The organism is Pantoea sp. sgz302252 (assembly GCF_047713085.1).
Classification (GTDB): domain Bacteria; phylum Pseudomonadota; class Gammaproteobacteria; order Enterobacterales; family Enterobacteriaceae; genus Scandinavium.
In genome coordinates this window covers 1-57671 of the sequence record NZ_JBLFJW010000027.1, presented here as the reverse complement: position 1 = coordinate 57671, position 57671 = coordinate 1, and the positions used below count along the sequence as shown (strand labels likewise).

Sequence of the window (57671 nt, the reverse complement as noted above, 5' to 3'; positions counted from 1 at the left end):
GATAGCGTGGCGACAAGGCGTGGGGTGGCCGGGATTTTCTTCGTCTACAAATGCGCTGGAGCAGCGGCCGCGAGAATGGATGACCTGGTCACAGTACAGCGCATTGCCCAGAAAGCGGGCGACCGCGTACGTACTCTTGGCGTAGCGCTATCGCCCTGCATTGTGCCGCGGATCGGCAAACCGGGTTTCCACATGGGTGACAGCGAAATGGAAATTGGTATGGGGATCCACGGTGAAAGCGGAATTCGTCGCGGTCCGCAGTTGAGCGCGGAACAGATTGCCGAAGAGATGATGTCCTGGCTTCTGGCGGACTCGCCCTGTCAGCAGGGAGATGAAGTGGCGGTGCTGATTAACGGTCTTGGCGCCACGCCGCTGGAAGAACTGTACCTGATGTATCGCCACGTGCAGCAGATTCTGGCGGAGAGCAACATTCGCGTTTTCCGCGTGTGGGTGGGCGAGTTCGCGACGGCGATGGAGATGACCGGCATGTCGATTAGCCTGATGCCGGTGGACAGTGAGCTGAAAGCGTTGCTCAATGCCAGCGCTGATACGCCCATGTTCCGTCAGTTTCCCGCTTAAGGAGGCACTATGACGCTGGATGCACAGAAACTGCGTCCGCTCTTTGCCGAATGGGCACATGTGATGCTAGGCAATAAGCAGGTGCTGACTGAACTGGATAGCGTGGTGGGCGACGGCGATCTGGGTCTGACCATGAGCGATGGTTTTACTGCGGCGAGCGATGCGGTAGAGCAGAGTGACGAGCGCGATCTTGGGCGCTTTTTTTATCTCGCAGGCAAAGCGATGGCATCAGCGGTCCCCTCCACCATGGGCACGCTGATGGCTTCCGGGCTGATGCAGGCGGGGAAGATTTTTAAGGGGCGCGAGACATTCACCGCGGATGATGCAGGCGCATTTTTTCAGGCCTGGTATGACGGCGTCCAGCAACGCGGCAAGGCGCAGCCCGGTGAAAAGACGTTTCTTGATGGTATGGCACCTGCGCTGGTGGTGTTCAAAACGCCGACGGCGACACCAGTTGATCAGGCCCGGGAAGCTTTATTTCAGGCGCAGTGGGGCGTACAGCAGACGACAACAATGGTGGCGAAACATGGGCGAGCTGCTATCCACGGCGAACGCTCACGGACGTTTGTTGACCCTGGCGCGATGGTCGCCCAGCTCTTAACTCAGGGTTATTACAATTTTATTCAGGCTATGTGCCCGGCTGATGAGCCGTGAGAAAGGAACCGCGAATATGTTGAAAGAGGTCGTTAGGATCAGCAATCAGCACGGTATTCACGCTCGACCAGCAGGTGTGCTGGCAAAAGCGTGTGCCCAGTATCAGTCTCGGATCGAGATGATCTACGAGGGTAAGGTTATCAAAGGTAAAAGCATCATGAGTATTTTAGGTGCGGGGATCAAAGGCAAAGGATCGCTTGAGATCATCTGCAGCGGCAGCGATGAGCAAGAGGCGATGACAAAGCTGAAGGTGTTGTTTGCTGAGGGTTTTGGTTTTGACTAACCCTTAGGTGACGCCTGCAGGGTGCGGATCAGATAAGCAAAACCGCTATCCGACATTCTGCTCTGGCGATGATGGACATCTTTCAGACAATAAAAAACCCGGTGAGCAAACGACATCGGGTTTTTTATTGCTTGAGCTTTATGCCTGGTTCGCAAACTCATGCATAAACTGCAGGATCAGCGCCATAGAAACCGCGCCCGGGTCGCAATGGCCGATCGCCCGTTCTCCGAGATTTTTCGCACGGCCAAACCGTGCCACCATTATGCTGGTGCCTTCTGCACCGGCCATCGCAGCCTGGGCGCAATGCGCCAGGGCTTCCGGCAGCGGCAACGCAACGTCCTCTTTGGCCTGCAAAGCGGCGGCGGCCAGCGCATCGACCATGGTTTTATCGCCAGGCTCGGCCCCTCCGCGCTGGTGGATAGCCATCATCCCACTCTCCAGCCACTCAGCAAGTGTTATCGGGTTAAAGGCGTCCCGCCCGGTAAGCGCTTTGCCACCGGCACGGAAAAGTGTCCCGAAGATGGCACCGGAGGCACCTCCCATACTGGTCATCAATCGAGTGCCGCTTTGCAGCAGGCACTCGCCGATATCCGCTGGGGTAAACTCAGTGGAAGAGAGCAGTGTGTGCAGCGCGGTAAAGCCGCGTTTAATACCAATACCGTGGTCGCCGTCGCCAATGACCTGATCAAGCGCGGTCAGGCGTGGCTCGCTGGCGATCATGCCTTCTGATACGTACCGAAGGCAGGCGGTGAATTGGGTTGTATTCATCTTATTTTCTCCAGCCGAGGGTGTTGATGGGGTAGTCATACAGGCGCTGCATTTCATCATCCAGCCGCAGCATGCTCAGCGAGAAACCGGACATCTCCAGCGAGGTACAGAAGTGGCCAACCTGCACGTCGTAGGTGAGGATCCCGCGAGCTTCCAATGACAGACCGACTTTACGAGTCACCACCATCAGTTCGCTATTGCTGAGCGACCCCAGATTATTCACGCTCACGCAGACTTTATCGCCCGGGCCAAATGGCAGGTCGATGCAAAGACGTTCGATCATCATCTCGACCAGTTCATCCGTGTGCGGCAGAGGCATACGGCACAGCCCCGGTTCACCGTGAATGCCGATACCGAGCTCAATTTCGTTGTCGGCGAGCGTAAAGTTAAAGGCGTCAGCTTGCGGAAGCGCACAGCCACTGAGTGCCACGCCGATGGTACGAGTGTGGTGATTGGCCTTTTTCGCCAGAGCTTCGAGCGCAGGCAACGTATAGTGCTCGAACTGCGCTGCAGCGCCGGCCAGTTTGTAGAGAAATGCCAGGCCACCTACACCCCGGCGATCGGATATTCTTTCAGGCGGTGCAGAGGCAATATCATCGGTCGCGCGTACGGTGCGGCATTCAATGCCTTCTTCGGCAAGAATTTCAGCGGCGATATCGAAATTCATCCCGTCGCCGGAGTAATTACCGTAAAGAAAAAGTACGCCATTTCCCCGATGCACGGCGCGGCTTGCCTCGATAATCTGATCGGGTGAAGGAGAGGTGAATACTTCGCCGAGCGCGCAGGCGTCGATACCCCCTTCACCGACGAATCCGCCAAAGGTGGGCTCATGGCCGCTGCCGCCACCGCTGACAATCACCGTCTGTTCATTCTGTGGCAGGGTGCGATAAATCGCGTAATACTCCGGCAGGGCATGGATTTTTCCCATTCCGGCGTACACCAGCCCTTCCATGATTTCAGCGCGAATATTATCGGTGTTGTTGAAGATCTTTTTGGGTTTCTGCATCGTCACTCCCTCTTGTCAGGTCCTGTTTCTTTCGTGACGATTTTACCCGCAGAGTCTGTTTACACCTGGCGCCTTTGATACCAATTAGTCTCCAGTGGAAGGGACATGGCTGGGGCGTGGGTGAACATTATTCGGTTAATTTGCCGGAAGGATATGCCAGAACGCATCAATAAGCGGCTCATGCAGCCGCTTTTTTTGGACGCAAACGCCGAGTTCAAACGGGGTTTTCTCGTCGCTCCTGTCCAGAATCATGACGCGGTTGCGCACCGGTTCCGGGCTGTTTTCCAGCACGATTTCCGGGATTAACGCTACGCCACAGCCAAGCGCCACCATCGACACCATTGCCTCATGGCCGCCCACCGTTGCATAAATCGAGGGATTGCTGATTTTATGGCGGCGGAACCACAACTCGATGCGGCGGCGGACGGGCCCCTGATCGGCCATGATAAAGGGCACCGTGGACCAGTCGGGTTTCTCCTGCGCGACTTGCGTGCGCACGGGGCAAGGTAACGCTGGGCCGATCAGCACCACGGCTAAATTTTCCAAAATCGAAAATGCCACCGCGCCGGGCAGCGTTTCCGGTTTCCCTGCAATGGCCAGGTCCGCTTCACCTGTCACCACTTTTTCCATCGCGTCGGCGGCGTCGCCAGTTGTCAGTTTGATTTCGACGGAAGGGTGTTCGGCGCGAAAGCGGTCGAGAATGGGTGGCAGGTGGCTGTATGCCGCGGTCACAGAGCAAAACAGGTGCAGCTCGCCTGACAACGAAGGGCCTTTCTGATCGATGGTGTGGCGCAATTGCTGATACTGCAGCAGCGTTTGCTGGGCAAAAGTGCGGAGTTCTTCGCCCGCCTCGGTCAACGTCACTGTGCGGTTATCACGCACAAACAGCGCTTGCCCAAGATCTTCTTCCAGGCGTTGAATTTGTCGGGATAGCGTGGAAGGGCTGACGTGCATCGCCCGAGCGCTGCGGCCAAAATGACGGCTTTCCGCCAGATGCAGGAAGGTTTTCAGATCGCGTAAATCCACAGAAAATACTCCACGGTTTTACATTGCATAAATTGCAACGTGATGTTGTGAATATATCAATTTCCGCAATGAATTTCCTGTTGTAATGTGGGTACATTCTCGCAAAACGCGAACCGAACAATAAGACAGTACAACATCACGAGGAATCACCATGGCTAACTACTTCAACACACTGAATCTGCGCCAGCAACTGGCCCAACTGGGTAAATGCCGCTTCATGGCGCGCGACGAATTCGCCGATGGCGCGAGCTTCCTTCAGGGTAAAAAAGTGGTCATCGTCGGCTGTGGTGCGCAGGGGCTGAACCAGGGCCTGAACATGCGTGATTCCGGTCTGGATATCTCCTATGCGCTGCGTAAAGAAGCGATTGCTGAAAAGCGTGCTTCCTGGCGTAAGGCGACCGAAAACGGCTTCAAAGTGGGGACTTACGAAGAGCTGATCCCTCAGGCTGATTTGGTGGTAAACCTGACGCCGGACAAACAGCACACTGACGTAGTACGTTCCGTTCAGCCGCTGATGAAAGATGGCGCCGCGCTGGGTTACTCTCACGGTTTCAACATCGTGGAAGTGGGTGAGCAAATTCGTAAAGACATCACCGTCGTAATGGTGGCACCGAAGTGCCCGGGTACTGAAGTACGCGAAGAGTACAAGCGTGGTTTCGGTGTACCTACGCTTATCGCCGTTCACCCGGAAAACGATCCAAAAGGCGAAGGTATGGCCATCGCTAAAGCCTGGGCTGCGGCTACGGGTGGTCACCGTGCAGGCGTGCTGGAATCTTCCTTCGTTGCGGAAGTGAAATCTGACCTGATGGGTGAGCAGACCATTCTGTGCGGTATGTTGCAGGCCGGTTCTCTGCTGTGCTTCGACAAGCTGGTGGCTGAGGGTACTGACCCAGCGTATGCCGAAAAACTGATTCAGTTCGGTTGGGAAACCATCACCGAAGCGCTGAAGCAGGGCGGTATCACCCTGATGATGGACCGTCTGTCTAATCCGGCAAAAGTTCGTGCTTTCGCGCTGTCCGAGCAGTTGAAAGAGATCATGGCTCCGCTGTTCCAGAAGCACATGGATGACATCATCTCCGGCGAATTCTCTTCCGGCATGATGGCTGACTGGGCCAACGACGATAAGAAACTGCTGACCTGGCGTGAAGAGACCGGTAAAACCGCGTTTGAAACCGCACCACAGTTTGAAGGCAAAATTGGCGAGCAGGAGTACTTCGATAAAGGCGTACTGATGATTGCGATGGTGAAAGCGGGCGTTGAACTGGCCTTCGAAACCATGGTCGATTCCGGCATCATCGAAGAGTCTGCTTACTACGAATCACTGCACGAGCTGCCGTTGATTGCCAACACCATCGCGCGTAAGCGTCTGTATGAAATGAACGTGGTTATCTCCGATACCGCTGAATACGGTAACTACCTGTTCTCTTACGCTTGCGTACCGCTGCTGAAAGCGTTCATGACTGAAATTCAGCCAGGTGACCTGGGCAAAGCCATTGCTGAAGGCGCGGTAGACAACGCTCAGCTGCGTGATGTCAACGAAGCGATTCGCGGTCATGAAATCGAGAAAGTCGGTAAAAAACTGCGTGGCTACATGACCGATATGAAACGTATCGCTGTAGCTGGCTGATAATCAAAGGGGTTAGTGCGGTCTGATGCCCTCACCCCAGCCCTCTCCCACGGGGAGAGGGTGCAAACACTAAAAGCCTTCTCGATGAGAAGGCTTTGTTATTTATTTGCGGTACAACACTTTAATAACGTGGTAACCGAACTGGGTGTGCAGTGGGCCGGTTGGCTCCAGCACTGGGCAAGAGAAGACGAGTTTATCAAACGCCGGAACCATCTGGCCCTGACGGAATTCGCCTAAATCACCGCCTCGTTTGCCTGATGGGCAAATGGAGTGTTTCTTCGCAAGCTTGCCGAAATCGGCACCATTTTTGATTTGCTCCAGAAGGTCCAGAGCCAGTTTTTCTTCCTTTACAAGGATATGCAGTGCTGCTGCTGTTTTTGCCATGATTGTGCCTTGAGTGGTGTGGTTCAGGCTCGTTATACTACCACGCTCTATTTCTGCCCTCCCGTTTTTCATTGAGTGACCCTATGCGTTTAAACCCCGGACAACAACAAGCCGTCGAATTCGTCACCGGACCCTGCCTGGTGCTGGCGGGTGCTGGTTCCGGCAAGACTCGCGTTATCACCAATAAGATTGCCCATTTGATCCATCAGTGTGGCTATCAGGCAAAACACATTGCGGCGGTGACGTTCACCAACAAAGCAGCTCGCGAAATGAAAGAGCGTGTGGCGCAAACGTTGGGGCGCAAAGAGGCACGCGGGTTGATGATTTCCACGTTCCACACGCTTGGGCTTGAAATCATTAAACGTGAATTTGCCGCGCTGGGGATGAAATCTAACTTTTCCCTGTTCGACGATACCGATCAGACTGCGCTGCTCAAAGAGCTGACAGAAGGGATTATCGAAGACGACAAGGTGCTGTTGCAGCAACTGATCTCGACGATCTCCAACTGGAAAAACGATCTGATGACGCCCTCGCAAGCCGCAGCGCAGGCGAAAGGGGAACGAGATCGAATTTTTGCCCATTGCTATGGGCTATACGACGCGCACATGAAGGCGTGTAACGTTCTGGATTTTGACGATCTGATCCTGCTGCCAACGCTATTGTTACAGCGCAATGAAGAAGTGCGTGAACGCTGGCAGAACAAAATTCGTTACCTGCTGGTGGATGAATATCAGGACACCAACACCAGCCAGTACGAACTGGTGAAACTGCTGGTGGGCAGCCGCGCACGCTTCACTGTGGTGGGCGATGACGATCAGTCTATTTATTCCTGGCGTGGGGCGCGTCCTCAGAACCTGGTGTTGCTGAACGAAGACTTCCCGAAGCTTCAGGTTATCAAGCTCGAACAAAACTACCGTTCTTCAGGGCGTATCCTGAAAGCGGCGAACATCCTGATTGCCAATAACCCGCACGTCTTTGAGAAGAAGCTGTTTTCCGAGCTGGGTTATGGCGTTGAGCTGAAGGTATTGAGCGCCAACCACGAAGAGCACGAAGCGGAGCGTGTGGCCGGGGAGCTTATCGCCCATCACTTTATCAATAAGACAGCTTACAAGGATTACGCGATCCTTTATCGTGGTAACCACCAGTCCAGGGTGTTCGAAAAGCTGTTGATGCAAAACCGCATTCCGTATCGTATTTCTGGGGGCACATCTTTCTTCTCGCGTCCTGAGATCAAGGATTTGCTGGCCTATCTGCGCGTGTTGACCAATCCGGATGACGATAGCGCTTTCCTGCGCATCGTTAACACGCCAAAGCGAGAGATTGGCCCGGCGACGCTACAGAAGTTGGGCGAATGGGCGATGACTCGCAACAAAAGCATGTTTGCCGCAAGCTTTGATATGGGCTTGACTCAGACCCTGACTGGGCGTGGCTACGAGTCGCTGACTCGTTTTACCCACTGGTTGGGTGAAGTACAGCGCCTGGCGGAGCGTGAACCGATTGCTGCGGTGCGAGATCTTATCCACGGCATCAATTACGAATCCTGGCTGTTCGAAACTTCCCCAAGCCCGAAAGCCGCTGAAATGCGGATGAAAAACGTCAATACGCTGTTTGGCTGGATGACGGAAATGCTGGAAGGGAGCGATCTGGAAGAGCCGATGACGCTGACCCAGGTTGTCACCCGCTTCACACTGCGCGACATGATGGAACGCGGTGAAAGTGATGAAGAGCTTGATCAGGTACAGCTGATGACGCTCCACGCCTCGAAGGGGCTGGAATTCCCGTACGTTTATCTGGTGGGTATGGAAGAAGGCTTACTGCCGCATCAAAGCAGCATCGATGAAGATAACGTTGATGAAGAGCGCCGCCTGGCGTATGTGGGCATCACCCGTGCGCAGAAAGAGCTGACTTTTACCCTGTGCAAAGAGCGCCGGCAGTATGGCGAACTGGTACGCCCGGAACCAAGCCGTTTCCTGCTGGAATTACCGCAGGACGATTTGATTTGGGAGCAGGAACGTAAAGTGGTGTCGGCGGAAGAACGGATGCATAAAGGCCAGGCGAACGTGGCAAATATCAAAGAGATGTTAGCGCGGGCGAAAGCAAAATAACGCATTTCGTAGGCCGGATAAGCGCATGCGCCATCCGGCAATCTGTTTTTTACCCGAAGATCAAAGGCCAGTGCACATAGCTTTGCCACTGGCTTTCCTGCAACACTAACTCTGCGCCCAGCGGATGATTTTCCAGCCAGCCTGTGGGCAGTTTTAACGTCAGCGCTTCACCTTCCACGCTTAACGCAATGTCTGGGACCAGATCGTCACGGCGACGGCCGGCAAACAAAATCGCCAGGCGCAGCAGGCGGCAGAGCCTGTCAGCAACGCGCGGAGAGACCGCGTTTTGCTGGTGCAAAGAAGGAAGGTCAACCGGATTGGTTTGATTGAGCACTAACGTCGCCAGCAGCTTTTTCTGAGCGGGAGTAAAACCTGGCAAATCCAGATTACGCACCAGATAGGCTGCATGCTGCGGGGCTTGTTTAAAATCCACGCTCAGCCCGATTTCATGCAGATGGCAGGCACTGAGCAGTAGATCGCAGCTTAATGGCTCGACATCCCACTTTTCCCCGATCTGATCGACGAAATGCGAGGCCAGTTGCGCCACGCGCTGAGCTTGTTCGGTATCGACCATAAAACGACGCTGAATATTACGTAGCGTGCGGCTACGAATATCCTGGTCTACCGCCAGATGCAGCATGCCGTAAACCAGGCCTTCACGCAGGGCACCGCCAGCCAGCGTCATGCACTGAATACCCAGCTCGTTGAAAATGGCCAACAGGATAGCCAGGCCGCTAGGGAAGACCAGCGCTCGTTCCAGCGTCAGGCCTTCAATTTCAAGCTCTTCAAGACGACCACATTGGATAGCGCGCTGCTTCAGCTGTTGCAGTTTAGGCAGTGTGATGCGCTCGTCCATGCCCTGCGCCATCATGATTTCCTGCAATGCCTGGACGGTGCCGGAAGCGCCGACGCAAACTTTCCAGCCATTGTTGCGCAGTTCATTGGCAACCGGACGCAGTACCTCGTGCGCAGCTTCTTCGGCAGCATCGAAATGAGCTTGTTCAAGGTTACGGTCGGTAAAGAAGCGTTCCAGCCAGGTAACGCAGCCCATGGAAAGGCTGAACAGCGAAGTGGTTTGTGCGCCCACACCGGTGACGAGTTCGGTACTCGCACCGCCGATATCGACGACCAGACGGCGTTCATCGCCGCCAGTGGTATGCGCCACGCCCTGATAAATCAGGCGCGCTTCTTCTTCACCGCTGATGACCTGAATCGGACAGCCAAGGATCTCTTGTGCTTTGGCGATGAAATCGCTCGCATTGACCGCCAGGCGCAGCGTTGCGGTGGCGACCACACGGATTTGGGCGTGGGGAATATCTTGCAGACGTTCAGCAAACAGACGCAAACACTGCCAGCCTCGCTCCATTGCTTCGGGAGACAGCATGTTATTGCTGTCCAGCCCGGCGGCGAGCCTGACTTTGCGCTTGATGCGCGTCAGGGTTTGAATGCTCCCCGCCACTTCGCGCACAACCAGCATATGAAAACTATTGGAACCGAGATCGATAGCTGCATAAAGCGAAGAGGCGGTGCTGAGCATAGCGCGTTTAACCTGGACGACGACGATTACGCAGTGCGCCACCGGAGCGACGCGGGCCATTGCCTGGACGAGCACGCGTCAGGCGCAGCGCCTTCGGCAGATCGTTCATCAGAGCATCCGGATTGTATTTGCTCTGCGGGATCGAATGACCAATATAGGTTTCGATGGCTGGCAGATTCAGGGCGTACTCTTCACAGGCGAGGCTGATAGAGTGGCCGCTGGCTCCGGCACGACCGGTACGACCGATACGGTGGACATAGTCTTCGCAGTCGTCTGGCAGGTCGTAGTTAAAGACGTGGGTCACGGCTGGAATATGCAGGCCGCGCGCCGCAACGTCGGTGGCGACCAGAATATCGAGATCGCCACGGGTGAATTCGTCGAGAATACGCAGGCGTTTTTTCTGTGCGACATCGCCAGTCAACAGGCCGACGCGATGACCGTCTGCTGCCAGATGGCCCCAGATGTCTTCACAGCGGTGTTTGGTGTTGGCGAAGATGATGGCGCGATCTGGCCACTCTTCTTCAATCAGCGTTTGCAGCAGGCGCATTTTTTCTTCGTTAGAAGGGTAGAAGAGTTCTTCTTTAATGCGGTGCCCGGTTTTCTGCTCTGGCTCCACTTCCACGTACTCGGCGTTGTTCATCTGCTCGAAAGCCAGCTCGCGAACGCGGTAAGAAAGGGTAGCGGAGAACAGCATGTTCAGGCGCTGATTAGCCTGTGGCATGCGGCGGAACAGCCAGCGAATATCTTTGATAAAGCCGAGATCGTACATGCGGTCGGCTTCGTCCAGTACCACGACCTGGATCGCGCCCAGGTTAATGTGATTCTGTTTTGCATAATCAATAAGACGGCCAGTGGTGCCGATCAAAATGTCGACGCCGCTTTCCAGGACTTTGAGCTGCTTGTCGTAGCCGTCGCCGCCGTAGGCGAGACCAAGCTTCAGGCCGGTCGCATTTGCCAAAGGCTCTGCATCAGCATGAATCTGGACGGCCAGTTCACGCGTCGGTGCCATGATCAGAGCGCGAGGTTGGTTAACCTGACGGTTCTCTGCGGCCGGGTGAGAGAGAAGATAATGGAACGTTGACGTTAAGAACGCCATCGTTTTGCCGGTTCCGGTTTGCGCCTGCCCTGCAACATCACGACCCGCCAGTGTCAGCGGGAGGGCCAGTGCCTGAATGGGCGTGCAATTATGAAACCCTTTTGTTTCAAGGGCTTCAATCACTTTTGGGTGCAGGGCGAAGTCGGAAAACTTCTGTTCTGTTAAATGTGTTTTGCTCATAGTGTGGTAGAATATCAGCTTACTATTGCATTAAGAAAGCGTATCCGGTGAAATAACGTCAACCTTTTAGTTGGCTAAAGCAACATCAACACGACGTTGATTGTTGATTAATGCTACACCAACACACCAGGCTTATTCCTGTGGAGTTATATATGAGCGATAAAATTATTCACCTGACTGACGATAGTTTTGACACGGACGTACTCAAAGCTGACGGGGTTACTCTCGTTGATTTCTGGGCAGAGTGGTGCGGTCCGTGCAAAATGATTGCTCCGATTCTGGATGAAATCGCTGAAGAGTTCGAAGGTAAGCTGACCGTTGCGAAGCTGAACATCGATGCAAACCCAGGCACAGCGCCGAAATACGGCATCCGCGGTATTCCGACCCTGCTGCTGTTCAAAAACGGCGAAGTCGCTGCCACGAAAGTGGGTGCGCTGTCTAAAGGCCAGCTGAAAGAATTCCTCGAAGCAAACCTCGCCTAATCCAGACGTTGCCGATGTGGCGCCCAGTGTTCTCCTAAAATGTCAGGACCGCTGGACGCCCGTTCATAGTCGTGCTAAGTTAACGTTGACTTCGTTTTAAACATACCTTATGTAGTTTGAATCTGATTTAGCCAAACTTTCCCGTACGACTACTTACGCGTGAAGTTGAAAGATTCCAGGCTTATCACTATTTCCGTCTCGTCGTTTCAGTTCTGCGTTCTTTCCTTGACCAGGCAGCGTACAGACATGAGTTGATGGCCGTAAACAGGCACGGATGACCCTGCCATACCATTCACAACATACGTTCGAGATTTACCCCTCACACCACTATGAATCTTACCGAATTAAAGAATACGCCGGTTTCTGAGCTGATTACTCTCGGCGAAAATATGGGGCTGGAAAACCTGGCCCGTATGCGCAAACAGGACATCATTTTTGCCATCCTGAAGCAGCACGCGAAGAGTGGCGAAGATATCTTTGGCGACGGTGTGCTGGAGATTCTGCAGGATGGATTTGGTTTCCTCCGCTCCGCAGACAGCTCCTACCTCGCCGGCCCCGATGATATCTACGTTTCCCCCAGCCAAATCCGCCGTTTCAACCTCCGCACAGGTGACACCATTTCCGGTAAGATTCGTCCTCCTAAAGAGGGTGAGCGTTACTTTGCACTGTTGAAAGTTAACGAAGTTAACTACGACAAGCCGGAAAATGCGCGTAATAAAATCCTGTTCGAGAACTTAACGCCGCTGCACGCGAATTCTCGTCTGCGTATGGAACGTGGAAATGGCTCCACCGAAGACTTAACGGCTCGCGTACTTGATTTGGCATCGCCAATCGGTCGTGGCCAGCGTGGCCTGATTGTTGCACCGCCGAAAGCCGGTAAAACCATGCTGCTGCAAAACATTGCACAGAGCATTGCCTACAACCACCCAGACTGCGTGCTGATGGTACTGCTGATTGACGAACGTCCGGAAGAAGTGACCGAGATGCAGCGTCTGGTTAAGGGTGAAGTGGTTGCTTCCACCTTTGACGAACCCGCTTCTCGCCACGTTCAGGTTGCGGAAATGGTTATCGAGAAGGCGAAGCGTCTGGTTGAGCATAAAAAAGACGTTATCATTCTGCTCGATTCCATTACTCGTCTGGCTCGTGCCTACAACACCGTCGTACCGGCTTCCGGTAAAGTTCTGACCGGTGGTGTGGACGCAAACGCCCTGCATCGTCCGAAGCGTTTCTTCGGTGCGGCACGTAATGTGGAAGAGGGCGGCAGCCTGACCATCATTGCAACTGCGCTGGTCGATACCGGTTCTAAAATGGATGAAGTTATCTATGAAGAATTTAAAGGTACCGGCAACATGGAACTGCATCTGGCGCGTAAGATCGCTGAAAAACGCGTCTTCCCGGCTATCGACTACAACCGTTCTGGTACCCGTAAAGAAGAGCTGCTCACCACCCAGGAAGAGCTGCAGAAAATGTGGATCCTGCGCAAAATCATCCATCCGATGGGTGAAATCGACGCAATGGAGTTCCTCATTAATAAGCTGGCGATGACCAAAACCAACGACGATTTCTTCGACATGATGAAGCGTTCGTAAGGTTTCTTTCGCTGATAAACGCCACGCAGTCGCGTGGCGTTTTTGTTTTTGCCGCACGGTAATTGAAACCCGCGAAAAAGACAGTGAAGTGAAGAGTTTTTTGCGGCGTTCGGGTTGAAGTCGTCATTTCTGGCTAAAATTGCAACAATCCCCTTAAAACTCAGTCGTATTCCTCTTCAGGAGAGCGGCTATCGTGAGTATACTTTCGCTAATAATTTTTCCAGAGAGCACCAATTGTGAATTTACTGACCGCCAGTACTGATCTGATCAGTATTTTTTTGTTCACAACCCTGTTCCTTTTTTTCGCCCGTAAGGTCGCTAAGAAGGTCGGACTGGTGGATAAACCCAACTACCGTAAACGTCATCAAGGATTGATCCCTCTGGTCGGCGGCATTTCAGTTTATGCAGGGATATGCTTCACGTTTGCGATTGTTAACGCCTGGATTCCCCATGCCATGCTCTATTTGGCCTGCGCCGGCGTGCTGGTGTTCATTGGCGCACTGGATGACCGATTCGATATTAGCGTAAAAATCCGAGCCACCGTTCAGGCGCTGATCGGCATTGTCATGATGTTTGTCGGCAATCTTCACCTGATGAGCCTGGGTTATATTTTTGGCTCATGGGAGCTGGTTTTAGGGCCATTCGGCTATTTCCTGACGTTGTTTGCCGTCTGGGCCGCGATTAACGCCTTTAACATGGTCGATGGTATTGATGGCCTGCTGGGCGGGCTTTCCTGCGTGTCCTTTGCCGCGATGGGCCTCATCCTGTGGTTCGACGGGCAGACCAGTCTGGCGATGTGGTGTTTTGCGATGATTGCCGCGATTGTGCCTTACATCATGCTCAACCTCGGCATCCTGGGTCGTCGCTATAAAGTTTTCATGGGTGATGCTGGCAGTACCTTAATCGGCTTCACCGTCATCTGGATTTTGCTGGAAACCACGCAGGGGAAAACACACCCGATTAGCCCGGTCACCGCGCTGTGGATTATCGCGATTCCGCTGATGGATATGGTGGCGATTATGTATCGCCGTCTGCGCAAAGGGATGAGCCCGTTCTCCCCTGACCGTCAGCACATCCACCACCTGATCATGCGTGCAGGGTTTACCTCTCGTCAGGCCTTTGTGCTTATCACCCTCGCAGCAGCGCTGTTAGCGGGAATTGGCGTGTTGGGTGAATACACCCACGTCATTCCTGAATGGGGCATGCTGATCCTGTTTTTACTGGCGTTCTTCCTGTACGGCTACTGTATTAAACGTGCATGGAAAGTGGCTCGCTTTATCAAACGCGTGAAGCGCAGAATGCGCCGTAAAAGTACGACACGTCCAACCTAACCCCAACAATCTGGAAGAGAGATGACACAACAATTACCGGGAGCAAACTCAGTGAACGCTGAAAATGAACTGGATATTCGCGGTCTGTTTCGTACGTTATGGGCGGGAAAACGCTGGATTGTCGGTATTGCAGTTCTGTTTGCTCTGATTGTGCTCATCTACACTTTTTTCGCCCGGCAGGAGTGGAGCGCGACGGCGATAACCGATCGTCCAACGGTGAACATGTTGGGCGGTTACTACTCGCAGCAACAGTTTCTCCGCAACCTGGACATCAAGGCCAATCTCGCTTCCACCGATCAGCCTTCGGTGATGGATGAATCCTACAAAGAGTTCATCATGCAGTTGGCGTCCTGGGATACCCGTCGTGAATTCTGGCTGCAGACGGATTACTACAAACAGCGTAAATCGGGCAACGCTCGTGCAGATGCTGCGCTGCTTGATGACCAAATCAACGACATCGTGTTCACCCCGGGCGATGTGCTCAAGAACGCCAACGACAGCGTGAAGCTGGTGGCAGAAACCGCGCCGGATGCCAACAATCTGCTGCGCCAGTACGTGGCGTTTGCCAGCGAACGTGCCGCAGGTCATCTGAACGATGAGCTGAAAGGTGCCTGGGCGGCGCGCACCGTGCAGATGAAGGCGCAGGTGAAACGTCAGGAAGAGGCCGCAAAATCTATCTTCGACAGACGTATTCACAGCGTTCAGGAAGCGCTGAAAGTCGCACAGCAGAACAATATCTCACGTAGCGAAACCGATGTGCCGGTGGGCGAGCTTCCTGATTCTGAACTCTTCCTTCTGGGGCGTCCGATGCTTCAGGCTCGTCTGGAGAATCTGCAATCCGTCGGCCCGGAATTTGATCCCGATTATGACCAAAACCGGGCGATGCTGACGACACTGAATGTTGGCCCGACGTTAGATCGCCATTTTCAGACCTATCGTTATTTGCGTACGCCAGAAGAACCGGTAAAACGCGACAGTCCTCGCCGCGTCTTTCTGATGGTGATGTGGGGCATTGTGGGGGCACTGATTGGCGCAGGTGTTGCGCTGGTTCGTCGTCGTCCACAGTAACAGCACCATCCTGGTGAAGGCGTAAGCCTTCATCGTCTACCAAAGAGAATCGATGTGAAAGTACTGACCGTATTTGGCACACGTCCGGAGGCGATCAAGATGGCGCCGCTGGTCCATGCGTTGGCAAAGGACCCTCATTTCGAGGCGAAAGTTTGCGTCACCGCACAGCATCGGGAAATGCTGGATCAGGTGTTAAAACTGTTTTCCATCGTGCCCGACTACGATCTCAATATTATGAGCCCGGGACAGGGGCTCACGGAGATCACCTGCCGCATTTTGCAGGGGCTAAAACCGGTACTCGACTCCTTCAAACCCGATGTCGTGCTGGTGCATGGCGACACCACCACCACGGTTGCCGCTAGCCTTGCTGCGTTTTACCAGCGCATTCCCGTCGGGCATGTTGAAGCGGGTTTACGCACGGGCGATCTTTACTCGCCGTGGCCGGAAGAAGCCAACCGCACGCTGACCGGTCACTTAGCGATGTACCATTTCGCGCCAACGGAAAATTCACGCCAAAATCTGCTGCGCGAAAACCTTTCTGACCACAACATCTTTATTACCGGCAACACGGTGATTGACGCCTTGCTGTGGGTTCGCGACAGAGTGCTCAGCGATGATGCATTACGCGCAAGCCTGGCCGAACGCTATCCTTTCCTGAATCACGACAAAAAATTAATCCTGGTCACAGGCCATCGTCGGGAAAGCTTCGGGCGTGGATTTGAACAGATTTGCCAGGCGCTGGCGGAAATCGCTGTGGCGAATCCGGATGTACAAATTGTTTACCCGGTGCATCTCAATCCGAATGTCAGTGAACCGGTTAACCGAATTCTGGTCCATGTGGACAACGTCTTCCTTATTGAGCCACAGGACTATCTTCCTTTCGTCTGGCTGATGAATCGCGCCTGGCTGATCCTCACCGATTCCGGTGGGATTCAGGAAGAAGCGCCTTCTCTTGGCAAGCCAGTGCTGGTGATGCGTGAAACCACAGAACGCCCGGAGGCCGTTGAGGCGGGCACTGTGCGTCTGGTGGGTACCGACCGTCAGCGTATTGTTGATGAAGTCACGCGTCTGCTAAGAGACAAAGAGGAGTATCAGGCCATGAGCCACGCCCATAATCCTTATGGCGACGGGCAGGCCTGCAGTCGTATTTTGTCAGCCCTCAAAAACAATCAGGTAACGCTATGAGTTTTTCGACCCTTTCTGTGATTGGCCTCGGCTACATCGGCCTGCCGACGGCAGCGGCATTTGCCTCACGGCGCAAGCAAGTGGTAGGTGTGGATATCAACCAGCATGCGGTGGACACCATTAACCGTGGTGAAATTCATATCGTCGAACCCGACCTTGATAAAGTCGTGAAAGCGGCGGTTGCCGGGGGCTATCTCCGGGCCAGCACGTCTCCCGTTGAGGCTGATGCTTATCTTATTGCGGTGCCAACGCCGTTCAAAGGCGATCACGAGCCGGACATGGCCTATGTTGAAGCGGCTGCCAAATCCATTGCCCCGGTGCTCAAAAAAGGCGCGCTGGTGATTCTGGAATCGACTTCACCAGTTGGGGCGACAGAGCAAATGGCGCAGTGGCTGGCTGAACTTCGCCAGGATTTGAGCTTCCCGCAGCAGGCCGGTGAACAAGCGGACGTCAATATTGCTTACTGCCCGGAGCGTGTGCTGCCAGGGCAGGTGATGGTTGAACTGATTAAAAACGACCGCGTGATCGGCGGCATGACGCCGGTATGTTCTGCCCGCGCGAGCGAGCTCTACAACATCTTCCTCGAAGGTGAGTGCGTGGTCACTAACGCCCGCACAGCTGAAATGTGCAAACTCACCGAAAACAGCTTCCGCGACGTTAACATTGCGTTTGCCAACGAGCTGTCACTGATTTGTGCCGATCAGGGCATCAACGTCTGGGAGCTGATTCGCCTCGCGAATCGTCACCCGCGCGTGAATATTTTGCAGCCAGGCCCGGGCGTGGGTGGGCACTGTATCGCCGTCGACCCTTGGTTTATCGTCGCGCAAAATCCACAGCAGGCGCGTTTGATTCGCACTGCCCGCGAAGTGAACGATCACAAACCTCACTGGGTGATGAATCAGGTCAAAGCCACCGTTGCAGACTGTCTGGCCGCCAGCGGTAAGCGTGCTGCTGACGTTAACATTGCCTGCTTTGGTCTGGCGTTTAAGCCGAACATTGACGACCTGCGTGAAAGCCCGGCGATGGAAATTGCAGAATTAATTGCCGACTGGCACAGCGGTGAAATGCTGGTGGTGGAGCCGAATACCCATCAGTTGCCGAAAAAACTGGCCGGGAAAGCGACGCTGGTAACACTGCAGGATGCTCTCGCCAACGCCGATGTGCTGGTGATGCTGGTTGATCATCAGCAGTTCAAAGCGATTGATGGCAAGGATGTCGCTCAGGCGTTCATCGTCGACACCAAAGGAGTCTGGCGTTGAAAAAAATCCTGATTACCGGTGGGGCGGGCTTTATCGGTTCCGCCGTGGTGCGTCACATCATCAATGACACAACTGACAGCGTCGTGGTGGTCGACAAGCTGACCTACGCCGGTAATCTTGCCTCGCTGGCACCCGTCGCGCAAAGCGAGCGTTTTGCTTTCGAACAGGTTGATATTTGCGATCGCCTGGCGCTGGATCGGGTCTTTGCTCAGCATCAACCTGACCTGGTGATGCACCTGGCTGCGGAAAGCCATGTCGACCGTTCGATTGACGGCCCGGCCGCGTTTATCGAAACCAATATTGTCGGGACTTATACTCTGCTGGAAGCGACACGCGGCTGGTGGAATCAGCTAGAGACTGCGAAAAAGAACGCCTTCCGTTTTCACCACATTTCCACGGATGAAGTGTATGGCGACCTGCACGGCAGCGATGATTTCTTCACCGAAACAACCCCTTATGCGCCGAGTAGCCCTTACTCTGCTTCCAAAGCGGGGAGCGACCATCTGGTACGAGCGTGGCTGCGTACCTACGGTTTGCCAACGTTGGTGACGAACTGTTCCAACAATTACGGTCCGTACCATTTCCCGGAGAAACTGATCCCGCTGACCATCCTGAATGCGTTGTCGGGCAAACCTCTGCCGGTTTACGGCAACGGCCAGCAAATTCGTGATTGGCTATATGTGGAAGATCATGCGCGAGCGCTTTACCGTGTGGTGACCACCGGTGTCGTCGGCGAAACGTACAACATCGGCGGGCATAACGAGCGCAAGAACATTGATGTCGTGCAGACCCTTTGCGCGCTGTTAGAAGAGCTGGTGCCACAAAAGCCTCAGGGTGTGGCGCACTATAAAGATCTGATCACCTTCGTCACCGACAGACCAGGGCACGATGTTCGCTACGCCATCGATGCAGCGAAAATCGAACGCGAACTGGGCTGGACGCCAGATGAAACCTTCGAAAGCGGCATGCGCAAAACCGTGCAGTGGTATTTAGCCCACGAAGTCTGGTGGAAACAGGTGCTTGATGGCAGCTATCAGGGCGAGCGTCTGGGCCTGAAAGGCTAACCCTCCCGGGAGGACACATGAAAGGTATTATTCTGGCTGGCGGTTCCGGCACACGCTTACACCCGATTACGCGAGGCGTGTCGAAACAGCTTTTGCCTGTCTACGATAAACCGATGATTTATTACCCGCTCTCTGTGCTGATGCTGGCGGGGATTCGGGAAATTTTGATTATCACCACGCCTGAAGACAAAAGCTACTTCCAGCGCCTGCTGGGCGATGGCTCCGAGTTTGGCATTGAACTGCATTATGCCGAACAGCCGAGCCCGGACGGCCTCGCGCAAGCTTTTATCATCGGAGAAACCTTCCTTGCAGGCCAGCCGTCTTGCCTGGTGCTTGGCGATAATATCTTCTTCGGCCAGGGGTTCAGCCCAAAACTGCGCAGCGTTGCCGCGCGTACGGAAGGGGCGACCGTCTTCGGTTATCAGGTGATGGACCCTGAACGCTTCGGCGTGGTGGAGTTCGACGACAACTTCCGCGCGCTCTCTTTGGAAGAAAAACCAAAGCAACCAAAATCCAATTGGGCGGTGACCGGGCTCTATTTCTACGACAGTAACGTCGTGGAATATGCCAAACGCGTCAAACCGTCCGAGCGCGGCGAGCTGGAAATTACCTCCATCAACCAGATGTATCTTGAGGACGGCAAACTCACTGTCGAACTGTTAGGCCGCGGTTTTGCGTGGCTGGATACCGGCACGCACGACAGTCTGATTGAGGCGAGCACCTTTGTGCAGACGGTTGAAAAACGTCAGGGCTTCAAAATTGCTTGCCTGGAAGAGATTGCCTGGCGAAACGGCTGGCTCGACGACGAAGGCGTAAAACGTGCCGCCACGCAGTTGGCCAAAACCGGCTACGGCCAATATCTGCTGGAGCTGCTTCGTGCCCGCCCGCGCCAGTATTGAACCTCTCCACTGGGAGAATCAATTCTTCGGCGTGAACAGCGCCATCGTGCGTTTTAGCGACGAAGCGGACGAATTGACAGATTCTGTGCTGGCAGGCTGGTCGCGGGTTCAGGCAAAAATCCCCACTCATCGCACAGACTGGCTGGATGCTTTACAGCGCCTGAATTTTCACCTTGTTGAAGGTGAAGTGGATTTGCAGTTGCCGGTAGTGACTTGTGCTGACCCGCAACCTGAGATTGCCACTGAAAGCGATATTCCGCGCTTGCGTGAATTAGCGGCCCAGGCCTTTGCTCAGAGCCGTTTTCGCACGCCCTGGTATGCAGAAGGGGCCAGCGGGCGTTTCTACGCGCAGTGGATTGAAAATGCCGTTCGCGGCACGTTCGATCACCAATGTTTGATTTTCAGAGAGGATGGCGGCGATATTCGCGCTTTTGTCTCTCTGCGTCAGTTAAACGAAAGTGAAGCGCGCATCGGCTTGCTGGCCGGGCGCGGCGCAGGGCAAAAATTGATGCAGGCGGCGATACAGTGGGCGCATGCGCGACAGCTGACGACGCTAAGAGTTGCCACACAGGTCGGCAATACTGCCGCCCTTAAACGTTACATTCAAAGCGGTGCCACGATTGAGAGCACCGCCTACTGGTTATACAGGTGACACGATGATTCCTTTTAACGCCCCGCCGGTAGTCGGCACCGAACTGGATTACATGCAGTCTGCCATGGGCAGCGGCAAGCTCTGTGGCGACGGTGGTTTTACCCGCCGCTGCCAGCAGTGGATGGAACAGCGCTTTGACAGCGCCAAAGTCTTGCTGACGCCGTCCTGTACTGCCTCTCTGGAAATGGCTGCGTTGCTGCTGGATATCCAGCCGGGCGACGAAGTGATCATGCCGAGCTACACGTTTGTGTCTACCGCCAATGCGTTTGTGCTGCGTGGAGCAAAAATCGTGTTTGTCGACGTACGTCGTGACACCATGAATATCGATGAAACGCTGATTGAAGCGGCCATCACTGACAAAACCCGCGCTATCGTGCCGGTTCACTATGCGGGTGTTGCCTGTGAAATGGACACCATCATGGCGATTGCTAAAAAGCATAACCTGTTCGTCGTCGAAGATGCCGCACAGGGCGTGATGTCGACCTACAAAGGCCGGGCGCTCGGTTCCATCGGCCACATTGGCTGCTTCAGCTTCCACGAAACCAAAAACTACACCGCAGGTGGTGAAGGCGGCGCGACGCTGATTAACGATAAAGCGCTGGTGGAACGGGCAGAAATCATTCGCGAAAAAGGCACCAACCGTAGCCAGTTCTTCCGTGGGCAAGTGGACAAATACACCTGGCGTGATATTGGGTCAAGCTACCTGATGGCCGATTTGCAGGCCGCCTATCTTTGGGCGCAGCTTGAAGCCGCGGATCGCATCAATCAGCAGCGCTTAAGCCTGTGGCAAACTTATTACGATGCGCTGAAACCGCTGGCAGAAGCCGGTCGAATTGAACTGCCCACTATTCCGGCCGACTGCGTACACAACGCGCATATGTTCTACATCAAACTGCGCGACGAAGACGATCGCAGCAAGCTCATTGCCTGGCTGAAAGAGGCGGAGATTCTGGCGGTGTTCCACTACATCCCGCTGCACTCTTCACCTGCGGGGAAAGCGTTTGGTGAGTTCAAAGGCGAAGACCGTTTCACCACGCAAGAAAGTGAGCGTTTACTACGCCTGCCACTTTTCTACAATCTGTCTTGTGTTAATCAGCGCACGGTGATCAACTCTCTGCTGAGTTACTTCGCCTGATATGTCACTGGCAAAAGCTTCAATCTGGACCGCCGCCAGCACGCTGGTAAAAATTGGCGCTGGCCTGCTGGTGGTCAAACTGCTGGCGGTCGCTTATGGCCCGTCCGGTGTCGGCCAGGCGGGTAACTTCCGCCAACTGGTCACGGTACTGGGCGTACTGGCTGGCGCAGGCATTTTCAATGGCGTGACCAAATACGTCGCGCAGTACCATGATAATCCTGAGCAACTTCGCAAAGTTGTGGGGACTTCCTCAGCAATGGTGCTGGCGTTTTCCACGCTGCTGGCCGTCATCTTCTTATTGGCTGCCGCGCCAATCAGCCAGGGCCTGTTTGGGCATACACATTATCAAGGGCTGGTTCGCCTGGTGGCGTTGGTGCAAATGGGCATCGCCTGGGCGAATTTGCTGCTGGCGTTGCTGAAAGGGTTTCGCGATGCGTCCGGAAACGCACTGGCACTGATTGCCGGCAGCGTAATCGGCGTGGCGGCGTATTTTGCGAGCTGGCATGTTGGCGGTTATGAAGGCGCGTTGCTGGGCCTGGCGCTGGTGCCTGCTTTAGTGGTTCTCCCGGCAGGCGTCATGCTGGCGAAGCGAAAAGTCATTTCGTTTTCCTGGTTAAAACCAAAATGGGATACTTTCCTGGCAGGCCAGCTCGGCAAATTTACCCTGATGGCGCTGATCACATCGGTGACGATACCGATCGCTTACGTGATGATGCGAAACCTGCTGGCGGCGCATTACAGCTGGGATGAAGTGGGGATCTGGCAGGGTGTCAGCAGTATTTCAGACGCTTATTTGCAGTTTATTACCGCCTCGTTTAGCGTCTATCTGTTACCTACTTTATCCCGATTGACGGCGAAAGCGGACATCACCCGCGAAATCGTCAAATCGCTGAAGTTTGTGCTTCCGGCGGTGGCGGCTGCAAGCCTGACCGTCTGGCTGCTGCGTGACTTCGCCATCTGGCTGCTGTTTTCGGCGAAGTTTACCGCGATGCGTGATCTCTTCGCCTGGCAACTGGTGGGTGACGTCCTGAAAGTGGGCGCTTACGTCTACGGCTATCTGGTGATCGCCAAAGCGTCGCTGCGGTTTTATATTTTGACGGAAATCAGCCAGTTTGCGCTGTTGACCGCGTTTTCTCACTGGCTGATCCCTGCGCACGGCGCATTGGGCGCAGCACAGGCCTACATGGCGACTTACATTGTTTATTTTGCGCTGTGTAGCGGCGTATTTTTAATCTGGCGTAAACGGGCATGACTGCACTGATACACGTTTTGGGATCGGATATCCCGCACCACAACCAGACCGTACTGCGGTTCTTCAACGATGAACTGGCGGACTCAGGGCAGCACGCCCGTGAGTTTATGGTGGTGGGAACGGAAAAGGGACAACCTGAAGCTTACCCGGCGCTGACGCTGAGTTTTTATGCCAGCAAGAAAGCGTTGGCTGAAGCGGTGCTCGCGAAAGCAAAAGCCAATCGCACTCAGCGCTTCTTTTTCCACGGGCAGTTCAATTTCGGCCTGTGGCTGGCGCTGCTGTCAGGTGGCATCAAGCCTGCTCAGTTTAACTGGCATATCTGGGGGGCCGATCTGTATGAAGTTTCCCGTGGCCTGAAATTCCGTCTGTTCTACCCGCTGCGTCGCCTGGCGCAAGGGCGTGTTGGCAGAGTGTTTGCCACGCGTGGCGATCTCAATACGTTTGCTCAGCAGCATCCGCGAGTGAAAAGTGATTTGCTTTATTTCCCGACGCGCATGGACCCGACATTAAATAAGATGAGCACTGTTTCCCGTGAGGGCGATGTGTTGACGGTGCTGGTGGGCAATTCGGGCGACCGCAGTAACGATCATGTCGCGGCCCTGAAAGCCATCCACCAACAGTTTGGCGACACCGTCAACGTGGTTGTCCCGATGGGGTATCCGGCAAATAATGACGAGTACATTCGTGAAGTCCGTGCCGCAGGGGAAGCGCTGTTCAGCCCAGAACACCTGAACATTCTCGACCAGAAACTTGAGTTTAACGACTATCTGGCGCTGTTGCGCCGTTGCGATTTGGGTTACTTCCTGTTCCCGCGCCAGCAAGGTATCGGCACGCTTTGCCTGCTGATTCAGGCGGGGATCCCGTGTGTTTTGAATCGCGAAAACCCTTTCTGGCAGGACATGACGGAACAGCATATTCCGGTGTTGTTCACCGCCGACAAGCTTGATGTTGCCGTCGTGCGCGAAGCTCAGCGTCAGCTGGAAAGCGTGGATAAAACGCAGATAGCCTTCTTCCGCCCCAATTATCTTGAACCGTGGCACCGTGCGCTGCAGTTAGCGGCAGGAGGATCGCAATGAGCCTGATGCAGTTTACCGGCCTGCTGGTGGTGTGGCTGTTCTCCTCGCTGTTTATTGCCACGCTGACGTATTTTGAGTTTCGTCGCGTGCGCTTTAACTTCAATGTCTTTTTCTCGCTGCTTTTCCTGCTGACGTTTTTCTTCGGCTTCCCGCTGTCGATGACGCTGGTGTTCCGTTTTGATGTCGGCGTGGCTCCGCCGGAGATCTTGCTTCAGGCTTTATTGTCGGCGGCGTGCTTCTACGCGATTTACTACGTGACCTATAAAACTCGCCTGCGTGCTGCCAGTTCGCAAAGCGAGCGTCGCCCCTTGTTTACCATTAACCGGGTGGAAGCACATCTGACGTGGCTGATGCTGGCGTTGATTGCGCTGGTGAGCGTCGGCATATTCTTTGCTCACAATGGTTTTCTGCTGTTTAAGCTGCACTCCTACAGCCAGATTTTCTCCAGTGAAGTCTCGGGCGTAGCCCTGAAGCGCTTTTTCTACTTCTTCATTCCGGCGATGCTGGTGGTCTATTTCCTGCGTCAGGACAGCAAGGCGTGGATTTTCTTCCTCGTCAGCACGGTAGCTTTTGGCTTATTGACGTATGTGATTGTCGGCGGCACTCGCGCCAACATCATTATCGCCTTCGCTATCTTCCTGTTCATTGGCATCATTCGCGGTTGGATCTCGTTATGGATGCTGGCGGCGGCTGGCGTGATGGGGATCGTCGGCATGTTCTGGCTGGCGCTGAAGCGTTATGGCATGAACGTCAGCGGCGACGAAGCCTTTTACACCTTCCTGTATCTCACGCGAGACACCTTCTCGCCGTGGGAGAACCTGGCGCTGCTGCTGCAAAATTACGACAAAATTGATTTCCAGGGGCTGGCCCCGATTGTGCGCGACTTCTACGTGTTCATCCCGACCTGGCTGTGGCCTGATCGTCCAGGGATTGTGCTCAATACCGCCAACTACTTTACCTGGGAAGTCCTGAATAACCATTCCGGACTGGCGATTTCACCGACGCTAATCGGCTCGCTGGTGGTGATGGGCGGTGCGTGGTTTATTCCGCTGGGCGCGGTGGTCGTTGGGTTAATCATTAAATGGTTTGACTGGCTCTATCTGCTCGGTAACCGAGAAACGAACCGCTACAAAGCGGCCATTCTGCACAGTTTCTGTTTTGGGGCTATCTTCAACATGATTGTGCTGGCGCGTGAGGGGCTGGATTCCTTTGTCTCCCGCGTGGTCTTTTTCCTGGTGATTTTCGGGCTCTGCCTGCTGATCGCCAAATTGCTTTACTGGCTGCTGGACTGTGCCGGGCTTGTTCACAAGCGCGTAAGAACACAGCCGCAACCTCTGGTTTGAGAAGGAAACACATGACGGATTCGACAGCAGCACCGCTTTACACCGTGCGTGGGCTGCAACTCATCGGCTGGCGGGATATGCAGCATGCGCTCGATTATCTCTACGCCGACGGGCAAATGAAGCAGGGCACGCTGGTGGCCATCAATGCGGAGAAAGTGCTGACGGCGGAAGACAATGCCGAAGTGCGCACGCTGATTGAGGCGGCGGAGTTTAAGTATGCCGATGGCATCAGCGTTGTGCGTTCGATTCGCAAAAAATATCCGCAGGCGAATGTTTCACGCGTGGCGGGGGCTGATTTATGGGAAGCGCTGATGGCGCGAGCGGGCGCTGAAGGCACACCTGTCTTTCTGGTGGGTGGCAAGCCTGAAGTGCTGGCCCAGACGGAAGCGAAGCTTCGCCAGCAGTGGAGCGTCAACATCGTGGGCAGCCAGAATGGCTATTTCAAAGCCGAGGACAGGGTGGCGCTGTTTGAGCGCATTCATGCCAGCGGTGCGAAAATTGTCACGGTGGCCATGGGGTCGCCCAAGCAAGAAATCTTTATGCGTGATTGCCGCGAAGTTCATCCTGATGCGCTTTACATGGGCGTTGGTGGGACCTATGACGTCTTTACGGGCCACGTGAAGCGTGCGCCGAAAATCTGGCAACAGCTTGGCCTGGAGTGGCTCTACCGTCTGTTATCGCAGCCGAGCCGCATCAGCCGTCAGTTACGCTTACTGCGTTACCTTCGCTGGCACTATTCCGGCAACCTCTGATCCCCTTCCGCTTTAAACACTGTATTGCACAGTAATTGTGCAATACATTCGTATAATTAATACTTTGTTTGCCATACCAGCGATTTTATTCAACCATGCGCCCCTTATTTTTTCATAACAATAACCGGCACCGACCGGAACGTTGCAGACACATGAGGATCTATGGCTGAGAAACAACCGGCGCTACAGCGAGGGCTGGAAGCGCGACACATCGAATTAATCGCCCTCGGCGGCACCATTGGTGTGGGCCTGTTTATGGGGTCGGCAAGCACCCTGAAATGGGCTGGTCCGTCCGTCCTGCTGGCGTACATCATCGCCGGGTTGTTCGTGTTCTTCATTATGCGTTCGATGGGCGAAATGCTGTTCCTCGAACCGGTCACCGGCTCCTTCGCAGTCTACGCTCATCGCTACATGAGCCCGTTCTTTGGTTATCTTACCGCCTGGTCGTACTGGTTTATGTGGATGGCGGTGGGGATATCCGAAATCACGGCGATTGGGGTGTACGTCCAGTTCTGGTTCCCGGACATGGCGCAATGGATCCCCGCGCTGATAGCCGTCGCGCTGGTGGCGCTAGCGAACCTTGCCGCAGTGCGTTTGTACGGCGAGCTGGAGTTCTGGTTTGCGATGATCAAAGTCACCACCATTATCGTGATGATTGTAGTCGGGCTGGGCGTCATCTTCTTCGGTTTTGGCAATGGCGGGCAGTCGCTTGGCTTTGGCAATCTGACAGAGCATGGCGGCTTTTTTGCGGGCGGCTGGAAAGGTTTTCTGACTGCGCTGTGTATTGTTGTCGCTTCCTATCAGGGCGTTGAGTTGATAGGCATTACGGCGGGTGAGGCCAAAAATCCTCAGGTCACCCTGCGCAGCGCAGTAGGTAAAGTGCTGTGGCGCATCCTGATTTTCTATGTAGGCGCGATTTTCGTTATCGTCACCATTTTCCCGTGGAATGAAATTGGCACCACGGGCAGCCCGTTTGTTCTGACATTCGCGAAAATTGGCATTACCGCAGCGGCGGGTATCATCAACTTTGTGGTACTGACGGCGGCGCTGTCGGGCTGTAACAGCGGAATGTATAGCTGTGGGCGCATGCTGTACGCGCTGGCGAAAAATCGTCAATTACCCGCGAAGGTGGCAACGCTTTCCCGCAATGGCGTGCCGGTGGTGGGTGTTGCTGTGTCGATTGTTATTCTGCTGCTCGGGTCGTGCCTCAACTACATTATTCCTAATCCACAGCGGGTGTTTGTCTACGTCTACAGCGCCAGTGTGCTGCCGGGCATGGTGCCGTGGTTTGTCATCCTGATCAGTCAGTTGCGTTTCCGCGAGGCGCACAAGCAGGCGATGGTGAATCACCCGTTCCGCTCAGTGCTGTTCCCGTGGACCAACTACCTGACGATGTCGTTCCTGATTTGCGTGCTGATTGGCATGGGATTCAATGAAGATACGCGCATGTCGTTGTTTGTGGGCATTCTCTTCCTGGCGGTGGTGATGCTGCTGTACAAGCTTTTGGGCCTCAATCGTGTCGGCGATCCCCAGAAAGTGAAGGAATAAGCGACAAAATGCACAAAGCATGAGCAAACAAACATTTTATTTAAAAAGGCACTAGACAGCGGGGGGGGAAGTCCGTATTATCCGACCCCGCAACGGCGCTAAGCGCCCGTAGCTCAGCTGGATAGAGCGCTGCCCTCCGGAGGCAGAGGTCTCAGGTTCGAATCCTGTCGGGCGCACCATTAACCCGGTGTCAGAGCTGCGGTGGTTTATGACCGCGTAGAAAAGATTTGCAGTGGTGGCTATAGCTCAGTTGGTAGAGCCCTGGATTGTGATTCCAGTTGTCGTGGGTTCGAATCCCATTAGCCACCCCATTATTTAAGAGTTTTGTGGCATGCGAAGGTGGCGGAATTGGTAGACGCGCTAGCTTCAGGTGTTAGTGTCCTTAGGATGTGGGGGTTCGAGTCCCCCCCCTCGCACCATAACTCTAAAGAATTGAACTAAAAATTCAAAAAGCAGTACATCGGCGAGTAGCGCAGCTTGGTAGCGCAACTGGTTTGGGACCAGTGGGTCGGAGGTTCGAATCCTCTCTCGCCGACCAATTTTGAACCCCGCTTCGGCGGGGTTTTTTCTATTCTGAATTCCCCCCTTTCTTTTCCTCGTAAATAAAATTCTTAAGCGCTGCTCATCTCTGGGAAATATGTCTCCAGATGGCGACATTTAATTCACTGATTCTCAGCTAATTCTGTATCAGGCAATTCTGGCGTCTCCCTTTGGCGACATCTCCTTTATTCCTAAAAGCACACACTCCCTGATATTGAGGGGTGCAAGAATGGCACGCGGTGTGCAATAATATCTGTGTAGATGCTCATTCCATCTCTTATGTTCGCGTTTACGCCTCATAAACTCAGGAATGACGCAGAGCCGTTTACGGTGCTTATCGTCCACCGACAGATGTCGCTTCGGCCTCATCAAACACCATGGACATAACGTTGAGTGAAGCACCAATTGTTGTCAAACAGACCTGTTTTAACGCCTGCCCTGATTTCAGTGCAGGCGTTTTTTTATGGGATTAATTCCGATAGCGGAATAATACGATCGCGACGAAAAATAATGCGCTGAAAGAAACGCACCACAGTGTCTGAATAGCGTTAAACCTCGCAGAGAGGACAACGGTTATTAAGGTGGCTGTCAGCGCAAACAGCAGAGCTTCGACTCTGGCATGGGGAGTTCGAAAAAAGAAAGGGGCCGAAAAGGTCCCTGCGACTGATGACAAACCTCTAACGAATACCGTTTTGTCATGGGTAGTAGAACAAAAAATAAGGAAAATCAATTCATTGATTTTCGGCTGCTCACCACAAAGAAGGAAAAACCACGCTTTTTCCTTCTTTGTCAGCAATCTGAGGGGCCGAAAAGGCCCCTTATTGCATCAGGAAGGTGAAGTGTTCTGAAGTGTGAGCAACAGCCCGTCCCGGCGCATGGCGGCGGCTTCTTCTGGCTGGTGCAATCTGTCCAGCGCATCGGCAAGCCAGGCATAATCAAAGGCATCCGGACGTTGTTTCAACGCTGCGCGGAACGCGACGGTGGCTTCCTGCCATTCGCTATGTTTCATCAGCGACTGGCCTAAGGTGCTCCACAACAGTGGGCGATCGCCCACGCTTTTGATTTGCTGACGCAGCACTTTTTCAAGCTGCTCAGGATTGTTGGTTTTCAGGCGCGGTACCGGCAGCAGCAGGCGATCGTCGTACTGGCGCTTCAGGCCGTCGATGATGATCTGCTGGGCGGTGTCATGATCGTCACATTCAATGAGGTGATCTGCCATGGCAACCTGCAAAGCAACCTGATGACGCGTCTTACGGCTCTGGTTTTTCCACCATTCACGCAGGCCATCGCTGCCCTGATCGGCACGAGCCTGATCCATCAAACCAATCCACGCTTGCTGTTCCAGCGCATCGCGGTGAGCCTGATCGCCGACATTCGCTTTCGCCATCGAAGGGATGATGTCGAGCAGCGAGCTCCATGCACCGGTGCGGATGTAGGCCTGTTCTGCCAGACGCAGGACTTCCGGGTGGCGCGGAGAAATCTCAAGCAGCCTGTCGATACCGTGACGTGCAGCGTGGTCTTCATTACGGGCAAGCTGAATTCGAACGCGGGTAATTTCTACCGGGATCAGATCGTTACCGGCACTTTCTGCGGCGCGCTCCAGGTGCTGGTTGGCACGCATTTCGTCGCCACGCTGTTGAGCCGCTTCAGCCGCCAACAGATAGTTCACCACCGGTTGTTCAGCGTGATCGGCATTTTTCGCCATCAGCTTCTCAACCTGCTGGTAATCACCTTCCGCCAGTTTCAGCAGCGCTTGTTCAGTCTGCTTACGGGCACGGCGGCGTTTGCGGCCGACGAACCAGCCGCGAGTGTGAGCGCCTGTACGGAAGATGCGGCGCAGGATCCACTCGATGACAAACAACACCACCATCGTCAGGATCAGGATGATCACAAGCCCCGTGACGCTGGTTTCGATGTTGTAGTTATCAGTCTGGATCAGCACATAGCCCTGATGACCTGCAATGATTGGTCCTACAACGATCCCGGCGATCAACAGCGCAAAGAGCAGTAATACTTTTAACATGCTTATTCTCCTTGCGGCGCAGCAGCGGCAGGCGCTTCAGCCTGAGGTGCGGCTTCTGTGGCGGCCACGGACGGCTGGGCCAGCAGATTACGCACGCGCGTTTGCATCAGTTTTTCCAGAATCGCCTGGCTTTGCAGCGTGTCTGGCACATCCATATTAATGTTCTGCTGGCTCAGCTTATCCAGCTCATCCAGGAACGCTTTGGTGGTGGCATCGTCGGTGTCGTAATAGGCACGCACCCACGTTGAAACGTTATCCAGCGCCTGTTTGTAAGTTTCTTCCTGATGACGCGGAACAGCCTGCGCGGCAACCAGCAGACGTGAGCGAATGTTTTCGCGCAGATAGACGTCCTGGTTTGGTGCCAGCAGCGGTACGGCTGTTTCGTCACGACGACGAATAGTAATGAAGCTGTCCATAAAATTCTGCCAGCTTTTTTGCAGGTTGACGCGCCATTCACTGAGGGAGCTTGAAAGCTCGCCGCCGTCGTCATCCATTGGGGAATCGTCGGTGCTGTTATCCGCCAGACGCAGGTTGTCGATTTGGTTCGACAGCTGATTCACTTTGAGAATAATGCCGTCGTAGTCGACCTGTGAAACGCCGGAAAGGCTCGTAACATCGTCGGTGATTGCGCGGCGTGCGCCAATCAGGCTCGGATCGTTCATGTCAGCCAGACTCGCATCGGCGCTTTTCAGCAGCGCTGAGGCTGTGGTGACATCCTGATCGCTCCACAACTTGCGGCCCGCCAGTTTTACGAGGAAATCGGCCTGAGCCAGCAGCCAGGTTTTGGCATCGCTGCCGGAAATGGTAGCGACTTTCTGCTGCAGCTCATCAAGCTGTTTATTGAGCGCATCTTGCTGATTCTTCGCTTCTGCCAGCTGAGCGGCCTGCTGCTTGATAACGCCTTCCAGCTCACTTTTCTGGGTTTCCTGCGCTTTTTGCAGGGCAGTCACCTGATTCACCAGCGCATCGCTGGCGGTGGTCTGATTCACGTTTTGCTGCTTAACCAGCCCATACAGGCCGGCACCCGCCGCTAATGCGATAGCGATAGCCACTACGCTCAGCACCAGTGGCGTTTTGTTGCTGCCATTTTTCTTCTCAGCGTTCTTCTTTTCAGCATTCTCCGGCTGTGGCGTGATATCCACGGCCTCCCTGGTCTCTTCAACCACGGCGGAGTTCTCTTTTTGTTCCGTCATTATGGCTTCCAATGTTGAGAGTTATTGTAAAGCACGCAGCAGCGCGTCGTTGTCGGCGCTATCGGCTACCTTGATGTTCCGCCAGCCCAGCTCCCGGGCCTGTTGTGCAAGACGTTCACTGACCACCAAAAGGTCGCAGTTTACCAGCCACTGCTCGCGATACCATTGAGGGATCAGCGACCAAAGGTGTTGTAACATTTCACCGCTGGTGATGACTATCTGGCTCACGCCGCGTGACTGCCAGCGCATCGCCTCTTCCGCACCGTCATAATGACGGTTACCACGTTGATAACATTCACAAAATATCACGCTGGCGCCACGGCTGCGTAAGGTTTCCCCCAGCAGTTCCCGGCCGCCATTACCGCGTAAAATCAGCGCTTTCTTGCCCGCAACCGATTGTAATTCCGGTAATTGTAGCAACACTTCGCTGATTTCCCGATCGAGGGGATAGCGAACGTGATGGCTGCTGACTTTATGTAACGCCAGCGCCGTGGTGCGTCCAATGGCGAAGTAGTCGGGTGACGACGGCCAGTGCAAGCCAAGTTGTTGCAAGTGAGCGTGTGCAAACTCTACGGCATGTTGGGAAAGGGCAAACAGCAGTGACTCTTTACCCAGGGCGGCGAGATGCATTGGCAACGCAGCCAGCTCGCGGCCTGGGGTAAACTCAATTAACGGAAAGCTCCAGGCCTCTCGCCCCAGCGCGCGCAGGCGGCTGACAAGTTCTTCTCCCTGAGGAGAGGGGCGAGTGACCAGAATGCTCATTCAGGCGCTTCTCCGTTATACACGTCTTTAAGGATTGCCCGAGCGCCGTTATCCAGCAGCTCTTCAGCAAGGGACACGCCCAGTGCTTCGGCATCTTTAGCGGGGCCGCGACGTTCGCCACGCACCATCTGGCTACCGTCAGGTGCGCCAACCAGCGCACGCAGCCACAGCTCACCGTCCTTTAATTCAGCATAGCTGCCAATCGGCACCTGACAGCCGCCTTCAAGACGAGTATTCATCGCGCGTTCTGCACGAACACGAACGGCGGTGTCATCATGATTCAGTGGCGCGAGCAGCGCACGGGTCTGCTCATCGTCGAGGCGGCATTCAATCCCGACAGCACCCTGGCCGACAGCCGGCAGAGACTGTTCTGGCGACAGCGCAAGGCGAATTCTGGATTCCAGACCCAGACGTTTCAGACCGGCAACCGCCAGAATGATGGCATCGTAGTCGCCGTTATCGAGTTTGCTCAGGCGCGTGCCAACGTTGCCACGTAGCGAACGGATCACCAAATCGGGGCGTTCAGCGGCTATCTGACACTGGCGGCGTAAACTTGACGTGCCAACCACGCTGCCAGCGGGCAGTGCATCAATGGAGTCAAAGTGATTGGAGACAAACGCATCGCGCGGATCTTCACGCTCGCAAATGGTGGTCAGCCCCAATCCTTGTGGAAATTCTACGGGCACATCTTTCATCGAGTGCACGGCAATGTCAGCGCGGTTTTCAAGCAGCGCAAGTTCCAGCTCTTTGACAAACAGCCCTTTTCCGCCCACTTTCGCCAGCGGGGTATCAAGGATCACATCGCCTCGCGTCACCATCGGCACCAGTTCTACGCTCAGGCCGGGATGGCATGCCATCAGGCGGTCTTTCACATAATGTGCCTGCCAAAGTGCGAGGGGACTTTGCCGTGTGGAAATTCTTAAAACTTTGTCTAACATGCTTGTTACCGTCGTTATCGTCCACTAGCCATCCTAACATTGTTGCTATAAGGATGTTAGTTTTCGAGTTTTTCTGAAAATCCAAAATCGAAGCAGGCGAGGCGTGCTGAAGAATTTACAGCGCTTAAACAGTGCTAAACTTATCTGTAGCGCATCTTTCTTTACCGTCAAACGGCAAGGTGTTAAATTGATCACGTTTTAAACCGTTTGTTAGCCCGTACTACCCAACCTGACGGCAACGGACGGTAGCGGTTCTTGTTGAAATTCTAAAATCCGTCACCCTCGCGGTACAACGGGTTTAAACATCAGGCGATATGTCTTGTACCTCTATATTGAGACACTGAAACAGAGACTGGATGCCATCAATCAATTGCGTGTGGATCGCGCGCTTGCTGCCATGGGGCCCGCTTTTCAGCAGGTCTACAGTCTTCTGCCGACATTGCTTCACTACCATCATCCGCTCATGCCGGGTTACCTCGACGGTAACGTACCCAAAGGCATTTGCCTCTACACGCCTGATGAAACTCAACGCCATTACCTGGACGAACTCGAACTCCATCGCGGCATGCCGCCGCAGGCGACTGCGAAAGGTGAACTGCCGATAACCGGCGTTTACTCGATGGGGAGCACCTCGTCTGTGGGGCAAAGCTGTTCCTCCGATCTCGACATCTGGGTTTGTCACCAGGCCTGGCTGGATAACGAAGAGCGCCAACTGTTGCAGCGTAAATGCAGTCTGCTTGAAAGCTGGGCGGCGTCGCTGGGCGTGGAAGTGAGCTTTTTCCTGATCGACGAAAACCGCTTCCGCCATAACGAAAGCGGCAGTCTGGGTGGTGAAGACTGTGGTTCAACGCAGCACATTTTTCTGCTCGATGAATTTTATCGCACCGCGGTACGCCTCGCAGGGAAACGTATTCTGTGGAATATGGTGCCGTGCGAAGAAGAAGAGCATTACGACGATTACGTCATGAAGCTCTATGCGCAAGGCGTGCTGACCCCGAACGAATGGCTGGACTTAGGCGGATTGAGCTCGCTCTCTGCGGAAGAGTACTTCGGTTCCAGCCTGTGGCAGCTGTATAAAAGTATTGATTCACCGTACAAAGCGGTGCTGAAAACGCTGCTGCTCGAAGCCTATTCCTGGGAATATCCCAACACGCGCCTTCTGGCCAAAGACATTAAGCAGCGTTTGCATGACGGCGAGATAGTCTCTTTCGGCCTCGATCCGTACTGCATGATGCTTGAACGCGTAACAGATTATCTCCTGGCAATTGATGACACCACCCGTCTGGATCTGGTGCGTCGATGTTTCTATTTAAAAGTCTGCGAAAAACTCAGCCGTGAGCGCGCCTGCGTGGGTTGGCGTCGTGAAGTGGTGGGGCAGTTAGTGAAAGACTGGGGCTGGAGCGAAGAGCGTCTGGCAATGCTCGATAACCGCGCTAACTGGAAAATCGATGAAGTGCGTAAAGCGCACAACGAACTGCTCGATGCGATGATGCAGAGCTACCGTAATCTGATTCGCTTCGCGCGCCGCAATAATTTGAGTGTTTCCGCAAGCCCGCAGGATATCGGTGTTCTGACCCGTAAACTGTACGCCGCGTTTGAAGCGCTGCCGGGTAAAGTCACGCTGGTCAACCCGCAGATTTCCCCGGACCTTTCCGAGCCGAACCTGACCTTTATCCATGTGCCGCCGGGCCGTGCCAACCGTACAGGCTGGTATCTTTACAACCGTGCGCCGAACATGGAGTCCATCGTCAGCCATCAGCCGCTGGAATATAACCGTTATCTTAATAAGCTGGTGGCCTGGGCCTGGTTTAACGGCCTGCTGACCTCACGCACCCGCCTGTTTATTAAGGGCAACGGCGTTGCTGACCTGGCAAAATTGCAGGAAATGGTGGCCGATGTGTCTCACCACTTCCCGCTGCGTTTACCGGCACCTACACCGAAAGCGCTCTACAGCCCGTGCGAGATTCGCCATCTGGCGATTATCGTCAACCTGGAATATGACCCGACGGCGGCGTTCCGCAATCAGGTTGTACATTTCGATTTCCGTAAGCTCGATGTCTTCAGCTTCGGCGAAGAGCAAAACTGCCTGGTGGGCAGCGTCGATCTGCTTTATCGCAACTCGTGGAATGAAGTGCGTACGCTGCACTTTAACGGCGAGCAAGCGATGATCGAAGCGCTGAAAACCATTCTGGGCAAAATGCACCAGGATGCCGCGCCGCCGGACAGCGTTGAAGTGTTCTGCTACAGCCAACACCTGCGTGGGCTGATTCGTACTCGCGTGCAGCAACTGGTCTCTGAGTGTATTGATTTGCGCCTTTCAAGTACCCGTCAGGAAACCGGGCGTTTCAAAGCGCTGCGTGTGGCGGGGCAAACCTGGGGCCTGTTCTTCGAACGTCTGAATGTGTCGGTGCAGAAACTGGAAAACGCGATCGAGTTTTATGGTGCCATCTCCCACAACAAGCTGCATGGCTTGTCAGTGCAGGTGGAAACGAACCATGTGAAACTGCCGTCTGTTGTGGATGGGTTTGCCAGCGAAGGGATTATTCAGTTCTTCTTTGAAGACACCAGCGATGATAACGGCTTCAACATCTACATTCTGGATGAGAGCAACCGGGCAGAGGTTTATCACCACTGCGAAGGCAGTAAAGAAGAGCTGGTGCGAGACGTCAGCCGCTTTTACTCCTCGTCGCACGACCGCTTTACCTACGGCTCAAGCTTTATCAACTTCAACCTGCCGCAGTTCTATCAGATTGTGAAGACGGACAACCGCTCGCAGGTCATTCCCTTCCGTACTCAGGCCATCGCCTCTGTTGCACCTGCTAATCAGGATGCTGCAGCACCGCTTTTACAGCAGTATTTTTCCTGAGAAATTGCCCGGTGACGCTACGCTTACCGGGCCTACAACGGCTTAATCCGTAGGCCGGATAAGCGTCAGCGCCATCCGGCATAAGGGTTTTGGGGAGAGTAGTGCGAGTGTCAAGGCGGCAGTATGATCGTTTTGCAGAGTCCAGCATCAATCACATAATAATATTCCAAAGACTTTTCATGGCACGGGTGGTAACCGGAAAACATGAGCCAAAAGGGGATTAAGTATGAAACGAAAAGAAATATAAATGCAGTGATGATACTGATAGGAAGGTAGAACTTTCCGATAAACGTTGGTTTCTCCGGCACCTTTGTCCCTTTTTGAAATAAGGCCCGTAGAATGAGGCAGAATACATATACCATAAACGGTATGGCGCCGACACATGCGGTTGACATGCCAAAGTTATATATAATATCTCCATGTTTTATTATTGACATGACACTACGTAGAGGTGCTGACGCAACGGCAAAATAAAGCATTACGAATATAATTATTAAAACTAAGATCGCCCAAGATTTAATGAATAATGTTTTTTTCCAGTTCGGCGATTGTTCTGTGTTCATTTTTACCAACTTGAGCCATAAGCGTCAATGAAGAACGCATTGTTGTGTTCACGATTCCATTGCAATATTCTTTGCTGCTCGCTGAGTGCTGGTTTAAGCTTTGCCTTAAGATAGTCCGAAAAATGCAATTCACGATCCAGAAAGTTTAGGCCTGCGTTAAGGAAAATCCCAGCGAAGAGTAGAGTAAGTGGACCAATGACACTCGCAGAGCCCAGTAGCTCATTAACAATTTCCCGGGCCTTTTCGAGCATCAGCAGCAGAATATGGTGGCTTTCAGTGATGAACGTTCCATTCATTAGCGCCATATCATTCAGCAGGGGGGGACGTTCTTCATCGTCATTGATGGCTTTCCCGAGCAGGGGGGATGATTTATCGAGAGGTTTTACAATGCTCAGTTCCTGATGATTGACATTTTGCACTCGCGAGAGCGCATGCTTGAGCGCGTAGACAACGATTTGATCAACGTGGGTGAGTTGAGCTTTATTACCGATAGAGCTAACAGACGCACACCCGCTGGAAATCAACCCTTGCTGACGCCCGTTTAGCGTTAAATAAACCAGGTCAGACATATCATCCCCTTTTAAATAATTAACTGGGTTATGTTTTTAGAGCTTTATTACGAAGAAGTAAGAGAGATATTGTTCCTCTGACGGCAAGAGATCAATAACTTTTATTAAAGCGTGGAGGAGTGAAATGCTGAAGGCTTATTTAAATGAATGGATGAAGCAATGCATATTCATTGAATAAATAAAATTAAAGCTGGATGTAGTTAAATGCCGTTTCCAGAAAGAAACGGCATTATGACCTATTAACGGAAAGTCACTTCCTCACCCGCTTGCTGAGTGGCAGCCTGCTCCAGCAAATCCCAGAACGTTTCGCCGCTGCGATCGCACACCCACTCATCTTCCTTGAGACTGAAGTGATAGCCGCCCTGTTTGGTCGCCAGCCACACCTGATGCAGCGGTTCCTGACGGTTGATAATGATTTTGCTGCCGTTTTCAAAACTGAGCGTCAGCACGCCGCCGTTGATCTCACAATCGATATCGCTGTCGCCGTCCCAGTCATCAAGACGTTCTTCAATGGTGAGCCAAAGTGTGTCGGCAAGGCGATGGAATTCACTGTCGTTCATTTTTGTTTCCCATTATTGCGTGATGGCGACAGTATATCGCTAAACGCTTGCTTTTACGTCTTCTCCTGCGATGATAGAAAGCAGAAAGCATCAACCACAGGCACTTTAGAATGAAGAACATTGTTGGACCTCTGGTCCTTATGACTGCGTTATTTACGCTGACGGGTTGCGGTCTCAAAGGCCCGCTTTATTTTCCGCCGGCCGATAAAACAGCCGCTCCACCGACCCAACCGGTAAACCCTGGAACGCAAAGCACCGAGCCGACTCGTAACGATCGCGGCGACAGCGGTGGCCCGACTCAGGTGAACTACTAAAACTCAGTCGTTGTTTCTGCGTGGATGGAGTAGATGATGCAGTTCTCTAAAATGCATGGCCTTGGCAACGACTTTATGGTCGTTGATGCGGTGACGCAGAACGTGTTCTTTTCGCCGGAGCTGATTCGTCGCCTCGCGGATCGGCATCTCGGCGTAGGGTTTGATCAACTGTTGGTGGTTGAGCCCCCTTACGATCCCGATCTCGATTTTCACTACCGCATCTTTAATGCCGATGGCAGCGAAGTGAATCAGTGTGGCAACGGCGCACGTTGTTTTGCGCGCTTTGTTCGCATCAAAGGCCTGACCAATAAACGTGATATCCGCGTCAGCACCGCTAACGGCCGTATGGTATTAAGCGTAACGGATGACGAACTGGTGCGCGTGAACATGGGCGAACCCAATTTCGAGCCTTCACAGGTGCCTTTCCGCGCTAACAAAGCGGAAAAGACCTATATTATGCGTGCGGCAGAACAAACAGTATTGTGCGGCGTGGTCTCGATGGGCAACCCGCATTGCGTTCTTCAGGTTGATGATGTGGATACCGCAGCGGTGGAAACATTAGGACCAGTGCTGGAAAGTCATGAGCGTTTTCCGGAGCGTGCCAATATCGGTTTTATGCAGGTCGTCAAACGTGATCACATCCGTTTGCGCGTGTATGAACGTGGCGCTGGCGAAACGCAGGCGTGCGGGAGTGGAGCCTGTGCCGCTGTTGCGGTGGGCATTCAGCAAGGCTTGCTGGCCGAAGAGGTACGCGTGGAACTGCCAGGCGGGCGGCTGGATATCGCCTGGAAAGGACCGGGTCAACCGTTGTATATGACTGGCCCGGCGACACATGTCTACGACGGATTTATTCATTTATGAAACAAATAGGGGAAGAGCAGCAGGCAGAACTTAGCGCGCTGGATGACAGTGCGGTGGTGGAGTATCTGTTGCACCATCCTGAGTTTTTCATTCGCAACGCACCGGTTGTGGAGCAGATGCGCGTTCCGCATCCCGTTCGCGGCACGGTGTCGTTGGTTGAGTGGCACATGGCCCGGGCGCGAAATCAAATCAACGTGCTGGAAGAAAACATGTCGCTTCTGGTGGAACAGGCAGCGGCCAACGAAAGCCTGTTCTATCGTCTATTGCATCTACAAACGCGCCTTGCGACGGCAGAAAGCCTCGATGATATGTTGAATCGCTTTCACCGCTGGGCTCGTGAGCTGGGTCTGGCGGGCGCAACTGTGCGCCTGTTTGCCGATCGCTGGCGCATTGGTGCACCGTCCAAATTCACCCAGTTGGCGCTCTCGCGTCAGGCCTTCGAACCGATTCGCATTCAACGCCTTGGTCGGGAACGGCATTTCCTTGGCTCGCTGAACGGCCCGGAATTGCTGGTCATGATGCCGGAAGCGAAAGCCATTGGCTCAGTGGCGATGTCGATGCTCGGCAGCGATAGCGATCTCGGTGTGGTACTGTTCAGCAGTCGTGATGTGCACCATTATCAGGCAGGGCAAGGCACACATCTTCTTCAGGAAATTTCGTTGCTGTTGCCTGGTTTGCTGGAGCGCTGGGTCGAGCGCGTATGACGGCCTCACCTTTAGCGACAGCCACCGAACGTTTCCTGCGTTATCTGGGCGTAGAGCGCCAGTTAAGTCCCATCACCGTATTGAATTATCAGCGTCAGCTTGATGCCATTATCGCTTTAGCCGAAGAAACCGGCGTCAAAAGCTGGCAACAATGTGACGCTGCCGTGGTGCGCAGTTTTGCCACACGCAGCCGCCGCAAAGGGCTTGGTCCTGCCAGCCTCGCGTTGCGCCTCTCCGCATTACGCAGTTTTTTCGACTGGTTAGTCGGCCAGGGCGAGCTACAGGTCAACCCGGCGAAAGCCGTTTCTGCGCCGAAAACGCCGCGCCATCTGCCGAAGAACATTGATGTCGACGATGTCAATCGTCTGCTGGATATCGATCTCAACGATCCGTTGGCCGTGCGAGACAGAGCGATGCTGGAGGTAATGTACGGCGCAGGCCTCCGTCTTTCCGAATTAGTCGGTCTGGATTTGAAACATCTCGATCTGGAATCGGGTGAAGTGTGGGTGATGGGCAAGGGCAGCAAAGAGCGCCGTTTGCCGATTGGCCGCAACGCGGTGCAGTGGATTGAACACTGGCTGGATTTACGCGGGTTGTTTGGCGCTGAAGAAGACGCGCTGTTTTTATCCAAACTCGGTAAGCGAATTTCGGCGCGTAATGTGCAAAAGCGATTCGCGGAGTGGGGCATCAAACAAGGGCTGAACAGCCATGTAAACCCGCACAAACTCCGTCATTCCTTCGCTACCCATATGCTGGAATCGAGCGGCGATCTGCGCGGCGTGCAGGAATTACTGGGCCACGCCAATCTGTCGACCACTCAAATCTATACCCATCTTGATTTTCAACACCTTGCTTCGGTGTACGATAAAGCGCATCCACGCGCAAAACGGGGGAAATAATGCGTTTTTACCGTCCTCTGGGCCAGATAGCCGCCCTGACGTTTGATCTCGACGACACCCTTTACGATAACCGCCAGGTGATTCGCCGCACCGAAAAAGAGTCGCTTGAGTTTGTTCGTAACTACCACCCAGCGTTGAATCAACTTGAGAGCAGCGATTTCCAGCAACTGCGCACGGCGCTACGCCAGACAGAACCGGAAATCTATCACGACGTAACCGAGTGGCGGCGTCGTGCGGTAGAGCAGGCGATGCTGAATGCCGGGTTGTCCGCAAGTGATGCGGAAATGGGTGCCAATGCCGCAATGATGAATTTCGCCAAATGGCGCAGCGCCATTGATGTGCCGCAGGAAACGCACGATACCCTCGCGAAGCTGGCAGAAAAATGGCCGCTGGTGGCGATCACCAACGGCAACGCGCAGCCAGAATTGTTCGGCCTGAATGAGTACTTCAAATTTGTGCTGCGCGCGGGCCCTGACGGGCGCTCGAAACCGTTCAGCGATATGTACCATCTGGCGGCTGAACGCCTTGATGTGCCGCTTGGGCAAATCCTGCATGTCGGTGATGACCTGACAACAGATGTTGCCGGTGCCGTCCGCTGCGGCATGCAGGCGTGCTGGATCAATCTGCTCGATGGCGACCTGATGCAAATCAATGACAGTCGCCTGTTGCCGCACATTGAAATTTCGCGGTTGGCATCCCTCACTACGCTGATATAATCACCAGCAACTCTGTATATATTAACAGGGGTTCTGCGAACCCCGATTTTCTCCGGCGGTGCCAATGGACGTTTCTTACCTGCTCGACAGCCTCAATGACAAACAGCGTGAAGCCGTAGCGGCTAAGCGTACCAACCTGCTGGTGCTGGCTGGGGCGGGGAGTGGTAAGACGCGCGTGCTGGTGCACCGCATCGCCTGGCTGCAAAGCGTGGAAAACTGCTCGCCATATTCCATTATGGCGGTGACGTTCACCAACAAGGCGGCGGCGGAAATGCGCCACCGTATCGCGCAGCTGATGGGCTCTTCGCAGGGTGGCATGTGGGTCGGGACTTTCCACGGCCTGGCGCACCGTTTGCTGCGTGCGCACCATCTGGACGCCAATCTGCCGCAAGATTTCCAGATTCTGGACAGCGAAGATCAGCTGCGTTTGCTGAAGCGCCTGATGAAAGCGATGAACCTCGACGAGAAGCAGTGGCCTGCGCGTCAGGGAATGTGGTTTATCAACGGTAAGAAAGATGAGGGCCTGCGTCCGCATCATATCCAAAGCTTCGGCAACCCTATCGAACAAACCTGGATCAGCGTTTACAAAGCCTATCAGGAAGCCTGTGATCGCGCGGGACTGGTAGATTTCGCCGAGCTGCTGCTGCGAGCGCACGAGCTGTGGCTCAATAAGCCGCATATTTTGCAGCACTACCGCGAACGCTTCACCAATATCCTCGTCGACGAATTCCAGGATACCAACAACATTCAGTACGCGTGGATCCGCATGCTGGCGGGCGACACTGGCAAAGTGATGATCGTCGGCGACGATGACCAGTCAATTTACGGCTGGCGTGGCGCGCAGGTGGAAAATATTCAGCGCTTCCTCAACGATTTCCCGGGTGCCGAAACTATTCGTCTGGAACAGAACTACCGTTCGACCAACAATATTCTGAGCGCCGCTAACGCCCTGATTGAAAACAACAACGGGCGTCTGGGCAAAAAGCTGTGGACCGACGGCGTCGACGGCGAGCCTATCTCGCTCTATTGCGCTTTTAACGAACTCGACGAAGCGCGTTTCGTGGTCAGCCGCATTAAAACCTGGCAGGACAACGGCGGAGCGCTGGAGCAGTGCGCCATTCTTTATCGCAGCAACGCCCAGTCGCGTGTGCTGGAAGAAGCCTTGTTGCAGGTCAGCATGCCGTACCGCATCTACGGTGGCATGCGCTTCTTCGAGCGTCAGGAAATCAAAGATGCGCTTTCCTATTTGCGCCTGATTGCTAACCGAAATGACGACGCGGCGTTTGAACGCGTGGTGAATACCCCAACGCGAGGGATTGGCGATCGCACGCTTGATGTGGTGCGTCAGGCCTCGCGAGATCGCCAGTTAACGCTGTGGCAGGCCTGCCGTGAGCTGCTGAAAGAGAAAGCCCTGGCTGGACGTGCGGCCAGTGCGTTACAGCGCTTTATGGAACTTATCGAAGCGCTGGCGCAGGAAACTGTCGACATGCCGCTGCATGTGCAGACCGACCGGGTTATCAAAGATTCCGGCCTGTTCATGATGTATGAACAAGAGAAAGGCGAGAAGGGCCAGACGCGTATCGAAAACTTAGAGGAACTGGTGACGGCTACGCGCCAGTTCAGCTACAACGACGAAGAAGAAGACATGATGCCGCTGCAAGCGTTCCTCTCCCACGCTGCGCTTGAAGCGGGCGAAGGGCAGGCGGACACCTGGCAGGACGCAGTACAGTTGATGACGCTGCACTCAGCGAAAGGTCTGGAGTTTCCGCAGGTATTTATCGTCGGGATGGAAGAAGGCATGTTCCCAAGCCAGATGTCGCTCGATGAAGGCGGGCGTCTGGAAGAGGAACGCCGTCTGGCCTACGTTGGGGTGACGCGTGCGATGCAGAAGCTGACCCTGACCTACGCCGAAACGCGTCGTCTGTACGGTAAAGAGGTCTATCACCGTCCATCACGCTTCGTGGGTGAATTACCGGAAGCGTGCGTGGAAGAAGTTCGTCTGCGTGCAACGGTGAGTCGCCCTGTGAGCCACCAGCGGATGGGCACGCCAATGGCGGAAAACGACACGGGCTACAAGCTTGGCCAGCGCGTTCGTCACCCGAAATTTGGTGAAGGCACCATCGTTAATCTGGAAGGCAGCGGCGAACACAGCCGTTTGCAGGTCGCGTTTCAGGGGCAAGGGATCAAATGGCTGGTTGCCGCCTACGCTCGTCTCGAAACCGTGTAACTTTAAGAAAATCATCATAATTTTTTAACGTTCTGCTAGTCTTAACTGCCTGAGGGGTGGAAAAATCCTCTGGCTTTTCGTTGCGTGTTGACGCTGCATTTAGGCTGGCGTAACATGCGCGCACGATTACGCTAAGAGGACTGATACCTTGGACACACCCAGTAGATGCTGGCTCAACTTCCTGCAATCCAGGAACAACTCCTAAGGCTATCACCCCACGCTGATGGCCTTAGAGGTTGTCAGCGACCCGCTCGTATTCCGTCGCTCTGAGTCAGGCTTTATGGTCTGAAACCCCCATTGTTTCTGTGTGCCCAACGTACCGTCCGATCATTTTTTGCATTGGGAGTCCCGGTCATGCTGAGCGCATTTCAACTGGAAAACAATCGCTTAACGCGTCTTGAGTCTGATGACATCGAACATCTGGGCAGCTCTGTCTGGGTCGATTTGGTGGAGCCGGATGATGACGAGCGAAACCGCGTACAGTCAGAACTGGGTCAAAATCTTGCCACACGTCCTGAACTGGAAGACATCGAAGCATCGGCCCGTTTCTTCGAAGACGAAGACGGCCTGCACATTCACTCCTTCTTCTTTTTTGAAGATGCTGACGATCACGCGGGTAACTCCACCGTGGCATTTACCATTCGCGAAGGGCGCTTGTTTACCCTGCGCGAGCGCGAACTGCCTGCGTTTCGTCTCTATCGTATGCGAGCCCGTAACCAGGAAATGGTCGACGGTAATGCTTTTGAACTGCTGCTCGATCTGTTCGAAACCAAAATCGAACAGCTGGCGGATGAAATCGAAAACATCTACAGCGATCTGGAAAAGCTGAGCCGGGTGATCATGGAAGGCCATCAGGGCGATGAGTACGACGAAGCACTGTCCACCCTGGCGGAGCTGGAAGATATCGGCTGGAAAGTGCGTTTGTGTCTGATGGATACCCAACGCGCACTGAACTTCCTGGTGCGTAAGGCGCGTTTGCCTGCTGTCCAGCTTGAACAGGCGCGCGAAATCCTGCGAGATATCGAATCTCTGCTGCCGCACAACGAATCGCTGTTCCAGAAGGTGAACTTCCTGATGCAGGCGGCGATGGGCTTTATCAACATCGAGCAGAACCGCATCATCAAGATCTTCTCGGTTGTTTCTGTTGTGTTCCTGCCGCCGACGCTGGTGGCTTCCAGCTACGGGATGAACTTTGAATTTATGCCAGAGCTGCATTTAAGCTTCGGCTATCCGGCGGCAATTGTGGTGATGATCCTCGCGGGCCTCGCGCCGTATCTTTACTTCAAGCGTAAGAACTGGCTGTAAGAATCACGTCATAATCCCGGCGGCTTGCAGGTGTGAAGCCGCCGATCAACAACGGTTCTGCAATTTCCTTTTCTGCCGCAATCTCGCCTAAAACATCGCGTAGCTTCGCCAGCGTTTTCTCTGATGTGTGGCTCGATGTGATTAACGGCAGACCCGGTGTTAACGCTGTTTCGCCAATGATCGCCAGCCCGGTCAGTGCTTCAGGCTGATAACGCGCAAACAGCGCCAGGCTAACACAATCAATTGCAGCGATGTCGGCCACGCCGTTTTGCAGCGCCTTCAGCGACTGACGATGGCTGCCCGTCCAGACAAGTGAGCTGAAAAACGTATCGTCATGCGCCACGCTGTTACGCAGGGCGTGATACCCCGATTGCGAGTCTGCTGAATTGCTGGCGGCGATGCGCCCGCGAAACGCTGCAAGCGTTTTACCCTCATCCACTTTTCTTACCACCAGCTTGCTACGGTAGTTCCCTCCCTCACATCCCGACGCAAGGTAATGAAACTGGCCCACCACCTGAACCTCCTGTAACTGTGTCATCAGAGGATATCCGCAGGTCTGGCTTAACAATAAAGTGTCGTCACGCCAGTGTGGGAGGAGTTCAACCGGTCGCAGAAATTGCGCCTCAGGAAAACGGCGCAGCACCGCAGCAGCCAGTGCATCGGTGGCTGTGGGATTAACGTCATACATCGGAAAAGCCAGCTTAGCCGCCATGTGTTTCTCCTTCGTGCTTGCCTGGATGCACCGTTACGTCGACCGGACGGAAGCGATAATTGCGCCACCATTCCCGATAGCCTTTCACCAGGAATCCCTGATTCCGCTGCTGATAACGCTCTTTATCGCGCAGCCAGACTTTACGCAGGCCATACCAGGGCACGCCGGGTAAATCGTGATGTACCGAATGATAGTTCAGATTGAGGAACAGCAGCCGCCAGGGTAAAGACGTTTCGGTAATGGCGGAGCGTGCCAGCGGATCGTCCGCCGCGCGGTGCTCCAGAAAAGAACGCACTTTTGTCACGGCAAGCGCTGGATAGCTGACCGCAGCGAGATACCACAGGATCGGGAAATCGTTATGCTCCAGCCAGTAAAAAACCAGGGCGAGCAGAGTGAAATGAACCAGCCACATGGCGATAGCAGGGCGTTCAAGGCGGCGGAAAGAGGCCACCATTCCCGCGAACACGCCGAAGATATCCAGCAGCGGAGCCAGCAGCAATCGACCGACAAAGGTGTTTCGCCAGTGGATCACGCGTTGCTGCCACTCACTGAAACGCTGCCAGCGTTCGGCTGAGAAATAGTACGTTTCAGGATCTTCTCCCGGCACGGTCAACAGCTGATTGCGGTGATGCGCCAGATGCGAATCGCGGTATAAGCCATACGGATACCATACGGCCAGAGGCAAAAGACCGAACAGCTGGTTCAGACGTGGCCAGCGGGTCGGATGGCCATGGATAAGCTCGTGCTGAAGTGACAGATACCAGGTGGTAAACAGAATGAGCAGGGCGGTAGCGGTAAATAACCCCAGCGTTTTATGGAAGGCCAGCGTGGCAAACCAGCCGCTGTAAATGGTGACCATCAGCAGCCATGTGGGGAGTTCGCTGCGCCACAGCCAGCTTTGGGACCACTGGCGCACCGCCAGCCGTTGGGTGTCGTTAAGCCAGGCAGAACGTCTGGCGCTGTCAGGAGGTAACATCCGGCCTTCACATTTCAGGAATACATTCGCTGAAGATGTGAGAAGCCGTTTGAAATAACAAAGAATTTAACCGGATGAGCTTTGCCGTTTTTCAGCAAAGCCGATGGCATCAGGCTTTTGGTGCGCGTCGCAGCGTGTAAACCGCATCCATCACAAAGAGTGCTAACGCGACCCAGATAAACGCGAACGTTACCATCTTATCGGTTCCCGGTGTTTCACCGTAGAACACCACCGCTAGCAGGAACATCAGCGTCGGGCCGATGTATTGGAAGAAACCGAGCGTCGACAGGCGCAAACGAGTGGCAGCACCGGTAAAGCACAGCAGCGGAATAGTGGTGACCACACCTGCCGCCATCAGCAGCAGATTCAGCGATAGAGGATTTTGCCCCATATGGCTGGTGGCGCTGTCGGCAATGCCAAACAGATAAATCGCCGCCACTGGCAGCAGCCAGAGGGTTTCAACCAACATGCCGGTCTGCGCATCGACAGCAATCTTTTTGCGTGCCAGGCCATAGAACGCGAAGCTGAAGGCCAGGCCCAGCGCGATAACGGGCAGGGAGCCAAACGTCCAGAGCTGCACCAGCACGCCACATGCCGCCAACGCGACCGCCAGCCATTGCATGCGACGGAAACGCTCGCCGAGGAAAATCATCCCCAACACCACGTTCACCAGCGGGTTAATAAAGTAACCGAGGCTTGCTTCCAGCATATGCTGATTGTTCACCGCCCAGATAAACAGCAGCCAGTTGCCGCCGATCAGCACGGCGGACACCGCTAGCATCAGGATTTTTTTCGGAGTCTGGCACAGGCGTTTGATCCCGCCCCACTGACGGCTGATGGAAATCAGCGCAATCATAAAGAAGAAAGACCAGATAATACGGTGAGTCAGAATTTCATCGGCTGGCACGTAGTGGATCAGCTTGAAGTAAGCCGGTGCCACGCCCCAGATAAAATAAGCGGCAAGGGCGAGTAGTACGCCTTGCCGCGTTTGTTTAGCATCCATCAGTAAAATCCGTTACAAAGAAGTAAACCGATTTTACCTGAATTTACCTCATCAACCCACCATATACGTCGCCGTGGCGCTGGCGATGTAAACCTGGTCTTCGTTATGTAACTCGACGCGTGCCACCGCGACTTTATTACCTGCACGGAGCAGGCTGCTGGTGGCGGTAAAGCGGTTCCCACGCCCTGGACGCAGGTAATCGACACGCAAATCAATAGTACCCATCCGCGACAGACGCTGGCGCAGTTCGTCTTCGTTAATGGTGTCGTGACGAGTCAGTGTGCTGCCTACGCAAACCAGGCCTGCCGCCACATCCAGTGCCGAAGCAATCACGCCGCCGTGAAGAATGCTTTGCGCCCAGTTGCCGACCATCATCGGCTGATTGTTAAAGCTGAGCTGGGCGAACGCTTTTTCGTAGCGTTCCAGTTCCAGACCAAGCGCACGGTTAAACGGCATGTGATACACAAAAATATCGCCGACCAATTTCAATGCTTCATCGGCGGTCAGTTCTTTAGACATAGCAACCTGTCCATCGGTTAATGAAATGTTGATTTTATGCTCATGGAATGTTGATTGCTACTTTCGGAACGGATAACCGCGCATTACAGAGATAAATGAGTAGAATGTCTGGCGAATAATAATCCAACTAATAAATATTTATCTTCAGGAGAACTCCCGATGCGAACCAGGCTGGGTTGGTTACTGGCAGTAGCAGGGCTGCCGCTTTCCGTTTACGCACAGGAAGCTACGATCAAGGATGTTCATGATACTCCCGCCGTTCGCGGCAGTATTATTGCCAACATGCTGCAGGAGCACGACAACCCGTTCACGCTCTACCCGTATGACACTAACTATCTGATTTATACGTGGAGCAGCGACATCGACAGAGAGGCTATCCAGTCCTATAACTGGGCGAAAAATGCGCGTAAGGATGAGGTGAAGTATCAGCTGAGCCTGGCCTTCCCAATCTGGCGCGGCATTCTGGGCGACAATTCCGTGCTGGGTGCTTCGTACACGCAAAAGTCCTGGTGGCAGCTTTCCAATACCGGCGAGTCTTCGCCTTTCCGCGAAACCAACTATGAGCCGCAGCTCTTCTTAGGCTTCGCGACAGATTACGAGTTTGCAGGCTGGACGCTGCGCGATGTTGAAGTCGGGTATAACCACGATTCCAACGGCCGTTCAGATCCCACTTCCCGCAGCTGGAACCGCATGTATACGCGCCTGATGGCGCAGAACGGCAACATGATGGTCGAAGTGAAGCCGTGGTTCGTCATCGGCGACACCGACGATAACCCGGATATCACCAAGTACATGGGTTACTACCAGCTGAAAATTGGTTATCAGCTGGGCGACGCGGTGCTGAGCGCGAAAGGCCAGTACAACTGGAACACCGGTTACGGCGGCGCGGAGCTGGGATTAAGCTACCCGGTGACCAAACATATGCGTGTTTATACTCAGGTTTACAGCGGTTACGGCGAGTCGCTGATTGATTACAACTTCAATCAGACGCGCGTTGGCGTAGGCGTAATGCTTAACGATCTGTTTTAATCATTGCACTCTTGTCCTCAGGCGCTGAATTGACAGCCCGGCAAGCTTGTACCGCCGGGCAATAAACCATAAAAAAGCCCGCTGATGCGCGGGCAGTAGGCTACAGGAGCCGGGGGTTTAATGATCATTGGTGCGCCGCTGCTTTCTCATGCAGGCAGCCGACACTGACCACACTAAACCGGCATTCAGCAATCCGGAGCCGATAAAAATCAGATAACCCATAATGTTGTCCCAATCCTCGCTGTTAATGTATCCAAAAAACTTAACGGCAACCTCGAACAGCGAACCCTCAGGGATCAGGATATAGCCGACAGCAACGATAATCAGATAAGAGCCAAAAAATGCCAGCCAGAGCAGGGCGAATTGATAGGGTTTCATTAGTACACCTGGACAGTGCCAAAGGCTGTTAAAGAAGCGGAAACTTTGAATGCCGGTGTTTTCAGTAGAGCTTCACGCAGAAGTGCAAAATCTGATCTGCGAGCCAGTGTGATACAACCATCACTCCTGCCTGCATATCCTGCCGGATGGAGTCTAAAATGACCCCTTTCTACATCCTCAATGAATGTCAGATCATCGATGCGGCTATCATTTCTGTATAGAGCAAACCAGACTGACCGATCGGATCCCGTTGCTTCAGACTGAAACCAGTCGCGTGCCCTTGTTCCCAACCCGCCGCGCCCACGAGTTACGATGAAATACTGTCCAGGTGGGAGTGGGCCAATGTTCTTAATCTTAATAGAGTCAGGGTTGTTTCTCATCGGCCCCGCATTACCGGAGTAGGCCGGGAAGAAACCTATACCGGGGCAGCTTAACGTAGATAAAGCCCCGTTGTTGAGATGAAAGGTGCAGCGGATCATCTTTCGTTCCACGCGTCTGAAAACTGAATGCTACCGTCACAGTATTTCCAGGTTATTTTTTCGTAGCGGAGTGAAACCCCTTCGAGGTGGTTATGTTTTTCGGTGCCAGGGTTTTTGCAGTCATGCATCATCGGGCAAATAGAGACAACCTTCACGTTTTCGAGCAGCATATTGAAGTATTCAACCTCCTGGCCCGCGTCGTTGATTTTGTACCACTTGAACTCGGCTGATTTAAGTGTCTGGCCCTTTGCGACAGCCTTGTAAATATAGGGGCTTGATGAATCAAATTCTTTCTCGAAAGTCAGAGCGCTATGTATGCGCGTACCTGTGATTTTTCCGGTATTACTATTGGTGGGAAGGTGGAGCCCGTGGCCAAATCCGAGGATCTCAATACTCCCCTCACGTTCCTGAACATCAACAGAGCCTTTAATGTCTGCGCCGCCATCATCTTTGAGCCATAAATAAGCTGGTATCGCCATGATAATTCCCTTTAGGTTTGTAATAGTTAACTTTGCATAATAAATAACCTGGTGCGAAAGCTTGTCAAGCGAAAGAGTCAAAACTAACGGTTATAAATCAATGTGATAAATCCATTTCATGAATGATAAACTTAAAATCATAAATGAGATGATTTCTATAAAGGTGAGACATTGCACGACGGTGGCGCGGAGCTGGGATTAAGCTACCCGGTGACCAAACATATGCGTGTTTATACTCAGGTTTACAGCGGTTACGGCGAGTCGCTGATTGATTACAACTTCAATCAGACGCGCGTTGGCGTAGGCGTAATGCTCAACGATCTGTTTTAATCATTGCACTCTTGTCCTCAGGCGCTGAAAATAGCGCCTGTTTTTATTTCAGGGCTGGGGTGAGTGTGGCGCAGGCGGAAGTGATCAATCAGGTAACGCTGGCAAGACAGGTTTTGCAGGAAACCTTCGGCTACCAGCAATTCCGCCCAGGACAGGAAACGATCATCGAGACCGTGCTCGAAGGGCGCGATTGTCTGGTGGTGATGCCGACGGGCGGCGGGAAATCCCTCTGCTATCAAATTCCTGCGTTAGTGCTTGAAGGCCTGACGGTGGTGGTTTCTCCGCTTATCTCGCTGATGAAAGACCAGGTCGATCAGCTGCTCGCCAACGGCGTGGCGGCGGCCTGTCTGAACTCAACCCAGAACCGCGAACAGCAGCAAGAAATTATGGCGGGCTGCCGAACGGGCAAAATCCGTCTGCTCTATATCGCGCCCGAGCGCCTGATGCTCGACAACTTCCTCGACAACCTCAGCCACTGGAATCCGGTGATGCTGGCGGTAGACGAAGCGCACTGTATCTCCCAATGGGGCCACGATTTCCGCCCTGAATATGCCGCATTAGGCCATCTACGTCAGCGTTTCCCGGCACTGCCTTTTATGGCTTTGACGGCAACTGCCGATGATACGACTCGTAGCGATATCGTCCGTCTGCTCGGCCTTAACGATCCGCTGATTCAAATCAGCAGCTTCGATCGCCCCAATATCCGTTACATGCTGATGGAGAAGTTTAAGCCTCTCGATCAGCTGATGCGTTACGTGCAGGAACAGCGCGGTAAATCGGGCATTATCTACTGCAACAGTCGTTCAAAGGTGGAAGACACCGCGGCCCGTCTGCAAAGTCGTGGCATCAGTGCAGGCGCTTATCACGCGGGGCTGGAAAATGACGTGCGTGCCGATGTGCAGGAGAAATTCCAGCGTGACGACCTGCAAATCGTGGTGGCGACCGTGGCCTTCGGCATGGGCATCAACAAGCCGAACGTGCGCTTTGTGGTGCACTTCGACATTCCGCGCAACATCGAATCTTACTACCAGGAAACCGGCCGCGCCGGGCGTGATGGCCTGCCTGCGGAAGCGATGCTGTTTTACGATCCGGCCGACATGGCGTGGCTGCGCCGCTGCCTGGAAGAGAAACCTGCCGGGCAGCTTCAGGACATCGAACGCCATAAGCTCAATGCAATGGGTGCCTTTGCAGAAGCGCAAACCTGCCGTCGCCTGGTGTTGCTGAATTACTTTGGTGAAGGGCGTCAGGAGCCGTGCGGCAACTGCGACGTGTGCCTTGATCCGCCGCGCCAGTACGACGGGCTGGAAGATGCGCGTAAAGCGCTCTCGACGGTGTATCGCGTGAATCAGCGTTTCGGGATGGGCTACGTGGTTGAAGTGCTGCGCGGGGCCAATAATCAGCGTATTCGCGAAATGGGTCACGACAAGCTGCCTGTCTACGGTATCGGTCGCGAGCAAAGCCACGAGCATTGGGTCAGCGTTATCCGCCAGCTCATCCACATGGGCTTTGCGACTCAGAACATCGCTCACCATTCTGCCTTACAGCTCACTGAAGCGGCGCGTCCGGTGCTCCGTGCCGAAGTTCCGCTGCAATTGGCTGTACCGCGTGTGCTCGCACTCAAACCACGCGTGGCGCAGAAATCGTATGGCGGCAATTACGACCGTAAGCTGTTCGCCAAACTGCGCAAGCTGCGTAAATCCATTGCCGACGAAGAGAACATCCCGCCTTACGTGGTGTTTAACGACGCAACGCTGATTGAAATGGCGGAGCAAATGCCGACTTCACCGGGCGAAATGCTGAGCGTGAACGGCGTGGGGATGCGCAAACTCGAACGTTTTGGCCAGGAGTTTCTGGCGCTGATCCGCTCGCACGTGGATGGCGATGATGAGGAGTAGTCAGCCGGGCGAAAAAGTGCCAGGATAATCACTCACTGAATCATTCCCCCGCGAGTTATCTATGCTGATGTTATTTCTCACCGTGGCGATGGTGCATCTGATTGCACTGATGAGCCCGGGTCCGGACTTTTTCTTCGTGTCGCAAACGGCTGTCAGTCGCTCCCGAAAAGAAGCGATGATGGGCGTACTCGGCATTACCGCAGGCGTCATGGTCTGGGCTGGTGTGGCGCTCTTAGGCCTGCATCTGCTCCTCGAAAAAATGGCCTGGCTGCATAACATCGTGATGGTGGGCGGCGGGCTTTATCTCTGCTGGATGGGCTATCAGATGCTGCGCGGCGCGCTGAAGAAAAGCGATGCGCCAGCAGGTGAACCGAAAGTTGAACTGGCACAGGGTGGAAAAAGCTTCCTCAAAGGCCTGCTGACCAATCTGGCAAACCCAAAAGCGATTATCTACTTCGGCTCCGTCTTCTCACTGTTTGTGGGCGACAGCGTGGGAGCCGCAGAGCGCTGGGGGATTTTCCTGCTGATTATCGTTGAAACCTTCGCGTGGTTTACCGTGGTGGCAAGCCTGTTTGCGCTGCCGTCCATGCGCCGGGGCTATCAGCGCATGGCGAAGTGGATTGACGGTATTGCCGGTACCTTGTTTGCCGGGTTCGGCATTCACCTGATTATCTCCCGCTGATCTTCCTTTCTTAACCCGGCAGTAGATGGCTGACGCTGCTACCGGGTTTGCTTTTTATCGATATCGCTGGCAAATAGCTCCCCTACGCACCATCCGTCATGTCAATATTATCATTTAAAATCATGATGATATTGTTTTTTTGTTGTGATTGTAGTCACAATCGTCCGCGAGTCTTCCCACGTAAACTTCACTCCTCGGTGGCTATCGATGGTCTCAATTCAGGGAGAGAAAGATGGCGTTAAAAGGAATTCGTTTCACGCTGGACGTGAGTGGGATGGAGAAAGAGACTTTCGCTGTTGTGCGTTTTCAACTGCATCAATGTTATTCGCGATTGTTTGTGCTGGATGTGGATGTTGCCAGCAGGTCTTTTCACCGGACCGCAGAAGAATTACTGGAAAAGGACGTGGCTCTGACTGTCTGGCAGGGTGAAACGCCCTTACGCTGTGTCCGGGGCGTGGTGTCCTCTTTCGGCATCAAAGGGCACAACGGCTGGCAAATGCAGTACAGTTTCCGGATCCAGCCTCCGCTGTGGCGTAGCGCTCTGCGGAAGAATTTTCGTATTTTTCAGCAGCAGGATATCCAGTCTATTTCGGCTCTCCTGCTCAATGAGAACGGTATTACCGACTGGCATCCTGTATTTTATGAAGATCATACCGCCCGCGAATTCTGCGTTCAGTACGGTGAAACCGATCTGGATTTCCTGACTCGACTCTGGTCCGAGGAAGGCATTTTCTTTTTTGATGGGGTGGCAACAGAGGGCGCAACGCAGACGATGGTCCTGTGCGATGATGCCGCCGGCCTTGCTTCGGCTACTGAGATGCCGTTTAACCCTAACGCCTCCGAAGCTTCTACCGCCTGTATCCATGAGTTTTGTTATCTGGCGCAGGTCCGTCCTTCTTCGGTTCAAACCCAGGATTACACCTTTAAAGTGCCGGACTGGCCGGGCCAATACAGTCACGATGCGGACAACCTTAACGGGCAGCACAGCCAGTATGAGGTATTTGATTATCCCGGGCGCTTCAAGGATGAACAGCATGGCCGTGACTTTACCCGCTACCAAATGGAGGGCTGGCGTGCTAACGCTGAAACTGCCACCTGCGCAAGCAATTCCCCCTCGTTGTGCCCGGGTGTGCGATTCGAACTGACGGGGCATTCCGTACCGGCACTCAACCGTGAATGGCAAGTGGTCAGCAGCGTGTTGAGCGGCGAGCAGCCTCAGGCGTTGCATGGCAATCGGGGTGCCGGCACGATGCTGAAAAATCAGTTTTCGGTCATTCCGGCAGAGCGCACCTGGCGCATGCCGCCGTTGGATAAACCCAGAGTCGATGGCCCGCAAAGTGCCGTGGTAACGGGCCCTGAGGGCGAAGAGATTTTCTGTGATGAGCATGGTCGTATTCGCGTGAAATTTCACTGGGATCGTTATCACGGTGCCACCGAGGACAGTTCCTGCTGGATCCGTGTTTCTCAGTCCTGGGCCGGGGCGGGGTTTGGGAATCTGGCCATTCCCCGCGTGGGTCAGGAAGTGATTGTCGATTTCCTTAACGGCGATCCGGATCAGCCCATCATTATGGGGCGTACTTACCACGAGGATAACCGTTCGCCGGGCAGCCTGCCGGGAACGAAGACGCAGATGACCATCCGCTCAAAAACCTATAAGGGCGGAGGCTTCAACGAACTGAAATTTGACGATGCGACCGGCAAAGAGCAGGTGTACATCCATGCGCAGAAGAACATGGATACCGAGGTATTGAATAACCGTACAACGGATGTTAAGGCCAATCATCTGGAAACGATAGGGGCAAACCAGGTGATTACCGTGCAGCAAAACCAGGTCCAGACGGTAGTGCAAAACCAGAAGGAAACCGTGGGGCAAAATCAGGCAATAACCGTCGGTTTAAATCAGATAGAGACAGTAGGGATCCTGCGAGCATTAAGCGTTGGAGTCGTTGACCAGACTACGGTTGGCGGAATAATGAACACTTCTGTCGCTCTGGCTCAGTCCTCGCAGGTTGGGATACAGAAGTCCCTGTTGGTTGGGAAAAGTTATAACGTCAGCGTGGGAGAGAATGTCTCCTTTACCGTTGGCAAAAATACAACGGAAAGCAGCGGGAAAATTGCGGTTTACTCCGCGGGAGATCATCTGGAGTTACGCTGCGGTATGGCCCGTCTGGTGCTGACGAAGGAAGGCAAAATCTTTCTTAACGGGACAGTGATTAATCTACAGGGCGCTGCAGCGATTAGCGGTGACGGACTGCTGATCAACTGGAACTGTGGTCTGGCGGAAGGCCCGCCCGAAGCCTCCTGGTAGCTGACGCGAACGTTATGACTATTTCGAAGGCGAAATACCGTCTTCGACAATGAATATACCATCAGGATTTCAACAGAAGGATTTGATCATGAGCGGCAAACCCGCGGCAAGGATGGGGGATATGACGGCTTTTGGTGGCCCGATAACCCAGGGCTCACTCGGGGTAATGATTGGCGCCCCCACTGGTGTGGCGTGCTCGGTTTGCCCGGGTGGGGTGGTGTCCGGGAGTCCGGTGAACCCGTTGCTTGGGGCCAAAGTCCTGCCCGATGAGACCGACCTTGCCCTGCCGGGCCCGATGCCCTTTGTTCTCTCCCGCAGCTACAGCAGCTACCAGACCCGCACCCCGGCCCCGGTCGGGGTGTTCGGTCCGGGCTGGAAAGCCCCTTCCGATATTCATCTGCAGCTTACGCCGGGCGAACTCATCCTCAACGACAACGGCGGGCGCAGCATCCACTTTGAACCGCTGCTGCCGGGAGAACTGGCGTTCAGCCGCAGCGAGTCTTTCTGGCTGGCGCGCGGCGGGGTGGACCGGCTGTATGAGGGCCATCCATTGGCGGTACTGTGGGGCAAAGTGCCCGAGGCGCTGCGCTTAAGCCAGCACGTTTATCTGGCGACCAGCAGTCTGCAGGGGCCATGGTGGATTTTAGGCTGGTGTGAGCGTGTGCCACAGGCGGATGAGGTGCTGCCCGCGCCGCTGCCGCCGTACCGGGTGCTGACCGGGCTGGTGGACAGTTTTGGCCGGACGCTCAGTTTTCAGCGCGCCGCTGACGGGGCCTTTGCCGGGGCGATAATGACGGTCACCGACGGCGCAGGTCGTTGCTTCAGGCTGAACTACGCGCGATTTCCTGACGTGCCGCAGACCCGCTACGGGACAGACGCCGGTATCCGCCTGACGGAGGTGTGGCTGACGCACGACCCGGAATATCCGCAGGATTTACCCGCCCGGCCGCTGGTGCGCTATGCGTACTCGCCTCGCGGTGAGCTGACCGCCGTCCATGACCGCAGCGGCGTGCAGACGCGTCATTTTGCTTACGATGAGGCATATCCCGGGCGGATGGTGGCACACCATTACGCCGGGCGTCCGGCCACGCAGTATCGCTACGATGCGGCAGGTCGGGTGACGGCGCAGCACAACCCGGCGGGCCTGAGTTACGCGTACGTGTATGAAAAAGACCGGGTCATCATTACCGACAGCCTGAAACGCCAGGAGGTGCTGCACACCGAAGGCGAAGGCGGCCTGAAGCGGGTGGTGAAAAAGGTGTTCGCCGACGGTTCAGTGACTCACAGCGAGTTCGACCCCTACGGCCGGCTGGTGGCGCAGACTGATGCGGCCGGACGAAAGACGGCGTTCCGGCTGAGCCCGGGCTCCGGGCTGTTAGATGCCATCGTCAGCCCCGATGGCAGAATCACCACCTTCAGCTACAGCCCGCAGCGGCAGCTTATCCGCACCACCTACCCGGACGGTCTGCGTAGTCAACGGGAATATGACGCACAGGGGCGGCTGACGGCTGAAACGGACCGTCACGGCGATACGGTGCGCTATACCTTTGATTCACCACGCAATGAACTTCCGGCCACCCGCGAGGACGCCACTGGCAGCCAGCAAAAGATGGCGTGGAATTGCTACGGCCAGTTGCTGACCTCTACCGACTGCTCGGGCTATCAGACCCGTTATGAATACGACCGCTTCGGGCAACTGACGGCGGTATCCGGCGAAGAAGGGCTGAGCCTGCAGCGTGAGTACGACGCCCGTGGCCGACTGGTCTGCCAGACGGACGCGGCAGGGCATCAGACCCGCTATGAATACAATGCCGCAGGCGACCTCACCGTGACAGTGCTCCCGGACAGCACCCGCCGGGAAACGCAGTTCGACGCCGCCGGGCGACCGGTCAGTACCACTTCCGGCAGCCTGACCCGGCAGATGGCATATGATGATGCCGGGCGTGTCATTCAACTGACCA

53 protein-coding genes, 4 tRNA genes and 1 pseudogene (1 of these 58 running past the window's edge) are annotated in these 57671 nt (G+C 54.3%); 39 read left to right on the top strand and 19 right to left on the bottom strand.

Translation table 11 applies throughout. The features are described 5' to 3' along the window. The 3 genes in view from ACLW56_RS18720 to ACLW56_RS18710 are tightly spaced (at most 16 nt apart) and all read left to right on the top strand, a layout consistent with a single transcriptional unit that may run on beyond the window. Positions 1-579 carry the 3' portion of a dihydroxyacetone kinase subunit DhaK gene (locus ACLW56_RS18720; protein WP_330985233.1) on the top strand. It extends 432 nt beyond the left edge of the window, so the window shows 579 of its 1011 coding nt (coding positions 433-1011); its start codon lies off the left edge, out of view; it ends in the stop codon at positions 577-579. Between the two features lie 9 nt (positions 580-588). Continuing rightward, positions 589-1233, top strand: coding sequence for a dihydroxyacetone kinase family protein (locus tag ACLW56_RS18715; RefSeq protein WP_330985232.1), 645 nt, complete (start codon positions 589-591; stop codon positions 1231-1233). A 16-nt stretch (positions 1234-1249) separates the two neighbouring features. Further along, complete coding sequence (locus tag ACLW56_RS18710; protein WP_330985231.1) at positions 1250-1516, top strand: HPr family phosphocarrier protein; 267 nt, start codon at positions 1250-1252, stop codon at positions 1514-1516. A gap of 138 nt (positions 1517-1654) precedes the next feature. On the opposite strand, the gene dhaL is transcribed toward ACLW56_RS18710, so the two are convergent. From dhaL to ilvY, 3 genes are all read right to left on the bottom strand, one after another. Further along, the gene (dhaL, locus tag ACLW56_RS18705; RefSeq protein WP_330985230.1) at positions 1655-2284 is read right to left on the bottom strand and encodes a dihydroxyacetone kinase subunit DhaL; all 630 of its coding nucleotides are present in this window, start codon (positions 2282-2284) and stop codon (positions 1655-1657) included. 1 nt (position 2285) lies between these two features. Beyond that, positions 2286-3290 (bottom strand): dihydroxyacetone kinase subunit DhaK, encoded by a 1005-nt coding sequence (locus ACLW56_RS18700; RefSeq protein ID WP_330985229.1) that lies wholly within the window; start codon positions 3288-3290, stop codon positions 2286-2288. A 135-nt stretch (positions 3291-3425) separates the two neighbouring features. Continuing rightward, entirely contained in the window at positions 3426-4316 is an 891-nt protein-coding gene (gene ilvY / locus ACLW56_RS18695; protein WP_330985228.1) for an HTH-type transcriptional activator IlvY, read from the bottom strand. 151 nt (positions 4317-4467) lie between these two features. On the opposite strand from ilvY, the gene ilvC reads away from it, so the two are divergent. Continuing rightward, complete coding sequence (gene ilvC, locus ACLW56_RS18690; protein WP_330985227.1) at positions 4468-5943, top strand: ketol-acid reductoisomerase; 1476 nt, start codon at positions 4468-4470, stop codon at positions 5941-5943. Between the two features lie 102 nt (positions 5944-6045). Here the strand turns inward: ilvC and ppiC are convergent, their stop codons facing one another. Continuing rightward, the gene (gene ppiC, locus ACLW56_RS18685; protein ID WP_330985226.1) at positions 6046-6327 is read right to left on the bottom strand and encodes a peptidylprolyl isomerase PpiC; all 282 of its coding nucleotides are present in this window, start codon (positions 6325-6327) and stop codon (positions 6046-6048) included. An 83-nt stretch (positions 6328-6410) separates the two neighbouring features. Here ppiC and rep point away from each other — a divergent pair, with 83 nt between their 5' ends. Continuing rightward, positions 6411-8432 (top strand): DNA helicase Rep, encoded by a 2022-nt coding sequence (gene rep, locus ACLW56_RS18680; RefSeq protein ID WP_330985225.1) that lies wholly within the window; start codon positions 6411-6413, stop codon positions 8430-8432. A 49-nt stretch (positions 8433-8481) separates the two neighbouring features. Here rep and gppA read toward each other — a convergent pair whose 3' ends face one another. Both gppA and rhlB read right to left on the bottom strand, forming a co-directional pair. Further along, positions 8482-9969 (bottom strand): guanosine-5'-triphosphate,3'-diphosphate diphosphatase, encoded by a 1488-nt coding sequence (gene gppA / locus ACLW56_RS18675; protein ID WP_330985246.1) that lies wholly within the window; start codon positions 9967-9969, stop codon positions 8482-8484. 7 nt (positions 9970-9976) lie between these two features. Next, the gene (gene rhlB / locus ACLW56_RS18670) at positions 9977-11245 is read right to left on the bottom strand and encodes an ATP-dependent RNA helicase RhlB (protein WP_330985224.1); all 1269 of its coding nucleotides are present in this window, start codon (positions 11243-11245) and stop codon (positions 9977-9979) included. 152 nt (positions 11246-11397) lie between these two features. Between rhlB and trxA the strand changes: the two genes are divergently transcribed. From trxA to ACLW56_RS18575, 19 genes are all read left to right on the top strand, one after another. Beyond that, positions 11398-11727 (top strand): thioredoxin TrxA, encoded by a 330-nt coding sequence (trxA, locus tag ACLW56_RS18665; RefSeq protein ID WP_330985223.1) that lies wholly within the window; start codon positions 11398-11400, stop codon positions 11725-11727. Between the two features lie 329 nt (positions 11728-12056). Next, on the top strand, positions 12057-13316 hold the full coding sequence (gene rho / locus ACLW56_RS18660; protein WP_297200544.1) for a transcription termination factor Rho: 1260 nt from the start codon (positions 12057-12059) through the stop codon (positions 13314-13316). Positions 13317-13552: 236 nt separating this feature from the next. Next, on the top strand, positions 13553-14647 hold the full coding sequence (gene wecA / locus ACLW56_RS18655) for a UDP-N-acetylglucosamine--undecaprenyl-phosphate N-acetylglucosaminephosphotransferase (protein ID WP_330985222.1): 1095 nt from the start codon (positions 13553-13555) through the stop codon (positions 14645-14647). A gap of 21 nt (positions 14648-14668) precedes the next feature. Further along, positions 14669-15715, top strand: coding sequence for an ECA polysaccharide chain length modulation protein (gene wzzE, locus ACLW56_RS18650; protein ID WP_330985221.1), 1047 nt, complete (start codon positions 14669-14671; stop codon positions 15713-15715). Between the two features lie 54 nt (positions 15716-15769). Next, positions 15770-16900, top strand: coding sequence for a non-hydrolyzing UDP-N-acetylglucosamine 2-epimerase (gene wecB, locus ACLW56_RS18645; protein WP_330985220.1), 1131 nt, complete (start codon positions 15770-15772; stop codon positions 16898-16900). Then, entirely contained in the window at positions 16897-18159 is a 1263-nt protein-coding gene (wecC, locus tag ACLW56_RS18640; protein ID WP_330985219.1) for a UDP-N-acetyl-D-mannosamine dehydrogenase, read from the top strand. The genes wecB and wecC overlap by 4 nt, the downstream gene beginning before the upstream one ends. Next, entirely contained in the window at positions 18156-19223 is a 1068-nt protein-coding gene (gene rffG / locus ACLW56_RS18635) for a dTDP-glucose 4,6-dehydratase (RefSeq protein WP_330985218.1), read from the top strand. The genes wecC and rffG overlap by 4 nt, the downstream gene beginning before the upstream one ends. 17 nt (positions 19224-19240) lie before the next feature. Then, a complete protein-coding gene (gene rfbA, locus ACLW56_RS18630; protein ID WP_330985217.1) occupies positions 19241-20122 on the top strand; it encodes a glucose-1-phosphate thymidylyltransferase RfbA in 882 nt (293 codons plus the stop codon). Next, entirely contained in the window at positions 20100-20774 is a 675-nt protein-coding gene (gene rffC, locus ACLW56_RS18625; RefSeq protein ID WP_330985216.1) for a dTDP-4-amino-4,6-dideoxy-D-galactose acyltransferase, read from the top strand. The genes rfbA and rffC overlap by 23 nt, the downstream gene beginning before the upstream one ends. Before the next feature lie 4 nt (positions 20775-20778). After that, positions 20779-21909: a dTDP-4-amino-4,6-dideoxygalactose transaminase gene (rffA, locus tag ACLW56_RS18620; RefSeq protein ID WP_330985215.1), complete on the top strand. Its 1131-nt coding sequence runs from the start codon at positions 20779-20781 to the stop codon at positions 21907-21909. A gap of 1 nt (position 21910) precedes the next feature. Further along, positions 21911-23161 (top strand): lipid III flippase WzxE, encoded by a 1251-nt coding sequence (gene wzxE, locus ACLW56_RS18615; RefSeq protein ID WP_330985214.1) that lies wholly within the window; start codon positions 21911-21913, stop codon positions 23159-23161. Then, positions 23158-24237: a TDP-N-acetylfucosamine:lipid II N-acetylfucosaminyltransferase gene (locus tag ACLW56_RS18610; protein WP_330985213.1), complete on the top strand. Its 1080-nt coding sequence runs from the start codon at positions 23158-23160 to the stop codon at positions 24235-24237. Before wzxE ends, ACLW56_RS18610 begins: the two co-directional genes overlap by 4 nt. Then, a complete protein-coding gene (gene wzyE / locus ACLW56_RS18605) occupies positions 24234-25580 on the top strand; it encodes an ECA oligosaccharide polymerase (protein WP_330985212.1) in 1347 nt (448 codons plus the stop codon). Before ACLW56_RS18610 ends, wzyE begins: the two co-directional genes overlap by 4 nt. 11 nt (positions 25581-25591) lie before the next feature. Beyond that, entirely contained in the window at positions 25592-26332 is a 741-nt protein-coding gene (wecG, locus tag ACLW56_RS18600) for a lipopolysaccharide N-acetylmannosaminouronosyltransferase (RefSeq protein WP_330985211.1), read from the top strand. Positions 26333-26494: 162 nt separating this feature from the next. Then, entirely contained in the window at positions 26495-27880 is a 1386-nt protein-coding gene (thrP, locus tag ACLW56_RS18595; RefSeq protein WP_330985210.1) for a bifunctional threonine/serine APC transporter ThrP, read from the top strand. A 102-nt stretch (positions 27881-27982) separates the two neighbouring features. Continuing rightward, positions 27983-28059: transfer RNA gene (locus ACLW56_RS18590), tRNA-Arg, on the top strand. A gap of 56 nt (positions 28060-28115) precedes the next feature. Beyond that, positions 28116-28191, top strand: a tRNA-His gene (locus ACLW56_RS18585). A gap of 22 nt (positions 28192-28213) precedes the next feature. Next, positions 28214-28299: transfer RNA gene (locus ACLW56_RS18580), tRNA-Leu, on the top strand. A gap of 42 nt (positions 28300-28341) precedes the next feature. Then, positions 28342-28418 (top strand) — tRNA-Pro (locus ACLW56_RS18575). Between the two features lie 828 nt (positions 28419-29246). On the opposite strand, the gene hemY is transcribed toward ACLW56_RS18575, so the two are convergent. From hemY to hemC, 4 genes are read right to left on the bottom strand one after another with little or no spacing between them, the layout of a single operon-like run. Further along, the gene (gene hemY / locus ACLW56_RS18570; protein ID WP_330985209.1) at positions 29247-30443 is read right to left on the bottom strand and encodes a protoheme IX biogenesis protein HemY; all 1197 of its coding nucleotides are present in this window, start codon (positions 30441-30443) and stop codon (positions 29247-29249) included. Positions 30444-30445: 2 nt separating this feature from the next. After that, positions 30446-31636, bottom strand: coding sequence for a uroporphyrinogen-III C-methyltransferase (hemX, locus tag ACLW56_RS18565; RefSeq protein WP_330985208.1), 1191 nt, complete (start codon positions 31634-31636; stop codon positions 30446-30448). Positions 31637-31657: 21 nt separating this feature from the next. Continuing rightward, positions 31658-32398 carry a uroporphyrinogen-III synthase gene (gene hemD / locus ACLW56_RS18560; protein WP_330985207.1) on the bottom strand — a complete coding sequence of 247 codons (741 nt, stop codon included), beginning with the start codon at positions 32396-32398 and terminating at the stop codon, positions 31658-31660. Then, positions 32395-33336: a hydroxymethylbilane synthase gene (gene hemC, locus ACLW56_RS18555; RefSeq protein WP_330985206.1), complete on the bottom strand. Its 942-nt coding sequence runs from the start codon at positions 33334-33336 to the stop codon at positions 32395-32397. Before hemC ends, hemD begins: the two co-directional genes overlap by 4 nt. 319 nt (positions 33337-33655) lie before the next feature. On the opposite strand from hemC, the gene cyaA reads away from it, so the two are divergent. Further along, the gene (gene cyaA, locus ACLW56_RS18550; RefSeq protein WP_330985205.1) at positions 33656-36202 is read left to right on the top strand and encodes a class I adenylate cyclase; all 2547 of its coding nucleotides are present in this window, start codon (positions 33656-33658) and stop codon (positions 36200-36202) included. Between the two features lie 565 nt (positions 36203-36767). Here cyaA and tssD read toward each other — a convergent pair. After that, positions 36768-37334, bottom strand: coding sequence for a type VI secretion system tube protein TssD (gene tssD, locus ACLW56_RS18545; protein ID WP_330985204.1), 567 nt, complete (start codon positions 37332-37334; stop codon positions 36768-36770). Between the two features lie 239 nt (positions 37335-37573). Beyond that, positions 37574-37894: an iron donor protein CyaY gene (cyaY, locus tag ACLW56_RS18540; protein ID WP_330985203.1), complete on the bottom strand. Its 321-nt coding sequence runs from the start codon at positions 37892-37894 to the stop codon at positions 37574-37576. 110 nt (positions 37895-38004) lie between these two features. Here cyaY and lptM point away from each other — a divergent pair, with 110 nt between their 5' ends. The 8 genes from lptM to corA all read left to right on the top strand — a co-directional run bounded on the left by lptM (position 38005) and on the right by corA (position 44920). Continuing rightward, positions 38005-38208, top strand: coding sequence for an LPS translocon maturation chaperone LptM (gene lptM / locus ACLW56_RS18535; RefSeq protein ID WP_330985202.1), 204 nt, complete (start codon positions 38005-38007; stop codon positions 38206-38208). 36 nt (positions 38209-38244) lie between these two features. After that, entirely contained in the window at positions 38245-39069 is an 825-nt protein-coding gene (gene dapF / locus ACLW56_RS18530; protein ID WP_330985201.1) for a diaminopimelate epimerase, read from the top strand. Continuing rightward, complete coding sequence (locus tag ACLW56_RS18525; protein WP_330985200.1) at positions 39066-39773, top strand: DUF484 domain-containing protein; 708 nt, start codon at positions 39066-39068, stop codon at positions 39771-39773. The genes dapF and ACLW56_RS18525 overlap by 4 nt, the downstream gene beginning before the upstream one ends. Beyond that, positions 39770-40672: a tyrosine recombinase XerC gene (gene xerC / locus ACLW56_RS18520; RefSeq protein ID WP_330985199.1), complete on the top strand. Its 903-nt coding sequence runs from the start codon at positions 39770-39772 to the stop codon at positions 40670-40672. Before ACLW56_RS18525 ends, xerC begins: the two co-directional genes overlap by 4 nt. Continuing rightward, positions 40672-41388, top strand: a complete 717-nt coding sequence (gene yigB / locus ACLW56_RS18515; RefSeq protein ID WP_330985198.1) for a 5-amino-6-(5-phospho-D-ribitylamino)uracil phosphatase YigB — start codon at positions 40672-40674, stop codon at positions 41386-41388. Before xerC ends, yigB begins: the two co-directional genes overlap by 1 nt. Before the next feature lie 64 nt (positions 41389-41452). After that, positions 41453-43615: a DNA helicase II gene (uvrD, locus tag ACLW56_RS18510; RefSeq protein WP_330985197.1), complete on the top strand. Its 2163-nt coding sequence runs from the start codon at positions 41453-41455 to the stop codon at positions 43613-43615. Positions 43616-43763: 148 nt separating this feature from the next. Further along, complete coding sequence (gene ysgD, locus ACLW56_RS18505) at positions 43764-43820, top strand: YsgD/CorL family protein (RefSeq protein WP_366509402.1); 57 nt, start codon at positions 43764-43766, stop codon at positions 43818-43820. A 149-nt stretch (positions 43821-43969) separates the two neighbouring features. Continuing rightward, the gene (corA, locus tag ACLW56_RS18500) at positions 43970-44920 is read left to right on the top strand and encodes a magnesium/cobalt transporter CorA (RefSeq protein ID WP_330985196.1); all 951 of its coding nucleotides are present in this window, start codon (positions 43970-43972) and stop codon (positions 44918-44920) included. Here corA and ACLW56_RS18495 read toward each other — a convergent pair. The 4 genes from ACLW56_RS18495 to yigI all read right to left on the bottom strand — a co-directional run bounded on the left by ACLW56_RS18495 (position 44898) and on the right by yigI (position 48130). Next, positions 44898-45632, bottom strand: coding sequence for a phosphate/phosphite/phosphonate ABC transporter substrate-binding protein (locus tag ACLW56_RS18495; protein ID WP_330985195.1), 735 nt, complete (start codon positions 45630-45632; stop codon positions 44898-44900). The two genes, corA and ACLW56_RS18495, sit on opposite strands and share 23 nt — an antisense overlap. Beyond that, a complete protein-coding gene (locus tag ACLW56_RS18490; RefSeq protein ID WP_330985194.1) occupies positions 45622-46608 on the bottom strand; it encodes a fatty acid desaturase in 987 nt (328 codons plus the stop codon). Before ACLW56_RS18490 ends, ACLW56_RS18495 begins: the two co-directional genes overlap by 11 nt. Before the next feature lie 109 nt (positions 46609-46717). Next, entirely contained in the window at positions 46718-47611 is an 894-nt protein-coding gene (gene rarD / locus ACLW56_RS18485) for an EamA family transporter RarD (protein WP_330985193.1), read from the bottom strand. 51 nt (positions 47612-47662) lie between these two features. Further along, a complete protein-coding gene (gene yigI, locus ACLW56_RS18480; protein ID WP_330985192.1) occupies positions 47663-48130 on the bottom strand; it encodes an acyl-CoA thioesterase YigI in 468 nt (155 codons plus the stop codon). 159 nt (positions 48131-48289) lie between these two features. Here yigI and pldA point away from each other — a divergent pair, with 159 nt between their 5' ends. Further along, a complete protein-coding gene (gene pldA / locus ACLW56_RS18475; protein WP_330985191.1) occupies positions 48290-49159 on the top strand; it encodes a phospholipase A in 870 nt (289 codons plus the stop codon). A 117-nt stretch (positions 49160-49276) separates the two neighbouring features. On the opposite strand, the gene ACLW56_RS18470 is transcribed toward pldA, so the two are convergent. From ACLW56_RS18470 to ACLW56_RS18460, 3 genes are read right to left on the bottom strand one after another with little or no spacing between them, the layout of a single operon-like run. Then, positions 49277-49537 (bottom strand): hypothetical protein, encoded by a 261-nt coding sequence (locus ACLW56_RS18470; protein ID WP_330985190.1) that lies wholly within the window; start codon positions 49535-49537, stop codon positions 49277-49279. Continuing rightward, positions 49537-50016, bottom strand: coding sequence for a DUF2778 domain-containing protein (locus ACLW56_RS18465; RefSeq protein ID WP_330985189.1), 480 nt, complete (start codon positions 50014-50016; stop codon positions 49537-49539). The genes ACLW56_RS18470 and ACLW56_RS18465 overlap by 1 nt, the downstream gene beginning before the upstream one ends. Then, complete coding sequence (locus ACLW56_RS18460) at positions 50013-50495, bottom strand: Hcp family type VI secretion system effector (RefSeq protein ID WP_330985188.1); 483 nt, start codon at positions 50493-50495, stop codon at positions 50013-50015. The genes ACLW56_RS18465 and ACLW56_RS18460 overlap by 4 nt, the downstream gene beginning before the upstream one ends. Before the next feature lie 180 nt (positions 50496-50675). Between ACLW56_RS18460 and ACLW56_RS18455 the strand changes: the two are divergent. From ACLW56_RS18455 to ACLW56_RS18435, 5 genes and pseudogenes are all read left to right on the top strand, one after another. Further along, positions 50676-50825: pseudogene (locus ACLW56_RS18455) on the top strand (phospholipase A); the annotation flags it as partial. Between the two features lie 59 nt (positions 50826-50884). After that, on the top strand, positions 50885-52720 hold the full coding sequence (gene recQ, locus ACLW56_RS18450) for an ATP-dependent DNA helicase RecQ (RefSeq protein ID WP_330985187.1): 1836 nt from the start codon (positions 50885-50887) through the stop codon (positions 52718-52720). 61 nt (positions 52721-52781) lie between these two features. Then, on the top strand, positions 52782-53402 hold the full coding sequence (gene rhtC / locus ACLW56_RS18445; RefSeq protein ID WP_330985186.1) for a threonine export protein RhtC: 621 nt from the start codon (positions 52782-52784) through the stop codon (positions 53400-53402). Between the two features lie 232 nt (positions 53403-53634). Then, positions 53635-55710 carry a type VI secretion system tip protein TssI/VgrG gene (tssI, locus tag ACLW56_RS18440; protein WP_330985185.1) on the top strand — a complete coding sequence of 692 codons (2076 nt, stop codon included), beginning with the start codon at positions 53635-53637 and terminating at the stop codon, positions 55708-55710. An 88-nt stretch (positions 55711-55798) separates the two neighbouring features. After that, positions 55799-57671: DUF6531 domain-containing protein (locus ACLW56_RS18435; protein WP_330985184.1), on the top strand; the 1873-nt coding region annotated here is incomplete at its 3' end.

Coding starts and splice junctions, on each gene's coding strand:
- ACLW56_RS18715 (WP_330985232.1), top strand. CDS start 589: ATGACGCTGGATGCACAGAAACTGCGTCCGCTCTTTGCCGAATGGGCA.
- ACLW56_RS18710 (WP_330985231.1), top strand. CDS start 1,250: ATGTTGAAAGAGGTCGTTAGGATCAGCAATCAGCACGGTATTCACGCT.
- dhaL (WP_330985230.1), bottom strand. CDS start 2,284: ATGAATACAACCCAATTCACCGCCTGCCTTCGGTACGTATCAGAAGGC.
- ACLW56_RS18700 (WP_330985229.1), bottom strand. CDS start 3,290: ATGCAGAAACCCAAAAAGATCTTCAACAACACCGATAATATTCGCGCT.
- ilvC (WP_330985227.1), top strand. CDS start 4,468: ATGGCTAACTACTTCAACACACTGAATCTGCGCCAGCAACTGGCCCAA.
- ppiC (WP_330985226.1), bottom strand. CDS start 6,327: ATGGCAAAAACAGCAGCAGCACTGCATATCCTTGTAAAGGAAGAAAAA.
- rep (WP_330985225.1), top strand. CDS start 6,411: ATGCGTTTAAACCCCGGACAACAACAAGCCGTCGAATTCGTCACCGGA.
- gppA (WP_330985246.1), bottom strand. CDS start 9,969: ATGCTCAGCACCGCCTCTTCGCTTTATGCAGCTATCGATCTCGGTTCC.
- rhlB (WP_330985224.1), bottom strand. CDS start 11,245: ATGAGCAAAACACATTTAACAGAACAGAAGTTTTCCGACTTCGCCCTG.
- trxA (WP_330985223.1), top strand. CDS start 11,398: ATGAGCGATAAAATTATTCACCTGACTGACGATAGTTTTGACACGGAC.
- rho (WP_297200544.1), top strand. CDS start 12,057: ATGAATCTTACCGAATTAAAGAATACGCCGGTTTCTGAGCTGATTACT.
- wzzE (WP_330985221.1), top strand. CDS start 14,669: ATGACACAACAATTACCGGGAGCAAACTCAGTGAACGCTGAAAATGAA.
- wecC (WP_330985219.1), top strand. CDS start 16,897: ATGAGTTTTTCGACCCTTTCTGTGATTGGCCTCGGCTACATCGGCCTG.
- rfbA (WP_330985217.1), top strand. CDS start 19,241: ATGAAAGGTATTATTCTGGCTGGCGGTTCCGGCACACGCTTACACCCG.
- rffA (WP_330985215.1), top strand. CDS start 20,779: ATGATTCCTTTTAACGCCCCGCCGGTAGTCGGCACCGAACTGGATTAC.
- wzxE (WP_330985214.1), top strand. CDS start 21,911: ATGTCACTGGCAAAAGCTTCAATCTGGACCGCCGCCAGCACGCTGGTA.
- ACLW56_RS18610 (WP_330985213.1), top strand. CDS start 23,158: ATGACTGCACTGATACACGTTTTGGGATCGGATATCCCGCACCACAAC.
- wzyE (WP_330985212.1), top strand. CDS start 24,234: ATGAGCCTGATGCAGTTTACCGGCCTGCTGGTGGTGTGGCTGTTCTCC.
- wecG (WP_330985211.1), top strand. CDS start 25,592: ATGACGGATTCGACAGCAGCACCGCTTTACACCGTGCGTGGGCTGCAA.
- thrP (WP_330985210.1), top strand. CDS start 26,495: ATGGCTGAGAAACAACCGGCGCTACAGCGAGGGCTGGAAGCGCGACAC.
- hemY (WP_330985209.1), bottom strand. CDS start 30,443: ATGTTAAAAGTATTACTGCTCTTTGCGCTGTTGATCGCCGGGATCGTT.
- hemX (WP_330985208.1), bottom strand. CDS start 31,636: ATGACGGAACAAAAAGAGAACTCCGCCGTGGTTGAAGAGACCAGGGAG.
- hemD (WP_330985207.1), bottom strand. CDS start 32,398: ATGAGCATTCTGGTCACTCGCCCCTCTCCTCAGGGAGAAGAACTTGTC.
- hemC (WP_330985206.1), bottom strand. CDS start 33,336: ATGTTAGACAAAGTTTTAAGAATTTCCACACGGCAAAGTCCCCTCGCA.
- tssD (WP_330985204.1), bottom strand. CDS start 37,334: ATGTCTGACCTGGTTTATTTAACGCTAAACGGGCGTCAGCAAGGGTTG.
- cyaY (WP_330985203.1), bottom strand. CDS start 37,894: ATGAACGACAGTGAATTCCATCGCCTTGCCGACACACTTTGGCTCACC.
- lptM (WP_330985202.1), top strand. CDS start 38,005: ATGAAGAACATTGTTGGACCTCTGGTCCTTATGACTGCGTTATTTACG.
- dapF (WP_330985201.1), top strand. CDS start 38,245: ATGCAGTTCTCTAAAATGCATGGCCTTGGCAACGACTTTATGGTCGTT.
- ACLW56_RS18525 (WP_330985200.1), top strand. CDS start 39,066: ATGAAACAAATAGGGGAAGAGCAGCAGGCAGAACTTAGCGCGCTGGAT.
- xerC (WP_330985199.1), top strand. CDS start 39,770: ATGACGGCCTCACCTTTAGCGACAGCCACCGAACGTTTCCTGCGTTAT.
- yigB (WP_330985198.1), top strand. CDS start 40,672: ATGCGTTTTTACCGTCCTCTGGGCCAGATAGCCGCCCTGACGTTTGAT.
- uvrD (WP_330985197.1), top strand. CDS start 41,453: ATGGACGTTTCTTACCTGCTCGACAGCCTCAATGACAAACAGCGTGAA.
- corA (WP_330985196.1), top strand. CDS start 43,970: ATGCTGAGCGCATTTCAACTGGAAAACAATCGCTTAACGCGTCTTGAG.
- ACLW56_RS18495 (WP_330985195.1), bottom strand. CDS start 45,632: ATGGCGGCTAAGCTGGCTTTTCCGATGTATGACGTTAATCCCACAGCC.
- ACLW56_RS18490 (WP_330985194.1), bottom strand. CDS start 46,608: ATGTTACCTCCTGACAGCGCCAGACGTTCTGCCTGGCTTAACGACACC.
- rarD (WP_330985193.1), bottom strand. CDS start 47,611: ATGGATGCTAAACAAACGCGGCAAGGCGTACTACTCGCCCTTGCCGCT.
- yigI (WP_330985192.1), bottom strand. CDS start 48,130: ATGTCTAAAGAACTGACCGCCGATGAAGCATTGAAATTGGTCGGCGAT.
- pldA (WP_330985191.1), top strand. CDS start 48,290: ATGCGAACCAGGCTGGGTTGGTTACTGGCAGTAGCAGGGCTGCCGCTT.
- ACLW56_RS18470 (WP_330985190.1), bottom strand. CDS start 49,537: ATGAAACCCTATCAATTCGCCCTGCTCTGGCTGGCATTTTTTGGCTCT.
- ACLW56_RS18465 (WP_330985189.1), bottom strand. CDS start 50,016: ATGATCCGCTGCACCTTTCATCTCAACAACGGGGCTTTATCTACGTTA.
- ACLW56_RS18460 (WP_330985188.1), bottom strand. CDS start 50,495: ATGGCGATACCAGCTTATTTATGGCTCAAAGATGATGGCGGCGCAGAC.
- rhtC (WP_330985186.1), top strand. CDS start 52,782: ATGCTGATGTTATTTCTCACCGTGGCGATGGTGCATCTGATTGCACTG.
- tssI (WP_330985185.1), top strand. CDS start 53,635: ATGGCGTTAAAAGGAATTCGTTTCACGCTGGACGTGAGTGGGATGGAG.